This is a genomic window from Mesorhizobium atlanticum (assembly GCF_003289965.1).
Classification (GTDB): Bacteria; Pseudomonadota; Alphaproteobacteria; order Rhizobiales; family Rhizobiaceae; genus Mesorhizobium; species Mesorhizobium atlanticum.
In genome coordinates this window covers 113,026-167,015 of record NZ_QMBQ01000002.1, presented here as the reverse complement: position 1 = coordinate 167,015, position 53,990 = coordinate 113,026, and the positions used below count along the sequence as shown (strand labels likewise).

The window sequence follows — 53,990 nt, the reverse complement described above, 5'->3', positions numbered from 1 at the left end:
CGCCATGAACACCGGCACGGTTGCCGCGCGCGAGGCCGGCAATATGGTCGACCTCGACAGCGACCCGACCAAGCTGATCGAGATCGTCGAAATCGGCAAGGCGCTGTTGATGACGCGCGGCTCGCTGACGACCTTCTCGATCGCCAACGACGTGGCCAAGTACTTCGCCATCATCCCGGCGATGTTCGCGGTCTTCTATGTCGCGCCCGGCCAGTCCACCGGACCGCTGCAGGCGCTCAACATCATGCATCTGGCAACGCCGCAGAGCGCCATCCTGTCGGCCATCATCTTCAACGCGCTGATCATCATCGCGTTGATCCCGCTGTCGCTGAAAGGCGTGAAATATCGTGCCATCGGCGCCGGCTCGCTGCTCACCCGCAACCTGCTCGTCTACGGCCTCGGCGGCATCATCGTCCCCTTCGTCGGTATCAAGGCGATCGACATGATCGTCACGGCCCTCGGCCTCGCATAAGGACTTATTCCGATGTTCAAGCAACTCAGACCCGCTTTTGTCATGATCGTCTTCTTCACGGTGCTGACCGGCCTGATCTATCCGATCGGCATGACCGGCATTGCCCAGGCGCTGTTTCCGAGCCGGGCCAATGGCAGCCTGATCGAGAAGGACGGCAAGGTCATCGGCTCCAGCCTGATCGGCCAGGCCTTTGCCGGCGACCGCTATTTCCACGGCCGGCCGTCGGCCGCCGGCAATGGCTATGACGCATCCTCCTCCAGCGGCTCGAATCTCGGCCCGACCAACCCCAAGCTGATCGAACGCATCAAGGGCGACGCCGAGAAGCTGAAGGCCGAGAACCCGAACGCGCCGGTGCCGATGGGCCTCGTCACGACCTCCGGCAGCGGCCTCGATCCCGACATCAGCCCCGAGGCCGCCTATTTCCAGGTGCCGCGCGTCGCCAAGGCCCGCGACGTTGACGAGGCCAAGCTCAAGGCACTCGTCGACGGTCATGTCGAAGCTCGCGAGCTTGGCGTCCTGGGCGAGCCGGTGGTCAATGTGCTGGCGCTTAACCTGGCGCTGGACGAACTGAAGTGATCCACGCGCGCCGGGGATCGACACGACCCCCGGCGCAATTATGATTGGACGCAATGCCCGACGACAGGACCGACTCCGAGAACCGCCCCTCCCCCGACGCGCTCCTCGAGCATGCCGAGCGCGAGGGACGCGGCCGCCTGCGCATTTTTCTCGGCGCGGCACCCGGCGTCGGCAAGACCTACGAGATGCTGATGGCGGGCCGCGCTCGCCGCGCCGACGGCGTCGATGTCGTCATCGGCGTCGTCGAAACCCATGGCCGCAAGGAAACCCAGGCCCTGGTCGACGGCTATGAGGTGATCCCGCGCCGCCTGGTCGACTACCGCGGCCAGACCCTGGATGAGATGGACATCGACGCCATCCTGAAGCGGCGCCCCGCTCTGGTCCTTGTCGACGAGCTTGCCCACACCAACGCGCCAGGCAGCCGGCATCCCAAGCGCTATCTCGACGTGCAGGAGATCCTGGCGCAAGGCATCGACGTCTACACCACGCTGAACATCCAGCATGTCGAGAGCCTGAATGATGTCGTCGCCCAGATCACGCGCGTCAGGGTGCGCGAGACGGTTCCCGATTCCATCATCGACGAGGCCGACGACATCGAGATCATCGACCTGACCCCTGACGACCTGATCAAGCGGCTGCAGGACGGCAAGGTCTATTTCCCCAACACCGCGCAGCGCGCCATCGAGAATTATTTCTCTCCAGGCAACCTGACGGCGCTGCGCGAGCTGGCGTTGCGCCGCACCGCCCAGCGCGTCGACGAACAGCTGCTCAACCACATGCAGTCGCATGCCATTCCAGGCCCCTGGGCGGCCGGCGAGCGGGTGCTGGTCTGCGTCGACTCGCAGCCTGGCGGCGCGGCCCGCATCCGCTATGCGCGCCGGCTCGCCGACCGGCTGCGCGCGCCCTGGACGGCGCTTCACATCGACACGCCGCGTTTGGCCGGCATGTCCGAGGAAGACAAGGACCGGCTGGCCAGGAACCTGCGCCTTGCCGAGCAGCTCGGCGCCGAGATCGCCACCATTCCAGGCCACAACGTCGCCCAGGACATCGTGCGCCACGCGACAACGAATAATTTTACCCATATCGTCATCGGCCGGCCGACGCGCTCGCGCTGGCGCGAGCTGATCGAGGGTTCGCTCACCTATGATCTGATCCGCAATGCCGGCGACATCAGCGTCCACGTCATTTCCGGCGCCGAGCGCGATGGCGACGCCCCGCCGGTACGCGTCAAGGCTGCGCCCGAGCAGAAGCCTTTCCAGATCTGGCCCTATCTGATCTCGACCGTCTATGTCGCCGGCGCGCTGGCCGTCAGCTCGATCCTCGACCAGTTCCTGGACGTCCGCAATCTCGCCAGCGTCCTGCTACTGGCGGTACTGACCGCGGCTGTGACCTTCGGGCTCTGGCCGGCGCTCTATGCCTGCTTCGTGAGCGCGCTTGCCTTCAACTTCTTCTTCCTCGAGCCGCGCTACACGCTGACGATCCGGGATCCGGAAAGCATCGTAGCCTTCGTCGTCTTCCTCGTCGTCGCCGTGATCGCCAGCAACCTGACGGCGCGCGTGCAGCGCCAGGCGGTCGCCGCGCGCTCGCGGGCGCGCGCCACCGAGGACATCTATTCCTTTTCCAAGAAGCTCGCCGGCGCCGGCACGCTCGACGACGTGCTGTGGGCCACCGCCTTCCAGATCGCCTCGATGCTGAAGGTCCGTGTTGTGCTGCTCCTGCCGGAAAACGGCACCATTACCGTCAAGGCCGGCTATCCGCCGGACGATACCCTGGCCGAGGCCGATATTGCGGCCGCCCGCTGGGCCTGGGAACACAACCGCGCCGCCGGCCGCGGCGCCGACACCTTGCCCGGCGCAAAACGCCTCTATCTCCCCTTGCGGACGGGGCGGACCGCGATCGGCGTGGTCGGCCTCGACAACGACAAGCAGGGGCCGCTGCTGACGCCTGAGCAGCAGCGCCTGCTCGACGCCCTGGCCGACCAGGCAGCGGTGGCCATCGAGCGCGTCCAGCTCGTCGCCGATGTCGACCGCGCCAGGCTCGCCGCTGAGGCGGACCGGTTGCGCTCGGCGCTGCTGACCTCGATCTCGCACGACCTGAAGACGCCGCTTGCCGCGATCATGGGCGCGGCCGGCACGCTGAAGGAATTCGCGCCGGCGCTGCCGGAAAAGGATCGCGCCGAGCTATTGTCGACGGTCGTCAGCGAGTCCGAACGGCTGAACCGCTTCATCGCCAATCTCCTCGACATGACCAGGATCGAGTCGGGCGCGATGGAGCCGAACTACGCGCTCCATTATGTCGGCGATGTCGTCGGCTCGGCGCTGAACCGGGCGCAGAAGATCACCGCCGAGCACACAATAGAGACCGACATCCCGGCCGACCTGCCAATGCTGCGGCTCGATCCCGTGCTGTTCGAGCAGGCGCTGTTCAACCTGCTCGACAATGCCGCTAAATACGCGTCGCCGGGCTCGATCATCCGGCTGCAGGCCTGGGTCGACAACGGCGCCGTCATCCTGCAGGTGATGGATGAGGGACCGGGCATCCCGCCGGGCGACCTGGAGCGGATATTCGACACCTTCTACCGCGTGCGCAAACGCGACCAGGTGCGCGCCGGCACAGGCCTCGGCCTGTCGATCAGCCGCGGCTTCATCGAGGCGATGGGCGGCACGATCGCGGCGGCCAACCGCACCGACCGTCCAGGCGCGATCTTCACCATCCGCATGCCCGTGCCGGCTGACTTGCCGGCGCTGGGCGCCCCCCTTACGGATGATGCGGCATGACAAATCAGACCGTTTCCATATTGGTCGTCGACGACGAGCCGCCGATCCGCAAATTGCTGCGCGTTGGCTTGGGCAGCCAGGGCTATACGGTTTCCGAGGCGCCGAACGCCAAGGCGGCGATCGAAATCTTGCAGACCGAACGGCCAGACCTGATCCTGCTCGATCTCGGCCTGCCCGGCATGACGGGCCTGGAGCTGCTCGGCAAGTGGCGCGGCGACGGTCTCGACATTCCGGTCGTGATCCTCTCCAGCCGCACCGACGAAGCCGGCATCGTCTCGGCGCTCGAGCTCGGCGCCGATGACTATGTGACAAAGCCTTTCGGCATGAACGAGCTGGTCGCCCGCATCCGCGTGGCGCTGCGCCACAAGTTTCAGCAGCAGGGTGAGAAGCCGGTGTTCCACACCGGCGACCTCTCCGTCGACCTGGTGAAGCGCATCGTCAAGGTCGAGGGCAAGGAAGTGAAACTGTCGCCCAAGGAATACGACATCCTGCGCATGCTCGTGCAATATGCCGGCAAGGTGCTGACCCATCAGCTCCTGATGAAGCAGATCTGGAACGACTCGACCGACGTGCAATATCTGAGAGTCTATGTCCGCCAGTTGCGGCAGAAGATCGAGAAGACGCCGGACCAGCCGCGCTACATCATTACCGAGACGGGCGTCGGCTACCGATTGCGCGAGGTCGAGTAGCCGACGCAGGCCGTGGTGGTTGGCCGAAGCATCTCAAGGTCGTCGTCCCAAGGTCTCCGCGACGGAGCTTCGCTCCTGCTTCGCCCGTGGATGACGAAGCGTTCAGCCGGCCTAAAGCGAACTAATCCGCCGACAGATCCGCCGTCCGCGCCAGCGCGCTTCCGAAACCATTGAGCGAGATGGTGAAGGAGATCGGCTGCATGGTGTCGGCCGCCGTGGCATTGATCTTCAGCGACGTGCCGTTCTGCAGCAGCGGCGTGGTGTCGGCATCGAACGTCACCGTCACCAGGCAGCCCACCGCCTGGCAGGTGTTGAACTGCAACGTGCCGTCCAGCTTCTTGTCGTCGATCCCGAGCGAGATCCCGTTGGCGAGCGCAAGCCCGAAGGGCAGCGCCAGCGTGCCGGTCGCGTCCTGGCCGGTCTTGGTCGTCAATTCGATCGCCAGCAGCCGCTGCCCGCTCTGCTTGTTGAACTGCTGATGCGACAGGCTGCAGATCTTGTTGGTGCCGGTGACCTGGCAGTTCACCGTCCAGTCGCCATGCGTTTCCGAAAGCGCCGAGGCGCCGCCCGGCAAGAGCGGCTTGGCCCGCGCGTCGGCGGGTTGAGCCGCGGGCGCCACCTTGTCGCCCTTGTTCTGAGCGGCGAGTGCCGGCGGACCGACGAAACCCGCGACGGCCAGCATCGCTATGGCAAACTTATACCTGATTTTCATCGAATCCCTCTTGCCAACCGGCCGGTCGCGCGGACGGGCGGAGCCGCTGTTAGAGCCGCCAGCCCGCGCCACCGTCAAGTGCAATGCTGGGGCACGGGCCGGATTTTCTTCGGCATGACAATCGGTCAGCTGACCATGGCACCGCTGGTCGAACACCCTATATTAGGCGAAGGTTCTGTTTTTCATGCGGACAAGGAAGCCATGTCGCCCCGCTACCTGTCGACGTTTCTGATTTCAGCTGCCCTGGCGGCCACCGGCTTGCTGGGCATGGCTTCCGGTGTATCGGCCCAGGTCGTCATCCCGACCAACCGCAACGCATTGGTGCAGCAGAACCAGCTGCAGCAGTTGCAGAACCAATTGCAGCGGCAGCAGTACCAGCAACAGCAGCAGATCTATCGTGAACTCGACCGGCCGACCGCCCGCCAGCCTCGGCCCGACGTGCCGGTATATGATCAGACATGTCGAATGGAAGCGGTCGGCAACACGATTTCGCGGGTTTGCCGCTGACATTTTGTTTTTTTCAGTTTATTAGCCGACTTACTTACCGGCAAAATACCGGATTGCAAGGGTGTTGGTTTTAGGGTTTGCAGGGGACAGGTTTTGCCCGCGCCGATAGCGTATGGCGGGGATGCTGCTCTCACCGGAATTTGGGATGGCAACAACCAAGAAGAAAGCAGTTCGCCGAGCCAAGAAAGGGCAACGGATCCGCCAGGTGGCGGCCATTCCGTTTCGGTTGCGGGAAGACGGCGGCCTCGAAGTGCTGCTCGTCACCTCGCGCACCACGCGGCGCTTCATCGTGCCCAAGGGCTGGCCCATGAAGGGCAAATCCGGGCGCAGGGCGGCGGCGATCGAAGCCCAGGAAGAGGCCGGCGTTCTCGGCAAGGCCCTGAAGCAGCCTGCCGGTACCTATTCCTATTGGAAACGCATGGCCGATGGCTTCATTCGCGTGGACGTTTCGGTCTTCCTCCTCCAAGTCACCGAGGAACTTGCCGATTGGCGGGAAGCCGCGAACCGGCAACGCGCGTGGCTGCCGCCGGCGGACGCTGCCCTGCTCATCGACGAGCCTGAGCTTTCGACGCTGCTCCGGGATCTGACGTTTCCGGCGGCCGATCCGTCTTAAGCGGACACCTGTTCAATATCGTTCGGCCGATAGCGGCACGCCGGTGGCGATCCACTGTCGCGATCGCGGGCGGGCCGTCCCCATTCGCTGCTTGACTCATACATATCCCAACGGTTATACGTCAATCAATAGCCAACGGGTTATTGATTGGAATGACCACCGCGCACGATATGCTGTTCAGGACGCTTGCCGATCCGACCCGGCGCGCCATCTTCGAGCGTCTGTGCCGCCAGGGCGAGCAGACGGTCGGAGCCCTCACCGCGCAGGCAGGTGTGTCGCAGCCGGCGGTGTCGAAGCATCTCGGCGTGCTCAAGGAGGCGGGGCTGGTGCGCGATCGCCATGAAGGGCGCCAGACCCATTACAGCGCGCAACTCAAGGCGCTTGCCCCGCTGATGGACTGGACGCGCGACATGGCGGGGTTTTGGGAAAGCCGGTTCGACGACCTGGAAGACCTCCTCAAAAGGATGGATCAATGAATGAAGCCGCAACGCGCTCCGTCATTGTCGAGCGCGAGATACCTTTTGCGCCGGAAAAGATCTGGCGCGCGCTCACCCAGCCGCATCTCATCGAGGCATGGCTGATGAAGAACGACTTCAAGCCGGTCGTGGACCATCGCTTCAATCTGAGCGCGGACTGGGGCGGCGTCGACTGCCGGGTGAAGACGGTCGAACCGAACCGGACGCTGTCTTACAGCTGGGACACCAAGGACCTCGAGAGCGTGGTCACCTGGACGCTGACCCCGACGGGCACGGGCACGCATCTGCGCATGGAGCAGGTCGGCTTCCGCACGGATCAGGAGCCGTACTACCGCGGCGCCACCGTCGGCTGGAAGAGGTATCTGGCGACCTTGGAGGAAGTCCTTTCGCGGCTCGACTGAGGTCGCGGCCTACAGCAGAACTGCTCGGAACCACACGCTGTTTAGCGGGGCGGCACACCGCAGGCGCAAGCTATGGAGATATCGAAATGAAGATCAAGCTGACCACGATCTATGTCGACGACCAGGAAAAGGCGCTCGGCTTTTATACCGACGTGCTGGGATTCACCAAGAAGGCCGACTTCACCAACGGGGCGTTTCGCTGGCTAACCGTCGTCTCGCCGGACGACCCTGACGGCACCGAACTGCAACTGGCGCTGAACGACAATCCGGCCGCAAAAACCTACCAGCAGGCGATGTTCAAGCAGGGCCAGCCGGCGCTGATGCTTTTCAGCGACGACATCAAGGCCGACCATGAGCGCATCAAGGCCAATGGCGGCAATTTTGCGATGGCGCCGACCGCGGTGACCGGCGCGACCATCGCGCAGCTCAACGACACTTGCGGCAACCTCGTCCAGCTTTCGCAGTTGGCGCGCTGGTAGCGAGCTCGATCCGTCTCGTCATTTGCAAGGGAGGTTAGATTGGACTGGAGCAAATGGATCAGGCAGCTCCATCGCTGGCTGTCGATCGTCTTCACCGTCACGGTTGTTGCCAATTTCATCGCGATGACCATGGGCCCGCCGCCCGCCTGGATCGTCTATTCGCCGTTGATCCCGCTTTTCCTGCTTTTGTTCAGCGGGCTCTACATGTTCGTGCTGCCCTACGCCGCCAGGTGGCGCGGCGAGCCGTCGCGCGAGCGCACGGGATCGGCCTGATGGCGAAGTCGAAATCGAAGGCCGACGCATCTCCTGACAGGAAGCCGGTCCTGCGTTCGGGCGGCAATCCGCAGATCGCCAAGGGCCATGGCGATGCTCCTGTCCAGGCCTATATCGCCGCTATGCCGGGCTGGAAGAGCGAGGTCGGGCGCCGGCTCGACCAGCTCATCGAGCAAGCCATCCCCAATGTGCAAAAGGCCGTCAAATGGAATTCTCCATTTTACGGCATGGAAGGCGAAGGCTGGTTTCTCGGCATCCATTGCTTCGCCAAATACATCAAGGTGGCGTTCTTTCGTGGCCTGTCGCTGGACCCCGTGCCTCCGGTCGAATCCAAGAGCAGCGACACGCGCTATGTCCATATCCATGAGACCGATCGGATCGACGAGAAGCAGCTTGTTTCCTGGGTGAAACAGGCGGGCAAGCTGCCCGGCGAACGGATGTAAGCGCACGAAGGATCAAGCGCCGCCTCCCGAAGGACCACGGCGGCGGTCTCATATCCCGGCATTAAGGAGAAACCAGACATGCAAAAAGAAGGCGAGCAAGACGGCAAGGCTGCGTCCGAGCTGATTGACGCAAGGATCAAGGAACTGGGCGACTGGCGCGGCGAGATGCTCGCCCGGCTCCGCGCCCTGATCCGGCAGGCCGCGCCGGAAGCCGTCGAGACGTGGAAATGGCGCGGCGTGCCGGTCTGGGAGGATGCCGGCATCATCTGCACCGGCGAGACCTACAAGGCCGTCGTCAAGCTGACCTTCGCCAGGGGCGCGGCACTGCCCGATCCCAAGAAGCTCTTCAACTCCAGCCTCGAAGGCAACACAAGGCGCGCCATCGATTTCAAGCAAGGCGACCAAGTTGACGAAGCTGCGCTGAAGGCGCTGGTTCGCGAAGCCGTGGCCCTCAACAGATCGAAGGCCAAGCGCTGAGAGATGGCTGCGGTGTAATGCTATCGGGTTGATGTTGCCGGCTTTTTTTGCCGCGCCCGGCAACGTGGATCGATACTATGCATCAAATATCGCCATCACGCGGCGCAAGCGTCCTTCAGTTTCTGAGCAATAATTCATGAAACAAATACTCGGCAAATTTATCGGCCGTTAAGCCAGGCGCGTTATCTGGATGATGTCGCCAGTAACCGGGCGACATGTGGGGAAGAATATCGTCTCAACCGACGGATGAGCCAGTCGGACAGACACCGAGGGAGCCAGAACGAGCTCCATGGGAATGGGATGAAGCTCTCGTCGACCGATGCCGGTCCGCGTCTGATAGGGCTGGTCTGGCCCTTTGTGGTGGTGGTCCTGATCCAGGCGCTGGTTGCAACCCTCAGCCTTCACACATTATCGGCGGTCCGCGCCTATGTCGGCGGCGAAAGCCAATGGTCGAAAGGCCAGAAGCACGCCATCTACTTCCTGAACCTCTATGCCGATACCGGCCAGCAGGAGTATTTCAACGAATATCGTCAAGCCATCGCCGTGCCGCTCGCCGATCGCGCCGCGCGGCTGGCGCTCGAACGGCCCGAGCCCGACACGAATGCGGCCAGGATTGGCTTTCTCGGCGGCAACAACCACCCCGACGACGTTGACGGCCTGATCTGGCTGTTCCGGAATTTCCGCCGCATCAGCTATCTCGACACCGCGATCCGCCACTGGACATCAGCCGATGACATGATCCTCGCCATCGAGGGACTTGGCGACGACATGCATCGAAGGCTTGAGAAGGGGCCGGCATCCACGGCTGAGATCGGTCTCTGGAAGGCGAAAATCCACCAGCTCGACCGCCAGATCGGACCGCTTGCCAAGGCCTTCTCCGACAGCCTCGGCGAGGGATCGCGCTTCATCAAAATGGCGCTGACGGCGGCCAATCTCGCCACCGCCGCCCTGCTTATCCTGCTCGTCGTCTGGCGCACGCGCAAGCTGATGATCCAGCGCCAGGTGTTTCAGAGCGCCCTCAACGCCGAGCGCGAGCGTGCCCAGATCACGCTGGCTTCGATCGGCCAGGCCGTCATCAGCACCGATACCGAGGGGCGGCTGGACTATATGAATGCCGGGGCGGAGCGGCTGCTTGCCTGCTCGCTGGCCGCAGCCAGGGGCAGACCCATCCCCTCCTTGTTCCGGCTCCTCGACAAGGACAGCGGCGTCGAGGAGACCGATCTGATCCCGCGCCTGCTGGCGGGCGAGCCGCGCCGCTCCAATGTGCGCCCGCAACTCCTGGAGCGTCTCGACGGCTCGGTCGTGCCCGTGGCGCTGAATGGCGCGCCGCTGATCGTTTCAGGCCGGATCCTCGGCTGTGTCCTGGCCCTGCATGACATGACTCGCGAGCAGGACTATATCGAGCGCCTGTCGTGGCAGGCATCGCATGATGCGCTGACCGGGCTGGTGAACCGCCGCGACTTCGAGAACCGGCTGGCGGGCGCGATCTCCGAAGCACCGGAAAGGTCGCGCCGGCACGCGCTCATGTATCTCGACCTCGATCAGTTCAAGCTGGTCAACGACACATGTGGCCATGCCGCCGGCGACCAGCTGCTGCGCCAGATCTCGGTGCTGCTCGCCAACGAACTGCCGCCCGGCGATATTCTGGCCAGGCTCGGCGGCGACGAGTTCGGCGTGCTGCTCTTCGATTGCGATGCCGACTGTGCCGCCGCAACGGCCGAACGGCTGCGCGCCACGGTCCAGGACCTGCATTTCTCCTGGGACGGGCGCCCCTTCAACATCAGCGTCAGCATCGGCATGGTCGAAGTCGCCAATGTCGGCATGACGCTTGAGGAGGTGCTGCGCGCCGCCGATGTCGCCTGCTACATGGCGAAGGAAAAGGGCCGCAACCGCGTCCAGTTCCATAGCGAGGGCGACACCGCGCTGCGCGAACGCTTCGGCGAGATGGCCTGGGTGCAGCGTCTGCATGTCGCCCTGGATCAGAACCGCTTCAGGCTGCATGCGCAGGAAATCGCGCCCCTGCGCGACGACATCCCGGAGCAGGGCGCGCATATCGAAATCCTGCTCAGGCTGACCGAGGAGGACGGCAGCTTCGTCACCCCGCAGAGCTTCATCCCGGCGGCCGAGCGCTACGGATTGATGCCGGCGATCGATCGCTGGGTGGTCCGCAACACCTTCGCCACCTTGGCGGCCAGGCGCGCCGATCCGCACGCGACGCCGATATCCACCTGCGCGATCAATCTCTCCGGCGCCACCTTCGGCGACGAGACCTTCCTCGGCTTCATGCGCGAGCAGTTCGCCGCGCACGCCGTTGCGCCCGAAACGATTTGCCTGGAGATCACCGAGACCAGCGCCATCGCCAATCTTTCCGAAGCCATGCGCTTCATCGCCGATCTGCGCGGGCTTGGCTGCCGCTTCGCGCTCGACGATTTCGGCTCCGGCATGTCGTCCTTCGCCTATCTGAAGCATTTGCCGGTCGACTACCTCAAGATCGACGGCAGCTTCGTCAAGGACATGCTCGACGACCGCATCGACCGCGCCATGGTCGAGATGATCCATCACATCGGCAAGGTGACGGGAAAGCGCACCATCGCCGAATTCGTCGAAAGCGACGGCATCCTCGACGCCTTGAAAGCGATTGGCGTCGACTATGCGCAGGGCTATGCGATTGCGCGGCCCCAGCCATTCGACGCGACCACGGTGCTGCGGGCCAATCGCAGCGAGCGCGATGCGACGGCGGATAGCTGGGAGACCTTGGCCCGGACGCTGCGTCGCAAAGCCGGCTGATTGCCAAACCCTAAAGCGCGCAGCGATCTTTCAGATTTCGCTCCATGCCCTTTAGGTTTTGATTTTACACACGTCTTTATCCCGAAACCGGTTCCCACTGTCGGGAGACATGCTCTAGGCGACAACCCCTCCGGCCCGCCGTTCCAGCAGGATCGTCGGCTTCTCGTGATAGGTGGTCCGCAAAATCTCTCCATAACCGTTCTTTTTGGCCACCTTCAAAGAAGCGCCGTTTTCCGGATCGATGATGCAGACGGTTCTCGCCGCTCCGAACGCCACGTCGCTCCAGGCGACGATCCGTCCGACAACCTCGCTCGCAAGCCCTCGGCCTTGCGCCTCCGAGGCCAGGGCCCAACCGGCTTCCGGCAGGCCTTCGATCGAAGGTTCGATCTCGCGCTTCAAGTCATGGAAGCCGGCCTCGCCGATGAAGCGCCCCGTCGCCTTGTCTTCGATCGCCCAAAAGCCGTAGCCGATCAGCGACCACAGGCCGGCATGGCGCAGGAAGCGCATCCAGCTTTCCTCGCGTGTGCGCGGCTTGCCGCCGATGAAACGGGTCACCGCGGGTTCCGCCCACATGGCGGCATACGTCTCGAAGTCGCCCAGACGATGCGGCCGCAGGATGGTCCGCGCCGTCTCGAGGATCGGCACGCCAGCTTCCGTTTTGATGCTCATGGCACTCCTCTCGTTGAGACGGCAGCGCTTAGTGTGTTTCGCCGTTTCGCGGAAACGGCGAAACACACTAACTCTTTGTTTTTACGCAATTCCGGACGGAAAACCGCTCACACTTTTCCTGGAATTGCTCTAGCAAACCGGCGTCCCACGGCAAGGGCCACGATCGGCCGGGATCATCCTCCAGCGCAGCGATTTCGCCGTCTGGGAATCTTGACCAATGATGCTACTCTTCGGACACGGTACGGTACCCAGCCGCGTCGCGCCGCCAGGCGCAGGGAAGAACATGGACATCACTGATCTTGTATTGGCCATTCTCCATCACCTTCTGGTGTTCTCGCTGGCCGGCATCATCGGCGCCGAGTTCGTGCTGGTGCGCGGCGATTTGGCGGCGGCGACGCTGAAGCGCCTTGCCGGCATCGACCGCCATTACGGCATCATCGCCGCGCTGATCATCATCGTCGGCGTCTGCCGGGTGTTCTTCGGTCTGAAGGGTTGGGAATTCTACGTCTATAACTGGGTGTTCTGGGCAAAGATGGTGGCCTTCGCCACCGTCGGCCTGCTGTCGATCGTGCCCACCATCCGCTTCATCTCCTGGAACAGGCAGGCCAGCGGCAATCCCTCTTTCGCGGTGCCGGCGGCGGAACTCGCCTCGGTCAAGAATTATGTCCGCGCCGAGGGCTTCATCTTCCTGCTCATCCCGGTTTTTGCCGCGGCCATGGCGCGCGGCTACGGCTATTAGAGCCAAACCCGCTCTAGCGCATGATGCCGAAAAGTGTGAAGCGGTGTTCGGGCGACATCATGCTCTATCTCTTTGATTTTTGAGCCGGATTCAGATTTCAGGTCGAATTCGACCTGAAATCATCCGGCTCTAGGCCTCGGCCGGAAACGTCTCATCCAGCGGCGCGATCCGCACCAGCGGGGCCGGAATGTCGGTGGTCTTTTCCTTCGACTTGCAGATATCGGCGATCACGCAGGCCGGGCAATCGGGCTTGCGCGCCTTGCAGACATAGCGGCCATGCAGGATCAGCCAGTGATGCGCGTGGCGCATAAACGCGGCCGGGATGACCTTGAGGAGCCCTTGTTCGACCTGTTCCGGCGTCTTGCCGGGGGCCAGCCCGATCCGGTTGCCGATGCGGAAGATATGCGTGTCGACCGCCATCGTGTGCTGGCCGAAGGCGACGTTGAGCACGACATTGGCGGTCTTGCGCCCGACGCCTGGCAGCTTCACCAGCTCGTCGCGATCCTGCGGCACCTCGCCCGCATAATCGTCGATCAGCGCCTTCGACAGCGCGATCACGTTCTTCGCCTTGTTGCGCCACAGGCCAATCGTGCGGATGTAATCGCCGACCTTGGCCTCGCCCAGCGCCAGCATCTTGGCTGGCGTGTCGGCAGCCGCGAACAGTGCCTTCGTCGCCTTGTTGACGCCGGCGTCCGTCGCCTGCGCTGACAACACCACCGCGACCAGCAGGGTGAAGGCGTTGACATAGTCGAGCTCACCTTTCGGCTCCGGTCGCTGCACCGAAAAGCGCCGGAAGATCTCATGCACCTCGGCGGGGCTGTAAAGCGAGCGCGAGGCGGCCTTTCGCGGCCGTCCACCGGGCACCCGGCCGCCGTTGGCGGTAGAGGGTTGGGACTTTTTGACAGCTGTGGATTTTTTCGACTTGGGAGGCGCCATTTCCCTCCTATAATATTACCTCATGAGCGACACAAACGCCTCGTTTCAGGCCGACGAGCCATTTTTCCAGGCCTTGCTCACGCCGCACCGCTCGCTCGGCCGCGCCGGCTTCCTGATCCTGATGGGAGCGCTTCTGTTCGGCTGGGCGGTCACCGGCGCCTTCTTCCTGGCGCACGGCGCCTGGCCGGTGTTTGGCTTCTTCGGCCTCGATGTAATCGCCGTTTATATCGCATTCCGCGCCAACTATCGCGCCGCGCGCGCCCGTGAGGAAATTTCGGTATCGCGCACCAGCCTCGACATCCGCAAGACAGCACCTTCCGGCCGCTCGGAAGCGCATCACTTCAACCCGTTCTGGACCCGGTTCTCGATTGCCCGCCACAGCGAAATCGGCATCACCAAGATGGCCGTCGAAGCGCAGGGCAAGAGCGTGGCGATCGGCGGCTTCCTCAATCCCGACGACCGCGAAAGCTTCGCCACCGCCTTTTCGCGCGCGCTGGCGACCGCCAAGACGCGCTGACACCCAAACGTATCAGAACCGATACCGCAGCAGCCTGCCGACCTTGCGCATCGCTGGGATCAGCTTCCACAGGAAAACGAACAAGCGGGCGGACCAGCCTAGCCGCGCGCCGCGCTCCGGCTTGTAGGACCGGATCTCGCCGATGAAGCGCAGCTTCGGGACGGCCCGCTCGAGCTCGCGGGGATCCTCGATCGCCCAAGAGACCTCGGCGCCCGTCACCTTGATGGCTGGGCTGAGCCGCATCAGCTTCAGCCCAAAATTGCTATAGGCGTCGAACATCAGCTCGCCGCCGGCAAGATGCGAGACAAGCCGCGCAAGCAATTGCGGCCCTTCGTCGGCCGGAAGGTAGGGCGTCAACCCTTCGGCCACCACCATGGCGGGGCGGTTTCGCGGCACCTCAGCCAGCCATTCGGGTTCGGTCACCGACGAACCGATCAGATGGTAACGCTCGCGCGGTGGATAGAGCCTGCGCCTGAGGTCGATGACATCGGGATAGTCGACATCGAACCAGTCCACGCCTCGCGGCGGATCGACCCGGAAAATGCGCGTGTCGAGCCCGCATCCGAGATGCAGCACGATCGCATCCGGATTTCTGGCGAGGAAATCCTCGACCTTGGCATCCAGCGTCACTGCCCGAATGGCAAAGCCCAGGCCGAGATTGCCGTCGACCTTGAGCTTCGAAAAATCATAGTCGATCTTCTTCACGGCCTCGTCGGCGAAGCGATCCTGGAGCAGCGAATTGGGCAACCGGCTCTCCAGCGCCTTGCCGTAGAGCGTCATCAGCAAGGTTTCCCGCGCGCCGGTCAGATCGACCTTTTCACCGGCCATGATTGTCCTCTTCGGTCCGAAGCTGACTATCTGGGTGCCGGCGGCAGGAAGGCAAGTTTCGGGTGGTTGCAAAGCTCTGGAGGACCGATATTCGCGGCCAAGGAGATATTGCCATGAACGCTCAGATGACCATGAATACGCGGATGAAACCAACCGCGATCCTTGAGAACGATATCACGCCGCAAGGCAGCGACTATGACGTCGTGCGCCGCGCCATCGAGAAGATCAGCCTCGACTATCGCGACCAGCCGTCGCTGGAGGTGCTGGCCGAGGAAGTCGGCGAGACGCCGACCGGCCTGCAGAAGCTGTTCACGCGCTGGGCCGGCCTGTCGCCGAAAGCCTTCCTGCAGGCGGTGACGCTCGACCACGCGCGCAGGCTGCTCGATTCCGGCATGCCGCTCCTGGAGACCTCGTTCGAGGTCGGCATGTCCGGCCCCGGCCGGCTGCACGATCTCTTCGTCACGCATGAGGCGATGTCGCCCGGCGACTACAAAACGCGGGGCGCGGGGCTCACCATCCGCTACGGCTACCACATCTCGCCTTTCGGCATCGCGCTGATCATGGTCACCGACCGCGGCCTCGCCGGGCTCGCCTTCTGCGATGCCGGCGGCGAGCGGGCTGCCTTCGCGGACATGTCCGGCCGCTGGCCGAACGCGACCTATGTCGAGGACATGTCGGCCACCCAGGCTTACGCCGCGCGGGTCTTCGACCCGACGAAGTGGCGCGCCGACCAGCCGCTGCGCGTGGTGATGATCGGCACCGATTTCCAGCTGCGCGTCTGGGAAGCCTTGTTGCGCATCCCGATGGGCAGGGCCTGCACCTACTCCTCGATCGCGGCAAGCATCGGCGCGCCAAGCGCCAGCCGGGCCGTCGGCGCGGCGGTAGGCGCCAACCCGATGTCCTTCGTGGTGCCCTGCCATCGGGCGCTGGGCAAGTCCGGCGCGCTTACCGGCTATCACTGGGGGCTGACGCGCAAACGCGCCATCCTCGGTTGGGAAGCGGGACAAGTGGGGTCCTGAAACAATCGATTTTTTTGTCACGTCATTTCGAAAAACCGCGCATCATAATATAAATCGGTACATCCCAAATAAACCAGTCGACTTATTTGCAAAATGCAACCGGCGACAACCTATGGTTATCGCCGGTTTCTTTTAAGTTGTTTCCGGACATTACTTCACTTAACGCTAAATTAACCACGATAAAGGGAAGATGACCCGACGTTGAGCCGGCACGATCCGGTTCGAAAGAGGGGTCTCAATGAAGTTCTTTCGCGCCGCAATGGCAGCAAGCCTGCTCGCCGCCTGCGCCGGCCAGACGGCATCGGCCACCACCGGAAACGTGCTGTTCAATGGCACGATCACCGCCACCTGCACCATCACGATCAACTCCAACGGCACGATGACCGTGAGCAGCAATCTTCAGTCGCTGAGCTCGCACAATGCCGGCGGCTCCGCGGGCAGCGCTCAGGTCGATACGACGGGCGGCGTCTCGCTCAGCGTGGACCCGGTAACCATCACGACCGTGCCGGCATCGGACACGACGGCGACGACATGGACTCCGACCTTCGCCACTTCAGGCGCGCAGACGATTGCCGAAACCGGCACCGCGACCGCGCTGACTGTACCGGGCACATCGACGGTGGCGGTCAATCTCGCCGGCACCAAGAGCGGCACGAACCGGTTCTCCGCCGGCAACTACCAGGCAACGGTGACGCTGCGCTGCGAATAGTCCTAACGCGAGAAGGAGCGGTCCTTGAAAAGAATTGCAATCCTGGCGGCGGGCCTGATCGCCGCGCTGTCTCCCGTTGCGGCGACCGGCCAGTCGATGACGCCGATGCGGGGCGAGGTGCGATCCTTCACCGATGCCTTTGCTGTCCGCGTCTTTCCGGGCAACCCGTACAACCAACGCATCCGCGTGGAGGTCCATGTCTACGACCAGGATTTCCAGCCCGTCGCGGCCAGGATCACGCCGAGCGCCTTCCTTCTGGCCGGCCAGGCTTCGCGCCCTGTCCTGGTGGTGGTCCCGTTCGACGGCGCGAACGACCGTAAAGTGCGTATCTGTACCGAAAGTATCCCCTTTCCAAGCGAGCAGACCCAGATAAGGGCACAGATATGCGGAAAGTTCTTCGGGCATCGCAGGTTCTGACCTTGTCCTTGCTGCCCGTCCTGGCTGCCGTCAGTCAGGGGCTTGCAGAGGATATCCTGAACCTGAACCAGAACCAGACCGGTTTCAGTCTGCCCGGCGTCACCCTGCCCCAGGGCCAGGACGAGGTTCATGCCAGCGACGGCACGACCTGCCGCTCGGCCGTTTCCGGCAGCGGCGCCTATCTCGACCTCGGCATCATCCACGGCAACAACTCGAGCAACCAGGCCAACAGCGACATCGCCACCTATGGCCGCGTGGTGATCCCGATCGGGCGGACGCCGAAACGCGTCGATTGTAGCCGCCTCTACGAGTTGGAAGTCGAGCGCCTGCAGCTTGAATTGAAACTCCTCAAAATGGGCCTCGGCGCCGACGGCCAAACGACGGGCAGTGTGCCCGCCTCCGCGCCCCAAGGCCCCGCGCCCCAGACCAGTGCGGCTCAAGCCAACGCGGCCCAGGTCAAATCAGCGGGATGGGCCAATGAAGGCTGGAGCATCAGAGGCACGACCGGCAATGAGAAGAAAAAGAAGCGGAAATAGCCGCGCGCTGCTCGCGGCAGCAGCGCTTGCGGGCTTCTGTCTCCCGGCGCAGGCTGCGATCATCGGCACCTGCACGATCATGATCGGGGCGTCGGGAACGATGAAATCGAACCCCGCCATCAACATCTTCGGCTCCAAGCAGGCAGGCGGATCGAGCGCCGGCGCCACCATCACCGCGAACTCGACGCTGTGTTCCATCCTAAACCTGCTAGACTGCTATTCCGTGTCCGCGGCGGCGCCGGCCGCTTTCACGTCCGCGCCGAGCGGCGGCGACACCAATGTCACCTTTGCCTCCGTCTTCCGCCTCGACGGTTCGGGGCTGGATAACCCGGGCAGCTCGCCGCAAAAGCTGACCAACGGCACCCACACCATCCAGGTCGACCTGACCGCCACGAAGTCGTCGGGCATCTTCCCGGCGGGTAGCTACCAGGCCGAGGTCACCGTCCGCTGCGAATGATGCTGTGGGCCAGGCCGCGCGGACAGCGACATGATCTGGCAACCGGCGGACTTTGCGGCTAGCTTCGCGCCCAGCCCGCAATTACAGGAAAAGCGCTTCGCGCATTTCGCCTGGACTTGCGCAAAAGCAGAGTCTTGGAGCAGGTCCGCCTTTCAGCACGGGCTGAGCCGCTTCAATGGGAGGCAGTTTTTTGATTATCGTTGTCGGTTCGATCAACCTCGACCTTATCGCCAATGTCGACCGCCTGCCGGAACCCGGCGAGACGGTGCGCGGCTCCGGCTTCGCCACCGCGCCTGGCGGCAAAGGCGCCAACCAGGCCTTGGCCGCGGCGCGCGCGGGAGCCCAGGTGCGGATGGTGGGCGCCGTCGGCAAGGATAGTTTCGCCGCCGAGGCGCTCGCCCTGCTCAAGGCCGGCAATGTTGATCTCTCCGGTGTCGGCGAAAGCTTCGCCTCGACCGGCACCGCGTTGATCCTGGTCGGCGCCGACGGGGAGAATGTCATCGCCGTCGTGCCGGGCGCCAATGATTCGGTGGTGCCGGGCGATATCGCCAAGGCCTATCTCAAGAAAGGCGATGTCGTGCTCCTGCAGCACGAGATCCCGCTGCAGACGGTCGAGGCCGCGCTTGACGCGGGGCGCGCGGCGGGCGCAGTCAGCGTGCTCAACACCGCTCCCTTCCGTGCCGAAGCCGCCGGCTTCCTCGGCAAGGCAGACTTTGCCGTCGCCAACGAAACCGAATTCGATCTCTATGGCGAGGCGCTGTCGCTTTCCGGACGCGACCGCCCCGCCCGCATGCGCGACTATGCCCAAAAGACCGGCCGTGCCATCGTCGTCACGCTGGGCGGCGACGGCGTGCTGGCCGCGACGCCGCACGACTTCCTCACCATCCCGGCGCTGAAGATCACCCCGGTCGACACGGTCGGCGCCGGCGACACCTTCTGCGGCTATTTCGGCGCCGGCCTGGCGTCGGGTCTTTCGCTCGAAGACGCGCTTACCCGCGCCGCCGCGGCCGGCTCGCTGGCCTGCCTGAAGCCCGGCGCGCAACCGGCGATCCCGCTGGGCAAGGATGTCGACGCTGCCTTGGCGGGAACGCGTTAAGCATGCGTCCCGTCACCAAACATGCCGTGCCGGCGGCCAGCGATATCTGCCGCCTCTCAGCCGTCGAGCTCGCCGACAGGATCAGGCAGCGACAACTCGCGGTGCGTGAAGTCGTCAGCGCTTTCCTCGATCGCATCGAGGCTGTGAACCCTCTGGTCAACGCGATCGTATCGCTGCGCGAGCGCACCGATATCCTGGCCGAGGCCGAGAGCGCCGATGCTCATCTGGCCCGCGGCGGCGAGACCGGATCGCTCTTCGGCCTGCCGATCGCCATCAAGGACCTCGCCTTGACCAAGGGGCTCAGGACCACCTTCGGCTCGCCGATCTTCGCCGATTTCATCCCTGACATGGACGACTTCTTCGTCGAGCGCATCCGCAAGGCCGGCGCCATCATCATCGGCAAGACCAATGTTCCGGAATTCGGCCTTGGCTCCAATACCTACAATCCGGTCTTCGGACCGACGCTCAACGCCTTCGACCCGGCGCTGACCGCCGGCGGCTCGAGCGGCGGCGCGGCGGTGGCGCTGGCGCTCGACATGCTGCCGGTCGCCGACGGCAGCGACTTCGGCGGCTCGCTGCGCAATCCGGCCGCCTACAACAATGTCTACGGCTTCCGTCCCTCGCAGGGGCTTGTGCCGGCCGGCCCCGACATCGACGTCTTCCATTCGCAGATGGGCGTCGAGGGACCGATGGGCCGCGGTGTCCGCGACATCGCGCTGCTGCTCGACGAACAGGCGGGCCACCACCCGCAGGCGCCCTTATCGCTCGCCAAGGAAGGCTCGTTCCTCGACGGCTTGCGGGCGAAAGCGTCCGGCGGCCGCATCGCCTGGCTGGGCGACCTCGGTGGCCACCTGCCGACGGAACCGGGCGTCATCGACCTTTGCGAGGCCGCGCTTGCCCGCTTTGCGGACGCGTCGTTCCACAGTGAAGCTCTGGTGCCGGATGTCGATTTCGAGGCGCTGTGGCAGGCTTTTGTCACCTTGCGCCAGGCAAGCAGCGGCTGCGGGCTGAAGGCGCATTACGACGATCCGGCAAAACGGAAGCTTCTGAAGCCCGAGGCGGCATGGGAAGTGGAACAGGCGATGCGCCTCACGGCGCCGCAGATCCATGCCGCAACGGTCCGGCGCACGTCTTGGCACCGCACGCTGCTGTCGCTCTTCGAGCACTTCGACCTCATCGCCCTGCCGACCGCGCAAGTGTTCCCTTTCGACGTGACCACCCACTGGCCGGACAAGGTCGCCGGGCGCACCATGGACAGCTATCACCGCTGGATGGAGGTCTCCGCCTTTGCCACGCTCGGCGGCTGCCCGGCGCTCAACGTGCCGGCCGGCTTCGACGCAAAAGGCCGGCCGATGGGCATGCAGCTGATCGGCCGCCCGCGCGGCGACCTCGGCGTGCTCAAGGCCGGCGCCGCCTATGAGGCGACGCTGCCGTGGCCGGCCGGCGCGGGCTGACGGGCCGCCCTGCCCGGCGAGCTTGCGCCAACGCCGATCCCGTGCATTGATCGCGCTCCGCCCAAGTCGGCGCCGTCCTGTTCGAGGGAAATCATGTCGCTGGAACTCTACGCAACCTATGTCGTCGCCTGCATCGTCATCATCCTGGTGCCGGGTCCCACGGTCACGCTGATCATCGCCAACAGCATCCGCCACGGTTCGCGCGCGGGCTTGGCCAACGTCGCCGGCACGCAGGCCGGCCTTGCCATCATGATCGCCATCGTCGGCATCGGGCTCAACACGCTGATCGCCGGCATGGGCCACTGGTTCGAATGGGTGCGGCTGCTCGGCGCCGCCTACCTGATCTGGATGGGCGTCCAGATGTTTCGCGCCAAAGGCGCGCTCAACCCGGACGGGTCGGCGAAGAAGCCGCGTGGCGGCTTCTTCCTGCAGGGTTTTCTCGTGGCGATCTCCAATCCGAAGACGCTTGTCTTCTTCGGCGCCTTCTTCCCGCAGTTCATCGCGCCTCAGGGCAATTACACGCTGCAGATCGTGGTCATGGGCCTGACGGCAATGATCTTCGCCGCCATGTCGGACTCGACCTACGCGCTGGCGGCAGGCCGCGCCGGGCGGCTGCTGTCGGCCAGCCGCGTCAGGCTGATGTCGCGCATCAGCGGCAGTTTTCTTGTCGGCGGCGGGCTGTGGCTGGCGTTCTCCAGGGCGAAGTAACGGCCCCCGGGGGGGGCCAACACACCAACGGCAATCTCATGGAATAGAAGGCCGATTGAAAGTCGGCCTTCTATTCACCACATGATTTGTGGTGGGGGATTTCGGGGATTCATGCCAGTGCCATGGGCTTTTGCCGATCTGAAAAGGAACGCGCTCGGCGTGATCCCGATCGTCATTGTGCTCATGGCAGTTCCCGCAACCCTAAATGGCTGGACCAACGCTGCGAGCCCGATACGGTCGGTCGTCGCGATCGATGCAACGATCAGAAGTGCCCAGTGGGGACAGGGCCGCATCAACTACCTGCTTCTGCTTGACGACGGCTCATCCCTTCTTGTCGAGGACGATCGCCTCCACATGATCGGCTCGCGTATCGGCATCGAGCGCGTCATTCGCGAAAATGCTTCCATCTCATATCGCTTTCCAGAATGAGTGGAGCGATAGGTCAACGCTGTCCATCGGGAGACAGCACCATAAAGATGGCGCCGACACGTATCGATTGCTCAACGGGTGACGGCGCACGCTCGTCCATTTTAGCCGGTCAGTTCAACCGCCCCAGCCGCTCCACCAGCAGCGCAAAGAAGCCGTTATGGTCGATGTCTCGCATCACCATGGCGTTCTTTTCGCGCTTGGTGACGCCCCACCAGTCGATCACCGTCATGCCCATGGTGAGCTCCGACGCGGTCTCCACGCTGACATTGCAGCGGCGGCCCTTGAAAAGTTCCGGCTTGAGGAGATAGGCGATCACGCACGGATCGTGCAGCGGCCCGCCATCGGTGCCGTATTTTTCCTCGTCATAGCGTTCGAAGAACTCCAGCATCTCGGCGGTCGCGGTGCCGACCTTGGTGCCGAGCTGGCGGAAAGCCTGGATGCGCTTGGAGGTGGTCAGCGCCTTGTGGGTGACGTCGAGCGGCATCATCACGATCGGGATGCCCGACTTGAACACCAGATCGGCCGCCTGCGGGTCGACATAGATGTTGAACTCGGCAGCCGGCGTGACGTTGCCGCCTTCGAAGAAGCCGCCGCCCATCAGGACGATTTCCTTGATGCGCGGCGCGATCCTGGGCTCGCGGATCAGCGCCAGCGCGATGTTGGTGAGCGGTCCGAGCGGGCACAGCGTGATCGTGCCGCTTTCCTCGCGCATCAGCGTCTCGACGATGAAATCGACAGCGTATTGTTCCTGCAACGGCATGGTCGGCTCAGGCAGTTGCGGCCCGTTCAGGCCGGTCTTGCCATGCACTTCCTCGGCGGTGACGAGTTCGCGCGCCAGCGGCCGGATGGCGCCGGCATAGACCTTGATGTCGGGCCTGCCGGCCAGCTCGCAGATCTTGCGGGCGTTGTTCTGGGTCAGCTTCAGCGGCACGTTGCCTGCAACCGCGGTGATGCCGACGATCTCCAGCTCGGAACTGCCGAGCGCCAGCAATATGGCGACGGCGTCGTCCTGGCCGGGATCCGTGTCGATGATGATCTTTCTGGACTGGGGCATTTCAATTCCTTTTGGGAGTCTTTTTGGGCGGGGTTTCGAGCATGATCCCGAAAAAGTGGGAACCGGTTTTCGGACAAGATCATGCTCCAACGAAGGGCTGAACCAGGATGGCAGTTCAACGAAACGTCATCCTGATTTCAGTGGCTTGAACTTGATCGCGCGGCGGACCATATCAAGACCATCGGGAAAAATGCCATCCGGGTTTTTCCAGTTTGTGTCGCTCTTCAGAGGACAGTGTAACAATGAGTCGAATGACGCCCTTCTCCAGCCCGCTTCTCCTGGGCTTCGATGCCATGGAAAAGACGCTTGAGCGTCTGGCGAAGACCGGCGACAGCTATCCTCCGTACAACATCGAACGCCTCAGCGCCGCTGACGGCAAGGCCGAAAGGCTGCGCATCACATTGGCCGTTGCCGGTTTCGCCGAGAGCGACCTTGATGTCACCACGGAGGAAAACCAGCTGATCGTGCGCGGTCGCCAGACCGACGACACCGAGCGCGAATTCCTCCACCGCGGCATCGCCGCGCGCCAGTTCCAGCGCTGCTTCGTGCTGGCCGACGGCATGCGGGTGATCGCGGCCGAACTGAAGAACGGCCTGCTGTCGATCGATCTCGATCGGCCGGAGGCCGAGCGACTGGTACGGAAAATAAACATATCGGTGAAAGACTGACCTTCGCCGATGGCTCTATGCGAGGCGGCCAATCCTGGCGTCTCGCGCCAAGGAGGCTTGAAATGACCAGAACTGACGAAACGATCACCATGACCAGCGGCGAACTCGCCCATCTCGGCGAAGGCTCTGTCGCTTATCTGCGGAAAGTGTCGAGCGACGATCTGCGCGGCCGCTTCCCGGGCCTCGGCGAAATCGCGCCCGGGCTGGAGCTGTGGGCGCTGTTTGCCGCCAACGGCCAGCCGATCCTGCTTTCCGACGCCCGTGACCGGGCGCTGGCGGGTGCGTTGGAGAACGACCTGACCACCGTCGCGATCCATTAACGCGAGTCCAGGTCTTCGACACAGAAAGGGCCGCCCGCGGCGGCCCTGGAAGCTTTAATCAAAAACTTCAGGCCGCGTGCGAGGCCTGCGTGTCGGACAGCAGGGCGTGGATCGCCACCGCGTCGCGCGTACCCCTGATCTTGGCAACCGTATCGGCATCGCGCAGCACGCGCGCGATGCGCGACAGCGCCTTGAGATGGTCGGCGCCGGCGCCTTCCGGAGCAAGGAGCAGAAACACCAGGTCGACCGGCTGGTCGTCCAATGCCTCGAAATCGACCGGCGTTTCCAGCCGCGCGAAGACACCAGCGATCCGCTTCACGCCGGCGAGCTTGCCGTGCGGAATGGCGATGCCATTGCCGACGCCGGTCGATCCCAGCCGTTCGCGCTGCAGGATGGTGTCGAACACCTCCCGTTCCGGGATTCCCGAAATCGCCGCCGCCCTCTCCGACAGCAATTGCAGAAGCTGCTTTTTGGAATTCGCCTTCAACGCCGGCATGATCGCCGGGACGCTGATGAGATCACTGAGATCCATGCTTGAAAAATCCCTTGCTCGCCTGCCGCGCCAGTCGTCGCCCCCTCGCGCGGCCGGCTTTTATGCCTGTGCGACTTTGGTCGTCGACGGATCGATCCAGCCGATATTGCCATCCGGCCGGCGGTAGACGATGTTGAGATGGTCGGTCCCGGCGTTGCGGAACAGGAATACCGGGCTGTCGCTGTTGTCGAGCTCGATCACAGCCGACGCCACCGACATGGTCCGCAGCGTCATGCTTGATTCGGCGACGATGGCCGGAGCGAAGTCCTCCGGAATGTCTTCTTCATCGTCGGTGAGAGGAGCCATCACAGTGTAGGCGATGTCGGTGGGCTCTTCGCCATTGCCATTGCCGGCATTGCGCGACTTCAGCCGGCGCTTGTAGCGGCGCAGCCGCGTTTCCAGGCGGTCGGCCGCCGCCTCGAAGGCAAGCGTCGGGTCCTGAGCGTCGCCGGTCGCCTGCAAGGAAGCGCCGGAATCAAGCCGGACCATGCAGTCGGCGGAGAAACGCGACCCCGATTTGATGACTGTGACATGTCCTGAAAAACCCCGATCGAAATATTTCTCGATCGCCTCGCCGACCCGGTCGTTGATGCGCGTGCGGAACGCATCGCCGATGTCCATATGTTTTCCCGAAATGCGTAGATTCATCTGAAAACTGACCTTCCTTGCCCAGGCTTCAAACTGGTCCCGAGTTTATACCCGTGGTGCGCGCGCACAAGCTTTGCAGCGGCATGCGCGCCGATTTTAGACCCGAACTTTCCGGTTGATCACAAGTCGCCTTCTTGGCCATCCGTGGCCGTATCTGACGGACCCATTCGCAAGCGGGCATTACCGCCCCGCTCATGCGGGCGGGCTTCTAGACACTTCATTGCGGCTTGTCAATGAAGCTTGGGAATTGTGGAAAATCGGCCTGTCTCGCACCGGCCAGGGCTTGTCGGGATTCGGCTCGGGCCGGCATCGCCCGAACGCCAACAAGCCTAGCGGCCGGCGTTCGCGAGCGCACGCTTCTCCCGTCGCCGCTGCACCGACGACGGAATGTTCATGCCTTCGCGGTATTTCGCGACGGTGCGGCGCGCGATGTCGACCCCGCTTTCCTTGAGCATGTCGACGATGGCGTCGTCGGAGAGCACGTCGGCGGGCTTTTCCTCGTCGATCATCTGCTTGATGCGGTCGCGCACGGCCTCGGACGAGTGCGCTTCGCCGCCTTCGGCCGAGGCGATCGACGCGGTGAAGAAATAGCGCAGCTCGAACACCCCGCGCGGCGTCAGCATGTATTTGTTGGCGGTGACGCGGCTGACGGTCGATTCATGCATGCCGATGGCGTCTGCCACCGTGCGCAGGTTGAGCGGCTTGAGGTGGCGCACGCCATGGACGAGGAAGGCGTCCTGCTGCCGCACGATTTCCGAGGCCACCTTGAGGATGGTCTTGGCCCGCTGGTCGAGGCTGCGCGTCAGCCAATTGGCGTTCTGCAGGCATTCAGCGAGAAAATCCTTTTCCGCCTGGTCCTTGGCGTGGCTCGAAACACGGGCAAAATAGACATTGTCCACCAGCACGCGTGGCAGCGTGTCGGCGTTGAGCTCCACCGCCCAGCTGCCGTCATTGGCGGCGCGGACCTCGACATCGGCGACGATCGCGTCGCTTGCGCCGCCCGAGAATGCCAGGCCTGGCCGCGGATCGAGCGCACGGATCTCGGCCAGCATGTCGAGGAGGTCCTCCTCGTCGACGCCGCAGATGCGCTTCAGCGTCTGGAAATCGCGCCGCGCCAGGAGCTCGAGATTGGCGACCAGCGCTTTCATCGCCGGATCGAACCTGTCGCGCGCCTGAAGCTGCAGCGACAGGCACTCGGCAAGGTCGCGTGCGAAAAGCCCTGCCGGCTCGAAGGTGTGGCAGACGCCAAGCACATGCGCCACCGCCGCTTCATCCGTGCCGAGCCGGACCGCGACCTCCACCAGGGCGATGCGCAGATAACCGGCCTCGTCGAGCCCGTCGGCAAGCTCGCCCGCGATGAGGCGGTCGCCGGGGCTCAGCGAAGCAAGCGCGATCTGCTCGCCGACATGTTCGCGCAATGTGACGACGGCCGCAGCCATGTCGCCGACGTCGAACCCCTCCGACGAGGCCGTGCCGGCGCCGCCCGCGGCCGACTTCCACTGCGCCGTGAGATCCGGCCCCAGCCGCTCGCTGGTGCCGGGATCGTCGGGAAACAGGTTCTCCAGCGAAGAGTCGAGTTTTTGCGAGATCGCCTCCGCGCTCCACTCCGTCTCGCCCTCGAACCAGTCGCCCGCGCTATCCCGCTCCGGCGCGGTCTCGCTTTTCTGGGCCTGGTCGCTGGCGGCGTCGTCCTGCGGTTCGGCGCGCTCCAGGAGCGGGTTGCGCTCGATCTCCTCGTCGATGAAGCGCTCGAGCTCGACATGGGTGAGCTGCAGCAGCCGGATCGACTGCATCAGCTGCGGCGTCATCACCAGCGACTGGGATTGTCTGAGCTGCAGTTTGGCTGCCAGCGCCATGGTGGGATTCAAACGCCTCGTCTACGCGTCGGACTCTTGCTATCCGGTCGGGCATAGAAACTGGCCCGGCTTTTGCTTGTCAAGGAAAACGCTAGCAGGATCGGCTTACCGGAGCGTTATCGGGCCGAAAAATCGCGACAAACCAGTCGAAATTCGCTCAAATTCACTCAGGAGAAAGGTATTTTACGCTCAGAGCGTGAAACCCTCGCCGAGATAGAGACGCCGCACATCGGCGTTGGCGACGATTTCGTCTGCCCGGCCATGCGTCAGCACCTGGCCGGCATGGATGATATAGGCGCGATCGATCAGGCCCAGCGTCTCGCGCACATTGTGGTCGGTGATCAAGACGCCGATGCCGCGCGCCGTGAGATGACGGACGAGCTGCTGGATGTCGGCGACGGCGATCGGGTCGATGCCGGCGAAGGGTTCGTCGAGCAGCATATAGGCAGGCCGCGTCGCCAGCGCCCGTGCGATTTCGAGGCGACGCCGTTCGCCGCCCGACAGCGACATCGACGGCGCCTTGCGCAGATGGCTGATGTGGAACTCCTCGAGCAGCTCGTCGAGATTGCGTTCGCGCACCTTGCGATCCTTTTCGACCACTTCCAGCACGGCGCGGATATTCTGCTCGACGTTCAGGCCCCGGAAGATCGACGCTTCCTGCGGCAGATAGCCGATACCAAGGCGGGCGCGCCGGTACATCGGCATCGAGGTGACATCGAAGCCGTCGATCTCGATGGAGCCCTCATCGACGGGGACGAGGCCGGTCACCATGTAGAAACAGGTGGTCTTGCCGGCGCCGTTTGGGCCAAGCAGGCCAACGGCCTCGCCGGCGCGCACGCCAAGCGTCACCCCGCTCACCACCTTGCGGCCCTTGTAGCTTTTGGTCAGGCCCTTGGCGATCAGGGTGCCCTTGAACTTCGCCTTGTCGGTGCCGACCGTCGCCGGGGCAGCCGGCTTTGCGGCCGCCCGTCCCGGAAGACGGGCAAGCAGCGAGGACACGCCGGCCATTACTTGCTCGACGCTCCCTGCTGGGCCGTGCCCTGCTTCTGGGGCGTGATCGACATGATGACGCGGCCGCTGCTGCCGCAACCGTCGACATTGCCGAGGCCGCTCTTCATCTGCACCGTGAGCTTGCAGCCCTTGAGCACGTTATCGCCCTGCGACAGCACCACTTCCTTGCCCTGAAGCGTGAGCACCTGGGTCTTCATGTCGAACGTGCCCGTGTCGCCGGTGGCAATCTGGTCATTCGACTTGATGTAGACCTTGTTCTCGACCACCAGGTGGTCGATGTTGGCGGCGCCCGTCATCGCCGAAGCGCCGGCCGCGGCGCTCTTGTCGGCCTTGGGATCCTTGACATAGTAGACCGTCATCTTGCCGGCCTTGAGCAGCGTCTGCCCCTGGTTGACGGTGACATTACCGCTGAAAACGGCCACGCTGTCGGCCTGCCGGACCTCCAGCTTGTCACTCTCGATCTGGATCGGCTGGTCGCCGGACAGCTTGAGCCCGGACATCTGGCTGGTCGCGCTCGACTGCGCCAAGGAGTGCGCCGTCCCCAGAAACAGCAATGCGGAGGCAGCGGCCAGAGCCCACGCGGATTTACTGCGACGCATTCTGTTCTCCACTGTTTACCCCTGCCGCCTTCAGCGCAGTCGGATCGATGTTGACGCGAACCCGGTTCTCGAAGACCACAAGCCTGCCATTGTCCTCGACCGACATGGAGTCCGCGGTGATACGCGACCCGCCACGGCTGACGTCGACCGGATTGCTCGTCTTCATAGAGCCTTTGCCCATGTCTAGGAAGATCGATTTGAATTTCGCCGCAAGGCCGTCCGTCGTCGTCACGCTGACGTCGCTGGTGAGGTTCATCGTATTGGCGTCGCGATTATAGATACCGTGCTCGGCATCGACCGATACGATATTGTCGGTGGCGACGGGCAGTTTAGCGTTGATGCCTTCGAGATCGATTACGGCCTGCTGGCCGACATCCTGCGTCGCCCTGGTCGCCGTCAGCGAATAGGGCAGCTTCTGCTTGGTGAAGCCGTTGAGCTTCGGATTGGCCATCACCAGCTTGCCGTTCGAAAACGCCGTGCCGTCGGCCTGCACGGAAATGGAGATGGGCGCTTTAAGGTAGGAATAGACTGGAAAGGCGATCGCGATCGCGGCCGCCAACAGCGGCACTGCGAATTTCAGCACGCGCACGCGGCGCGAGTGCCGTTGCGCGCGGTTGAACGCCTCGCCGCGCGTGCCGTCCTGGGTCGCGGGAGCCGGTGCCGGTGCGGCATCGCTCGTTTTGTCAGATCGCGCCAACATGACTTTTCTAATGGACCTTTGCCCGCCCAAACATCGCCTATAGGTGGTATGCCGGCACCTACACGCAAGCACAAGGGGACGAAAACTGCAAAAATGTGACGGCTGCCGCCCACGAAATCGAGAGGAATTCGGGGAGACGGACCGCACTTCATAGCAGATACAGACGGGGACTGCGTTAATTTTTCGTGAGGTCGGCATCAACGCCGAGGCTCGAAGCCGGCGTTCAGGAAACGGTAGCCGTGTGCCGAGGCTTGCTTTAAAAGCTTGCTTTCCCACCGACCCATGAGGCTGACGATGGCAATGAGAGCCGACGACCTGATCGACCGCCGCCGCTTGCGCCGCAAGCTGACTTTCTGGCGGGTGGCCGCTTTTGTGGTTCTGGCGGCAGCGGTTATCGCCTTCTCGACATGGGTCTATGACGATAATTTTACCGGCCAGGCGGTCCCCCATATCGCCAAGGTGAAGATCGAAGGCACCATCACTGAGGACGAGGAACTGCTCAAAAGGCTGGAAGCGATCGGCAAGTCGCCGCAGGTGAAAGGCGTCATCCTGTCGATCGATTCGCCCGGAGGCACCACGGTCGGTGGCGAGTCGACATTCGAAGCCGTGCGCAAGCTTGCCGGCGACAAGCCCGTTGTGGCCGAGGTCGGCACGCTGGCGGCATCGGCCGGCTATATGATCGCAAGTGCGGCCGACCATATCGTCGCCCGCAAGACCTCGATCGTCGGCTCGATCGGCGTGCTGATCCAATATCCTGACGTCAGCGGTCTCATGGACAAGCTCGGCATCAAGCTGGAGGAAGTGAAGTCATCGCCGCTCAAGGCTTCGCCCTCGCCCTTCAAGCCGACCAATGACGATGAGCGCGCCATGGTGCGCAAGCTGATCCTCGACAGTTACGACTGGTTCGTCGGCATCGTCGCGGACCGCCGCAAGATGACGCGTGAGCAGGCGCTGGCGCTGGCTGACGGTTCGATCTTCACCGGCCGCCAGGCCTTGTCCAACCATCTGGTCGACGCCGTCGGCGGCGAGCAGGAGGCGATCGACTGGCTGGCGACGAAGGGCGTGGACGCCAAGCTCAAGGTCGTCGAGTGGAAGGACAAGGACAGGCGTGGCGGTCTCCTGTTCTCGCAGTCGATGGCAAAAATGGCCGCCAAGGCGCTTGGCCTGCCGGATGCCGGCGGCGATGTCATTCACGAGCTCGGCGCCGACCGCTTGTTTCTTGACGGTCTCGTTTCGGTCTGGCACCCTTGACATGCTGTTGGCGCGAGCCAAAAAAGCAATAAAAATCATCCTGATAATCGGTTTTACGGGGAACGTTCTATGATCAAATCCGAGCTTGTGCAGATCATTGCTGCACGCAACCCGCACCTTTTCCTGCGCGACGTCGAAAACATTGTCGGTGCGATCTTTGACGAAATCACCGACGCGCTTGCCGAGGGCAATCGGGTCGAATTGCGCGGTTTCGGTGCCTTTTCGGTGAAAAATCGCCCCGCCCGCACCGGCCGCAATCCGCGCACCGGCGAGTCCGTCGAGGTCGAGGAAAAGTGGGTGCCGTTCTTCAAGACCGGCAAGGAGTTGCGTGAAAGGCTGAACGGCGGCAAATAGGCGCCGCGCCGGCGGATTGAGATGGGATCTTGGCGCTTAAAGCATGTCTCCCGAAAGTGGAGGCCGGTTCGGGCCAAAGACATGCGCGCTTGGGAAGCTTCTCTCTATGGAGATCTGATGTTCAATCGCTTCATCCTCGTCGTGGTCTTCGTGCCGCTGGCCATCATCCTGATCGCGCTCGCCGTCGCCAACCGCGGCGCCGTCGCCTTCACGCTCGATCCATTCCATCCCGGCAATCCCGCGCTGACGCTAAACCTGCCGCTTTTCATCTTCCTTTTTCTGGCCCTGGCCATCGGCATGGTCGTCGGCAGCATGGCGACCTGGGTGAAGCAGGGGCGCTACCGCAAGCTCGCGCGCCAGCGCGGCCTGGAGGCTGAAAACCTGCGCCAGGCGGTGAGCCGCGCGCCGGCGGCGCCGAATGGACCGGCGCTGCCCAAGCCGACCAATTGAAGCAATCCGGAGCCTTCGATGCTGACCATTTCGGCCGCTGAGGTCGACCGCGCGCTGACCTTTCCCGGCCTGGTCGAGACATTGCGCACCGCCTTTCGCGAGGGCGCCGTGCAGCCGGTTCGTCACCATCATGGCGTCCAGAGGCCGGATGGTGCGGCCTCGACCCTGCTTTTGATGCCGGCCTGGACCGACTTCAACGCCGCGGGCACCTCGGAGGGAGGCCATATCGGCGTCAAGATCGTCACCGTGTCGCCGGATAACAACGCCATCGGCAAGCCGGCGGTGATGGGCCTCTATCTTTTGCTCGACGGCGTCACCGGCGAGCCGCAGGCGATGATCGACGGCCAGCGGCTGACGCAGTGGCGCACGACCTGCGCCTCGGCGCTCGCCGCCTCCTATCTCGCCCGCAAGGATGCCTCGCGGCTCTTGGTCATCGGCGCCGGCGCGCTGTCGCCGTTCCTTGCCAAGGCACATTCGGCGGTCAGGCCGATCACCTCCATCCGCATCTGGAACCGCACGCCGGCCAATGCCGAGAAGGTGGCCGCCGCCTTGCGCGCCGACGGCCTTCCGGCAAGTGCGGCCGACGATCTCGACGCGGAGCTTGCCGAGGCCGACATCATCGCCTCGGCGACCATTTCCAACACGCCGCTGGTCAAGGGCGCGCTGCTGAAGCCGGGCGCCCATGTCGATCTGGTCGGCGGCTTCACGCCCGAAATGCGCGAGGCCGACGACGATGCCATTTCGCGCGCCCGCGTCTATGTCGACACCCGCGCCGGCGCCACCAAGGAGGCCGGCGACATCGTCCAGCCTCTGGCCTCGGGCCTGCTGAAACCGGAAGCGATCATCGGCGACCTGCATGAGCTCGCGCGCGGCGAGAAGCAAGGCCGCCAAACCGACAGCGAGATCACGCTGTTCAAGTCGGTCGGGGCGGCGCTTGAAGACCTCGCCGCCGGCATCGCCGTCTACAAGGCACTCAAATAGCAGCGCTTTCCAGCTTGGCTCCCATCGCCTCGCCGATCAACCGGAAATCGTCCTCGCTGATCTCGAAAAGGCCGAAACGAAGCTGATAGCCCCAGCTCGGCTTGCCCGCGGTGAAGTCGAGCCGTCCAAGCAGCGGCTTGATCGGCGCCTCCTCCGCATCGCACCAGTCGACGTCGCGCCGGGCAGGCGTGAAACCGCCGCCCATGACGCCCTCATACACGTCCCTTGCCGCACGCTTCCGATCGCCGTGAAGGATTGCAGCCCGTCCTTCTCGCCGAGCACGGTGCTCGAGGAGTAATAGGCGATGCCGTCGCCCGGCTTGATGCGGCGCAGCGGCGCCGCCTTGCCATGGTTGACCTGCATGAAGCCATCTCTGCGGCCGATCCGCACATGCTCGGCCGATGCGACCGCGAGCCAGAAGCCGGTCATCCCTGCGCTCCCTCGAAAGGCGAATAGACGCGCAGGCGATGATTGTCTGGATCGAGCGCGACGAAGGTGCGTCCGAAATCGAGATCGGTTGGAGCCTGCAGCATTTTGAGGCCTCTGCCGGTCCAATCCGCATGGGTGGCATCGACCGCCGCGGCGTTCTCGACGGCAAGCACAAGCTCGCCGCCACCGCCTGCCGCCGCAGCCGCCGGTTCCACCGTGTGGCGCGACCAGAGGCCGAGCTTGAAGCCCTTGTCGAGCACGAACATGACGAAGGTCGGTGAGGATTCGACCGGCTCGCGCCCGAGCAGCAAAGCGTAGAACGCACCGCTCTTTTCCGGGCTGTCGACATAGAGGATGACGAAATTCGGCGTGGTCATATCTGATCTCCAAAGTGTCTGGACCTTGGGGACCATATGCGGATCTACTGTCAGATTCTGGCAGCAGCGATCAGGCGGAACCGTCCTTCCTGGCCGTCGGGCGCGGTGCGTCCAGCGTCGCCCGCCACTCCTTCAGCATCGCCTGGCGGCGGCGCGGATAGCGGATGCCGGTCACCGTCAGGTCGGACATCCTGTCGGCGCGGAAATGGCGGAAATCCTGGCGCATCTCGCACCACGCCACCATCACCCGCACCTTGTCGAAGAAGCTGAGCGCGAACGGCCAGACCAGCCGCTCGGAGGCCGCACCCTCGGCGTCGCGATAGAGGAAACCGAGCTTGCGCTCGTCGCGGATCGCCTGCCGCACAACGCCGAGGTCGATCGCTTCGAGGTTGTCCGATCGCGGTCCAACAAGCAGCGTCGTGGCATCGAGATCCTCGCGCAGGTCGTCCGGCAGCACCGCAGCGATCTTGGCAAGCGCATCGGTCGCGGCGGCGGCCAGCCTTTTGTCGGGCTGCTTCGCCACCCAGCGCGAGCCGAGCACGATCGCCTCGATCTCCTCGTCGGTGAACATCAGCGGCGGCAGCATGAAGCCGGGCTTCAGCACATAGCCAAGCCCCGCCTCGCCGTCGATCGGCGCGCCCTGCCCCTGCAGCGTCGCGATATCGCGGTAAAGCGTGCGGATCGACACACCCATCTCGTCCGCAAGCGTGCGGCCGCTCACCGGCCGGCGATGGCGGCGCAGAATCTGGATAAGGTCGAGCAGGCGTTCAGAGCGGGACATGATTGGCTAACCGATGCGCCGGACAATAGGGCTGGCCCCGACATCACGGCAAGCGACCCTCCGAGGGAACGCCTGCCGGTCGCGGCCGTTGTGCCCATCATGGAGATGCGCGGGTTCCTGTTGTTCTGGTCTGTACTGACCGCTTTCGTCGCGGCGCTCAGCCTTGGGCCGTCCTTTGCCCATGTGCTGGAATCGCTCCCCAGGCTGACGAAATGGTCACCGGCATTGTGGCGCGAGGCGACCGTCTTCAACGGCCAGTTCGTGCTTTTTGCCGTGATCGGAGCACCGCTCGATATCGCCGCGGTCCTCTGCCCGGCGCTTCTCGCCTGGATGCTGCGCGGCCAAGCTGGCGCATTCTGGTTCGTGCTCGCCGCCACGTTGCTCTACGCCGTTTCGCTGGCGCTCTGGTTCGCTCTCGTCAAACCGGCCAACGACGTTCTCGCGACCTGGGCGCCAGGACCGATCCCGGACAATTTCGAGGCCGTCCGGCTGCGTTGGGAAACCGGCCACATGGCGGTGACCGCGGCGAAGGCGCTCGGCTTCATTTCGCTTTGTTTCGGCCTGCTCGGTGTCCGGCATGGTTGATGACCCCACCATTAGATGAGCCACGCTTTGTTGCGCCGGGAGGCTCAGCTGTGGCAGAAGCGAGCCGAACCGCCGGAGATGATCCTTCTTGAAATCTTTTCGCGACAAACGCCGCGATAATCGACCGCAGCACGCGAGGCCGGAACAGGCCCGCCCGCGCGACGCGTTTGCGGCTGGACGGCAGCAGGCAGCATCTGCGGAGCGCCGCGAAACCAAACCGGCGGATCGGCAGGACGCCAAACCGGCGCCGCGTGTTCTTGCCCGCCGCGAGGGCTCCTTGCCCGCCGAGCGCCTGCCGCTGATCCTCGAAGTCGCGCCCAACGCCGACTACGCGCTGCTGGACAGCGGCGCGGGCGAAAAGCTCGAGCAATACGGCCCCTACCGCATCGTGCGCCCTGAGGGCCAGGCGATCTGGCAGCGGGCCCTTCCGGCAAAGGAATGGGAGCGCGTCGACGCCATCTTCACCGGCGACACCGACGAGGAAGGCATCGGCCGCTGGCGCTTCCCCAAGGCACCGCTCGGCGAGACCTGGCCGATGAAGCATGACGGCATCGATTATCTCGGCCGCTTCACCTCGTTTCGCCATGTCGGCGTCTTTCCCGAGCAGGCTTCGCATTGGGACCATATGGCTGGGTTGATCGCCGCGGCGAAGCGCCCGGTCAAGGTTCTCAACCTGTTCGGCTATACCGGCCTCGCCTCGCTGGTCGCGGCCCGCGCCGGCGCCGAGGTCACCCATGTCGATGCCTCGAAGAAGGCGATCGGCTGGGCGCGCGAGAACCAGGAAATGGCGGGACTTGCCGACAAGCCGATCCGCTGGATCGTCGAGGACGCCGTGAAATTCGCCGAGCGCGAGGAACGCCGTGGGAGTCGCTACGACATCGTGCTGTTCGACCCGCCCGCCTATGGCCGCGGCCCCAAGGGCGAGGTCTGGCAATTGTTCGAGGACCTGCCGGGCCTTACTGACCTCTGCCGCTCGATCCTGACGCCGAAGCCGCTGGCTGTCGTTCTCACCGCCTATTCGATCCGCGCCTCCTTCTTCGCCATCCATGCGCTGATGCGCGATACTTTCGCCGGCATGGGCGGCACGGTCGAATCCGGCGAGCTGATCATTCGTGAGAAATCCGCCGGCCGCGCGCTGTCGACCTCGCTGTTCTCGCGCTGGGTGGCTTGAAATGAACGCACATGACGGCGCTCGCCCTGTCGGGCAGGTCAAGGAAGTCACCAGCCTCGCCAATCCGCTGGTCAAGGACATCAAGGCGCTGGCGCTGAAGAAATTCCGCGACCAGCAGAACGCCTTCATGGCCGAAGGCCTGAAACTGGTCATCGACGCGCTCGACCTCGGCTGGTCGATCAGGACGCTGGTCTTCGCCAAGGCCGGACGCGGCAACACGGCCGTCGAAAAGGTCGCCGCGCGGACTGTCGCCGCCGGCGGCACGGTGCTGGAGGTCTCCGAGAAGGTGCTGGCGGCCATCACCAGGCGCGAAAACCCGCAAATGGTGGTCGGTGTCTTTGCCCAGCAGACCGTGCCGCTGAAGGAGATCCGCGCCAGGGACGGCGATGTCTGGGTGGCGCTAGACCGGGTGCGCGACCCCGGCAACCTCGGCACCGTGATCCGCACCGTCGACGCCGTCGGCGCCAAGGGGGTCATCCTGGTCGGCGACACCACCGATCCGTTCTCGCTGGAGACGGTGCGCGCCACCATGGGCTCGATCTTCGCCGTGCCGGTCGCAAGAGCGACCGAACAGGCCTTCCTCGCCTGGCGGCGCGATTTTTCGGGACTGGTCGTTGGAACGCACCTCAAGGGCGCGGTCGACTATCGGTCCGTCGATTTTACCAGGGGACCGGTCTTGCTGCTGATGGGTAACGAACAGCAGGGCCTGCCGGACAGCCTCGCCGAGAGCTGCGACCGGCTGCTCCGAATTCCCCAGGCAGGCCGGGCTGATTCGCTCAACCTGGCGGTCGCCACCGGCGTGATGCTGTTCGAGATTCGGCGCGGCGCGTTGAAGCTCGAGCCTGCCAGCGACAGCCGATGAGAACTGCCAATGAGGACTGATAAGTGAAATCCTGGTCCCCTTACGCCTTGCTGGTGATCGTTGCCATTGCGCTCGACCAGTGGATCAAGCAGCTGGTCGAGAACGGTCTCGCCTTTCAGGAGAAGGTCGATCTCCTGCCCTTCCTGGCGCTGTTCCGCACCTACAACACCGGCATCGCCTTCTCGATGTTCCAGTCCTTCGGCGATACCGGCCTGGTGGTCATCGCCGTGCTGGTCGTCGCCTTCGTGCTCTATCTCGCCACGCGCACGCCTGCCGGTCATGTCGTCGCCCGCACCGGCTTTGCGCTCATCATCGGCGGCGCGCTCGGCAACCTCATCGACCGGGCCGTTTACGGCCACGTCATCGACTACGTCCTGTTCCATACGCCCGTCTGGTCCTTCGCGGTGTTCAATCTCGCCGACGCCTTCATTTCGGTCGGTGCGGCGCTTGTCGTCTTTGACGAGCTGATCGGCTGGCGGCGCGAGCCGAAACCTTCGCAAGATTGACGGCGCGCGGCTGCCGCCCCACAGTCAGGTCCATCGCCGGAGCCAGAGGAGAATAAAGTGTCCGACACCTTCAAAGCCATCCTCGTTTCGCGCGATGCCGAAAAGAAGCAGTCGGTCGATGTCGTCGACCTCACCGAGGCCGATCTGATGGAGGGCGACGTCACAGTCGCCGTCGAGGCGACGACGGTGAACTACAAGGACGGGCTCGCCATCACCGGCAGGGCGCCGGTCGTGCGCCGCTGGCCGCTGGTTCCGGGCATCGATTTCGCCGGCACAGTGATCGACTCTTCCCATCCCGATTGGCGCAAGGGCGATCATGTGATTCTGAACGGCTGGGGTGTCGGCGAGACGCATTATGGCGCCTATGCCGGCCGCGCCCGCGTCAAGGGCGACTGGCTGGTTCCGCTGCCCGAGGGCATGAGCGCGCATGACGCGATGGCCGTCGGCACGGCAGGCTACACGGCGATGCTCTCCGTCATGGCGCTGGAGCGTCACGGCATCGTGCCGGATCGCGGTCCGGTGGTGGTGACGGGCGCGGCCGGCGGCGTCGGCTCGGTCGCCATCTCGATCCTGTCGAGCCTCGGCTACCATGTCATCGCTTCGACCGGCCGCAACGCCGAAAGCCCCTATCTGATAGACCTCGGCGCGGCCGAGGTGATTTCGCGCGAGGAGCTCAGCCAGCCGGCGAAGCCGCTCGCCAAGGAGCGCTGGGCGGGCGGCGTCGATTCGGTCGGCAGTCATACCTTGGCCAATGTGCTGTCGATGACCTCTTACGGCGGCGCGATCGCCGCTTGCGGCCTGGCCGGCGGCATGGACCTGCCGGGAAGCGTCGCGCCCTTCATCCTGCGCGGCGTCTCGCTGCTCGGCATCGATTCGGTGATGGCGCCGAAGCCGGTCCGCCTGGAGGCATGGCGTCGCATCGGCACCGACCTCGATCTGAAGAAGCTGTCGACATTGTCGCGCACCATCGGTTTCGACGGCATTATCGCCGCCGCGCACGACATCGTCGAGGGTAAGGTCAGGGGCCGCGTCGTCGTCGACATGTAGCCGGCAGGCCACGCAAAAAAGTCCCGTTCGCCCGCGCATGCGGGCGGCCGGAATCCGCGCAATCGCTAAAATTCGAACGATCCGCCCCAGTCTTCCATAATTTCTGTCTGGCATGGTCCGCGCATGGTCGCGGACTCCCACATCAGGCAGGACAGCAAAGCCGCGGGCGCTGACAGGCTCATTCCCGATGCGCCGAAGCGGCAGGTGCTCGTCGCGCCGCCGCTGGCCCCCGACTTGCCTGCCGCCAGCCACGAAGGCCTGGCCTTCCTGACGATCGTCGCCATCGTCGTCCTGGCAGGGCTGGCGCATCTCACCGGGGCGCCGATCATCGTCACCATCGGGCTCGCCGCTGCGGCCTTTGCCGGCCTTGCCATGCATCTGCGCAGCCGCCGCGACGAGCGGCGCACCGCGGCACTTCTCGACGAGACCGCCGCACGCAGCCGCGCCGAGATCGAGACCCTCGCCGATCGCATGTGGGAGATGCAGGAGAGCGAGGAACGCTTCCGCGGCCTGATCGACGCGCTCGGCGACCTTGTCGTCCATCGCGATCGCGACGGCCATATCGTCTATGCCAACAGCGTCTTTGCCTCACTTGTCGAGATCGACCCTCGCAATCTCGCCGGCAAGACCTTGTCCGAGCTTGGCATCGATGTCGGCGTCGTTCCCGACGCCGCCTTCTCCGACCATGAATGCCTGAGTTCCACCGATGTCGCGATCCGCACCCAGAACGGGCCGCGCTGGTTCTCCTGGATCGAATTGTCGGTGCGCGACAAGGATACCGGCGCCGTCTCGCACCGGGCAATCGCCCGCGACATCACCGCCCGCAAGCGCGCCGAATCCTCGCTGATCACCGCGCGCGAGCGGGCCGAATATGCCAGCCAGGCCAAGTCGCGCTTCCTCGCCACCGTCAGCCACGAGATACGCACGCCGATGAACGGCATCATGGGCATGGCGAAGCTGCTTGCCGACACCGACCTATCGCCGGAACAGCGGACCTATGTCGGTGCCGTTTCCACCTCGGCCAGCGCGCTGCTCGCGCTTATCGAGGATCTGCTCGACTATTCCAAGATCGAGGCCGGCCGCTTCGAGCCCGAGCCTCAGCCGACTTCGCTGCGCGAAATCGCCGACAACATCATCGAACTTCTGGCCGCGAAGGCTTTTGCCAAGAATATCGGTCTCGGCTGCTATGTCGAACCCGATGTGCCGCAAATGATCACCGCAGACCCCGGCCGCTTGCGCCAGGTGCTGCTCAACCTCATCGGCAACGCGGTGAAGTTCACCGATACGGGCGGCGTGCTGCTCACCGTGGCACGCGCCCGCAGCGAAACCAGAGACTGCATCTGCTTCACCGTCGCCGACACCGGCCCCGGACTGCGTGAAGAGGACATGGAGCGCATCTTCGAGGAGTTCGAGCAATCCGACGGCACCTCGACCAGGGTGCATGGCGGCGCGGGCCTCGGCCTTGCCATCTCGAAGCGGCTGGTGACGGCGATGGGCGGCACTATCTCCGTTTCGAGCCGGCTCGGTGAAGGATCCGAATTCGTCCTCGAGATCCCGGCGGTCGCGGCGACCGAGCCGCCGCCGCACCGGCGCAACATCCTTGCCGACCGGCGGGCGGTGATCGTTTCGAAGAACGCCATCGAGGCCGATGCCATCGCTCGCGCCATCAGAGCCCATGGCGGCATCGTCGAGGTTGCGGCGACGCCAGGCCAGGCCGCTCCGTTCGCTGCCGGCTGCAACGTGCTGCTGATCGACGCGGCGCTCGAAAACAGTGATGGCAGGTTGCTCAAGCGGTTGCGCGACTCGGGCTTTGCCGATTGTGAAGCCATCACCCTGATCGCGCCGACGGACCGAGGCATGCTCGGCGAATTCCGCGCCAGCGGCTACGCCACCTTCCTGGCGAGACCGGTGCGCGGCGAGACCCTTTTGCGGGTGTTGTTGACCAGCCATGGCTCCGCGCTCACCCAGCCGCGGCCGGAGCCGCGCGGCGGCGCCTCGGTGCGCAGGCGCGATCAGGGCCTGTCGGTGCTGATCGCCGAGGACAATGACATCAACGCCATGCTCGCCCGCGCCACGCTGCTCAAGGCAGGGCATCGCGTCAAGGTTGTCGGCAACGGCAAGGCCGCGGTCGACGCCGTCACCGAGGCCGGCCTCAAGTTCCGCTTCGATGTGGTGCTGATGGATCTGCATATGCCTGTCATGGACGGCCTGGATGCGATCGCCGCCATCCGCCGCCATGAAGAGTCCCTGGCGATGCCACCGATCCCGATCATGGTGCTTTCGGCCGACAGCCAGGAAAAGACCCGGCATGCCGTGCTCGCCCATGGCGCCAGCGGTTTCGTGACCAAGCCGCTCGACCCCGACGCGCTCGTCCAGGCGGTTGAAGGCCAGGTCGCCGCCTGACGAAATTTTGAAGCCTTGTAAGCCATGCATTGCCTTGCTTTTGCGACCGTAAGATAGCCGGTTGAGGGTATTGTCCAGCCGACAAAGTATTGCCCGCCACGTCGTATCACGGTACTGTCACAATCCTGTTGCACCTACACCGTATCCCCGTGCCAAGAGGGATGGCTCGAAGGAGAATCACTCGTGCATACAGTTATGCCTGAATGTGACACTCGGCCGAATGCCGGCGGCGCTCTGCTCGCTGCCCGTACCGCCGATGCCGTCGCAAGCGGTGCTCCGCTGGGCCGGATCGGCAACCTCGAGGTGCGGCTCGCCCGCAACGAGGCTGAAATCGCCGCCGCCCAGGAAGTCCGCTATCGGGTATTTTATGACGAGCTTGGCGCGAGGAAGGACCTGTTCCAGGCGCAGGACCGCCGCGATGCCGACCGTTTCGACCCGCTCTGCGACCACCTTCTCGTGTTGGACACGTCCCTTCCCGGCCCCGAGCATCGCCGCATCGTCGGCACCTATCGCCTGCTGCGGCAGGAGATCGCCGCGACCGCCGGCGGCTTTTATTCCGAGGGCGAGTTCGAACTCACCAAGTTGATCGCGCGCCACCCCGGCCAGCGCTTCCTCGAGCTCGGTCGCTCCTGCGTTCTGCCCGAATACCGCTCCAAGCGCACCATCGAGGCGCTGTGGCAGGGCATCTGGGCCTACATCAACCATTACGGCATCGGCGTAATGACCGGCTGTGCCTCTTTCCACGGCATCGTGCCGGCGGCGCATGCCGAGGCGTTGACCTATCTCGCCCACCATTGCCGCACCGACTCCGCTTGGGATGTCCGCGCGGTTCCGGGACGCTATTGCTCGATGGACCTGATGCCCATCGAAGCGGTGAACACCAAGGCGGCGATTGCCGCCATGCCGCCGCTGGTCAAGGGTTACCTGCGCGTCGGCGCCCGCATCGGCGATGGCTGCGTGATCGACCATGAATTCTCGACCGTCGACGTCTTCGTCGTCATGCCGGTCAAGGAGATCGGCGCCCGCTACGTCAACTACTATGGCGGCGAGGGCCAGCGCTTCGCGGCGTGATTCCGGTGAATGGGGAATAGTAAATGGTGAATGGTTGAGGGCCCTCGGCTCTCCCGCCCATCGACCATTTCACCATTCACTATTCACCACTTGCTCTTTCACGGAATATCCTCCGGCCTTCGCCCTGGCCGGCTCTTATAGGCCGCAAACGACCAGCCGAATTTAAGCGCCCCGCCGCGCACCACGAACGCGGCCGCGAAGCCGAGCAGGCTGGACGCCAGCGCCGGCAGGCCGGCAAGATCGCCAAGAGTGAAAATGGCGGCGCCGGCAAGGGCGGCCGTGACATAGATTTCAGGCCTGAGCAGCACCGAGGGTTCGCCGGCAAGCAGGTCGCGCAATATGCCGCCTGAGGTTGCCGTCAGCACGCCCGTGATGACCGACACGACAGGCGAACCGGTGATCGCCAGTCCCTTTGCCGCGCCCATCACCGAGAACGCGGCAAGCCCGATGGCATCGAGCCACAGCAGCAGCTTGTAGCGGGATTCGAAGCGGTGGGCGCTGAAGAAGACCAGCACCGCGACCACGGCGCAGATCAGCACATAGCCGCTGTTGGCGACCCAGAACACCGGCAGGTTGAGGATGACGTCGCGCAACGTCCCGCCGCCGATGCCGGTGATGCTGGCCAGGAACAGGAAGCCGATAATGTCGAGCTGCTTGCGCGAGGCGGCAAGCGCGCCCGTCGCCGCGAAGACGGCGACGCCGGCAAAGTCGAGCAACGCGATGGGATTCATGAGCGAGCGAGTAGTGGGTAGCGAATAGTGAGTAGTGAATACCACGAAGCCGAGCCGTTGATAGCCAGCTTCCCTATTCGCTACTCACTATTCACTCTCAAGCATCCTTCTCGGCCTGCTCGTTCACCGGGCCGGGCTCGACCTTCGCCTCCGCGGTTGCCTTCGGGCCACCCTTGGCGACACCGACCATCGCCGGCCGCAGCACGCGCTCGCCGATCGAATAGCCCGGTTGCACCACCTGGACGACGGTGCCGGCCGGAACCTCCGGATTGGGCACCTCGAACATCGCTTGGTGGAAGTTCGGATCGAACTTCTCGCCTTCGGGCGCGAGTTTCTTCACGCCGTGGCGCTCCAGCGCCGACAGCATGGCGCGTTCGGTGAGGTCGACGCCCTCGATAAGCGCCTTGAAGCCGGCATCGCCGGAGGCCTTGGCCTCGGCCGGAATGGCATCGAGCGCGCGGCGCAGATTGTCCGACACCGACAGCATGTCGCGCGCGAAATTGGCCACCGCGTAAGTGCGCGCGTCATGCACGTCGCGCGCGGTGCGCCGCCGCAAATTCTCCATTTCGGCCGCGGCGCGCAGCGCGCGGTCCTTCAGTTCCTCGTTTTCCTTCAGCAGCCGCACAAGCGCTTCGTAGTCGCCGTCGACGCCACCTTCCGCACGCTCGCCGGAAGCCTGGGTGGCTTCCATATCTTCGGGCGTGCGTTCGTCTTTTGCCTGGTCGCTCATCGCCGTTTCCCGTCATTCGGATTGGTCTGGATTTGCGCCCGATATCGAGGTTTGGAGGCCAAAAATCAAGGGGTAAGCGCTCGCGGCGGATGTCGAGCCGTCGTTCCAAATTAATTCAAATTTTACCGTATCACGCAGCTTTGCTTGCCCTCGAATGCCGTTGCGGGAACCATAAACGGGCTGGAGGAGTTTCGAAGCCGACACAGGATTTTGGGACGATGAACGGCAACAACGGCAACCGGCGCGCCGAATTGGCCAACGATATCAGGCGGCAGGCAGGCAGCGAAGCGACAAAGCGCTTTCTGCGCACATTGCCGGCATTTCGCCTGGAAAAGGAGGTGCCCCGGCGGCTGAGCGACCTGCTTGACCGCCTGGACGGCGTGGATGCCAAGAAGGCTGGCGGCGAGCGGCGTCAATAGCCGCGCGCAGCGGTTAGAGCAATTCCAGGAAAAGTGTGTAGCGGTTTTCCGTCCGGAATTGCGCAAAGAACAAGTTCAGGCCGCCTTTCGGTCGGCACGCGTCAGTGCTTCGCCGTGGCGGATCTCGGTGCCGAGGACCTTCAGGCACTCCCGCATGAAGGCGGCAAGGCCAGGCCAGCCTTTGGCCGACACCAGATTGCCGTCGACATGCGCGCCGGTCGGCGCGACATCGATATAGGTGCCGCCGGCAAGCGTCACTTCCGGCTCGCAATAATGCAGCGCCGCCACTTCCTTGCCCCGCACCACGCCGTCGACCGCGATCAGGATCTGCACGCCATGGCAAATGGTGAAGATCGGCTTGCCGGTCTCATGGAAATGCCTGACCAGCGCCTGCACGCGCTTGTCGATGCGGATATATTCCGGTCCGCGCCCGCCCGCGGCATAGACCGCGTCATAGTCGGCCGGATTCACCTCGGCGAAGGTCTTGTTGAGGATGTAGTCGTGGCCAAGCTTTTCGGTGTAGGTCTGATGACCTTCGAAGTCGTGCAACGAGGTCTTCAGCACGTCGCCCGCCTTCTTGTCGGGGCAGACGACATGGACGGTATGACCCACCGCGTGCATGGCCTGTTCAAAGACGAAAATCTCGTATTCCTCGCTGAACTCGCCAACGAGCATCAATATCTTCTTGCCGGCCATGCCGTTCCTCCCTTAGCTGGCATTTATTTCGGGGTGCAAAATAATAACCCTATCCTACGGTGAGGACGGCAAAAGGGGAAGCGCAAATCGCCAAACTGGTCTGACCAGATGGATTGGAGCAATTCCAGGAAAAGTGTGAGCGGTTTTCCGTCAGGAATTGCGTCAAAACAAATAGTTAGAGCGGTTTGCCGTCTCCGTGAAACGGTGAAACGCTCCAGATCCTATCGGCAGGCGGGCAAAGGCGACACCATCGCGACAGAACCGGAGAAGCTGGTCCGACCAAGACCGACGATCAGGCCGCGGCCCGGATCATATCCGCGGCCTTCTCGGCGATCATGATCGTCGGCGCATTGGTATTGCCGCCGATCAGGGTCGGCATCACCGAGGCATCGACAACGCGCAACGCTTCCAGCCCGCGCACCTTGAGCTGCGGGTCGACCACGGCCATGTCGTCGACGCCCATCCTGCAGGTGCCGGCCGGGTGGTAGATCGTGTCGGCGCGCGCCCTGATATGCGCCATCAGTTCGGCATCGCTGGACGCGCCGGCGGTGTAGATTTCCCTGGCGCGGTATTTCGCCAGTGCCGGCGCCTCCAATATGGCGCGCATCATCCGCACGCCCTTGAGCAGAAGCTCGCCGTCACGCTCGTCCTCGAGGAAGCGCGGATCGATGCGCGGCGGCGCCAGCGGATCGGCGCTGTTCAAACCCACCTCGCCGCGCGAATGCGGCCGAAGCACACAGACATGGCAGGAAAAGCCATAGCCCAGATGCAGCTTGCGGCCATGGTCGTCGACGATGGCGATGCAGAAATGCAGTTGCAGGTCGGGCCGCTCGATCGCCGGGTCGGATTTCAGGAAAGCGCCGCCTTCGGCATAGGGCGTTGCGATCATGCCGGTGCCGTCCTTGCGCCAGCGCAGCATGTGCCTGATCAGGCCCGGCATGCCACGGAGGCCGATGCCCATCAGGTCCGTCTGCCTGGACTTCCAGGCGAGGATGAAATCGAGATGGTCCTGCAGGTTCCGGCCGACACCCGGCAATTCGTGGACGAGCGGGATGCCGTGCGCCGCCAACTCCACCGCCGGACCGATGCCGGAGAGCAGGAGCAGCTGTGGCGAACCGAACGCCCCGCCGCACAGGATGACTTCGCGCCTGGCCTCCGCCACGGCTTCGCTTTTGCCGCTGCGGTAGCGCACGCCCGTGGCGCGCTTGCCATTGAGCACGACGCCCGTCGCATGCGCGCCGGTGACCACGGTGAGGTTCGGCCGGTTCATCGCCGGATGCAGATAGGCGGCCGCCGCCGAGCAGCGCTCGCCATTGCGGCGCTCGCCCCAAAACTGCGTCACCTGATAGAGGCCGGCCCCTTCCTGCTCCGGCCCATTGAAATCGTCGTTCAGCCTGATCTGGTTTTCGCCGCAGGCTTCGACGAAGGCCCTGGAGATCGCGCGCGGCTCCTGCTGCTCCGCGACCCTGAGCGGTCCGTCGCCGCCATGCAGCGCGTCAGCCCCGCGCTGGTTGCCTTCGGCGCGCCGGAAGTAGGGCAGCACCTCGTCCCACGACCAGCCGTCGCAGCCGAGCTCGGCCCATTCGTCATAGTCGCGGCGGTGGCCCCGCGTGTAGAGCATGGCGTTGATGGCGCTGGAGCCGCCCAACGCCTTGCCGCGCGGCTGATAGCCCCTGCGGCCGTTGAGACCTTCCTGCGGTATTGTCTGGAAGCCCCAGTTGTTGATCTTCGGCCGACCCGGCAGCAAAGCGATGATGCCGGCCGGCGCGCGGATCAAGAGATCCTTGCCGGCGCCCCCCGCCTCGAGCAGGCAGACCGTCTTCGACGAGTCTTCGGAAAGCCTGGCGGCAAGCGTCGAGCCGGCGGAGCCGCCGCCGGCAATCACATAGTCGTAGCGCATGGTTCCCTCCCGGCGGATCTTTCCGTCCGTTGCCTGGAGAGAATGCCTGCTTGCGCTGCTTGTAAAGATGCCGCTGCGTTAGCCAGAGCATGATCCCGAACCGAGGGTTCGGAAAAGGTCACGCTCCAACGAAGACTGGATCAGGATGACGGTCAACCAGACGTCATTCTGATCCAGCGCGCTTGCGTCGCCAGGAATATTTGGGCCCCTTGGGCTCAGGCTCCACGGCCGGCTGATAATAGACCGGCAGGCCGCCGGTGCGCCCTTCCTCCAGCCGCTTCAACAGCACCGGATTGGAGACCTCGAATTCGTCGAAGCCGAGCCGCAGCATATGCGGAAGCTGGTCGACTAGCACCTGGCCTGTGGCGCGCACCGCGCCCTTGAAATGATGCCGGGCGCGCAGCAACTCTCCCTTGGAGAAGGAGCGGCCGTCATTGAAGGCCGGGAAGGCGAGCGCCACCAGCGACAGCTGGTCCAGCAGGCCGGTTATCTTGTCGAGCTCGTCGCCCGGCTGCAGCAACACACCGAGGCGCTCCTTGGCTGACTTGCGAACGTCTTCATCCAGTCCGAGAAAAGCCTGCAGCGGCAGGATGAAGCGGCCATTGCCGGCAAGCGCCTCGGCGCTTTCGGCGTGCGTCCACTCGTCCTCGCGAAAACCGTCCGGGGTCCAAAGGCGGGTCCCCGCTGTCGTCGATTCAGTCATCAAAAATCCCAAAAGGCTCAAACGCAGGAAGCCGCCCTTTCGCAGGCCGGCGTCACGTGGATAGCGATATACCCTAAAGCGAGGCGTCGGTCAGCGACTTCTCCAGTCCGGAGAGATGGATGCCGCACTCGGTCTTGGCGTGGCCTGCCCAGCGGCCGCTGCGCGCGTCCTCGCCGGGCTGCACGGGCTGCGTGCAAGGGAAGCAGCCGATCGAGAGATAGCCATAGGCGACCAGCGGATTTTCGCGCAGCGCATGCGCGCGCATATAGTCAGCCTGATCCGACGTCGTCCAATGTGCCAGCGGATTGATGCGAATGCGCGAGCCGACGGCCTCGAAGACGGGCAGCGCCGCCCGCGTCGAAGCCTGGAAGCGCTTGCGCCCGGTGAACCAGGCACGGAACGGCTCGACGCCGCGCGCCAGCGGCTCCACCTTGCGCACATTGCAGCAGGCGTCCGTGTCGGTCTCGTTGAGCTGGCCGGTCGGATCGACGCGTTCGAGCGCCGCCTCGTCCGGCTTGATCACCCTTATATCCGTCAGGCCGAAATCGGCGACCAGCGCGTCGCGATAGCCGAGCGTCTCCTCGAAATGCTTGCCGGTGTCGAGGAAGATCACCGGCATCGAGCGGTCGATCTCGGAGATCATGTGCAGCAGCACCGCCGAATCCGCGCCGAAGGAGGACACGGCTGCGACCTCGCCGCGAAAGGATTCGCGCGCCGCGCGCTCGATGATCTCGATCGGCTTCAGATGGCCGAGCAGCGCGTCGAGCCCCGCCGCTTCGGCTGCGATGCCGGCCTCGACGTCGACAATACGGTCAAGCGGCCTTGGTTTCGCCAGCATAGAGCGCCTCCTTGAACGGCGCGGGACCGACTCGGCGGTAGGCGTCGATAAAACGTTCGTCGGGACTGAGCCGAAGGCCGAGATAGGTATCGACGATCTGCTCGATGGCATCGGTGATCTCGTCCGATGAAAAGCCGCGGCCGATGATCTCGCCCACGGACGTGTTCTCGTCGGCCGAGCCGCCGAGCGTCACCTGGTAGAGCTCGGAGCCCTTCTTCTCGACGCCGAGAATGCCGATATGGCCGACATGGTGGTGGCCGCAGGCGTTGATGCAGCCGGAGATCTTCAGCTTCAATTCGCCGATCTCACGCTGCCGCTCCAGCGAGGCGAAGCGCTGCGAGATTTCCTGCGCGATCGGAATGGATCGGGCCGTGGCCAGCGCGCAATAGTCGAGGCCAGGGCAGGAGATGATGTCGCTGATCAGGTTGGAATTGGCGGTCGCGAGACCGATCTCCGCCAGCGCGTCATAGACCGCCTTGAGGTCGGCGCGCGCCACATGCGGCAGGATCAGGTTCTGCTCATGGCTGACGCGCAGCTCGTCGAAGGCGTATTTCTCGGCGATGTCGGCCACCGCCTCCATCTGGCTGTCGGTGGCATCGCCCGGCACCTCGCCGATGCCCTTGAGCGAGATCGTCACAGCGGCATAGTCGGGGTGGCGATGGGTCACGACATTCTGGTCGAGCCATTCCGAGAAGCTCTTGGAGTCGAGCCGCGCCTGCTTCACCAGCGCATCGCCTTCCGGTCGATCCGTCAGTGCGGGCGGCGCGAAATAGGCGTTGATGGCCTGGATATCCGCTTCCGGCAGCTTCAGCTCCGCATCCTTCAGCTCCTGCCACTCGGCTTCAATCTGGCGGGTGATCTCCTCGACGCCGGTCTCGTGCACCAGGATCTTGATGCGCGCCTTGTACTTGTTGTCGCGGCGGCCGTAGAGATTGTAAACGCGCAGGATCGCCGTGCAGTAGGACAGAAGATCGGCCTCCGGCAGGAAGTCGCGAATCTTCTTCGCCACCATCGGCGTCCGGCCCTGGCCGCCGCCGACATAGACGGCGAAGCCGAGCTCGCCGGCCGCGTTCTTCTTCAAGTGCAGGCCGATGTCATGCGTCTGGATGGCGGCGCGATCGCGCTCCGCACCGGTCACCGCGATCTTGAACTTGCGCGGCAGGAACGAAAACTCCGGATGCACCGAAGACCATTGACGCAGGATTTCGGCATAGGGCCGCGGATCCGCGACCTCGTCGGCGGCCGCACCCGCGAAATGATCGGCGGTGACGTTGCGGATGCAATTGCCGCTGGTCTGGATGGCGTGCATCTCGACGCTGGCGAGATCGGCCAGAATCGCCGGAATGTCCGACAGCGCCGGCCAGTTGAACTGGATGTTCTGGCGCGTGGTGAAGTGGCCGTAGCCCTTGTCGTATTTGCGCGCGATGTGGCCGAGCATGCGCAACTGCTTGCTGTTCAGCGTGCCGTAAGGCACGGCGATGCGCAGCATATAGGCATGCAGTTGCAGATAGACGCCGTTCATCAGCCTGAGCGGCCGGAACTGGTCCTCGGTGATCTCGCCGGCAAGCCGGCGCTGCACCTGGTCGCTGAACTCGGCGACGCGGGCGTGAACGAAATCCTGGTCGAACTCGTCGTAACGGTACATGCTTCGTCTTTCCGGGCGCGTCCGCCCGTTTTCAATTTCTTTGTTGGAGCATGATCTTCTCCGAAAACCGGTTCCCGCTTTTCGGGATCATGCTCGAAACCTAGGCCCCGATGGCTTCCGGGGCCGCCTGCTTGCCGAGATCGGTGCGGATGGTCGGCCCCGCGGCGCGGATCTTCTCGCGCAGCCGCACCGGCTCGACCAGACCATCGACCACTTCGACGTCGATCAGGTTGACGTCGACCACCTCGTTGTTGGCGTAGGCTGCGGCGCCGATCGCTTCCAGCCGGTCCTCCGCCGTCTTGTCATGCGCGATATCGGCATGACCGACCGTCTCCGCCCAGCCGCCATCGGCGTACCAGACGGCGATGCCGTCGGAGAGCCTGTTTGCGGTCAGAACCTTCATTGCTCGACTCCTTCGGCGACGGCTGAAGCCGCGCCCTCATGTCTATGTGCCGCGAGCGGCTCGGATCGTTCGAAATTGGCGCCGGCAACCGCATCGCCGATGATCGTCATGACCGGACCGGTGAGGTCCGCGCGCTCTTCCAGCGACGGCAGGTCGGCGAGCGTGCCGTGGAAGCGGCGGCGGTTGCCGAGGCTGGCATTCTCGACGACGGCGACGGCCGTGTCCGGCGACAGCCCGGCTTCGATCAGCCGGCCAGCGACTTCCGCCGCGACCGAGCGGCCCATATAGACGGCGACCGTGGCTCCCGAGATAGCGAGCTTGGCCCAATCGGGCAGCGAGTTGCCCTTGAGATCGTGGCCGGTGGTGAACACCATCGAGGACGAGACCCCACGCAGCGTCAGCGGCAGCTCGAAATCGGCGGCGGCGGCAAAGGCGGCGGTAACGCCCGGAACCACCTCATAGGCAATGCCGGCGTCGCGCAGCGCAGCCATCTCTTCGCCGGCACGGCCGAACACCAGCGGATCGCCCGACTTCAGCCGCACCACGCGTTTGCCGGCGCGGCCGAGCTCGATGAGCAATGTGTTGATCTCTTCCTGGCTCTTGGAATGGCAGCCCTTGCGCTTGCCGACCGGCAGGCGCTCGGCGTCGCGGCGCCCCATGGCGACGATAGCCTCCGGCACCAGCGCATCATAGACGATCGCATCGGCCTCCATCAGCAGGCGGTGCGCGCGCAACGTCACCAGGTCCTCCGCGCCGGGGCCGGCGCCGACCAGGGCGATGTGGCCCTCGGCCGGAGCATCCGCGCTCAGGAGTTCGAGCGCCGCGCCATGCGCCTCATCGAGGTCACCGGCTTCGATGGCCTTGGCCGGCGCGCCGGCGAAGAAATCGTTCCAGAAGCGGCGACGGCGATTGCCCTTCGGTAGCCGCTCGGCGGCGGCGCGAAACGACGCAGCAAATGCCGCCAGCCGGCCGAGCGACGGCGACAGCATACGGTCGATGCGCCCGCGCAGCATCTGCGCCAGAACCGGTCCGGCGCCCTCGGTGCCGATGGCGATGACGACCGGCGCGCGGTTGACCAACGCCGGAGTGAAGAAATCGCAGAGCTCCGGACGGTCGACGGCGTTGACCGCAACGCCCAGCCGTCGCGCGTCGTCGACGACGCGGCGGTCGAGGGCCTCGTCACCGCTCGCGGCAAACGCCAGGGCAGCACCCTGGAGATGCACGGCCTCATAGGCTGCGTTGATGTGCACGGCGCCGGTCGATGCGATGAAATCCAGCAACCCGCGACTGGCATTGTCGGCGACGATGCGCAGCACGGCGCTCGACTGCGAAACCAGCCTGGCCTTGGCAAGCGCTTCCTCGCCATTGCCGACGATGGCTACGGCTTGGCCGTCGACCCGCATGAAGACGGGAAAGGCATTGAGCTTGGCGTTGGCTGGCGACATGGCGACGAGCAATATTGAAACAGTTTGGCAGTTTTACGCGGGCTGGCCAAAAACCAGAAGGCAAGCACTCGCGCGCTGCCGAACGGCAGGCAATCGCTTTTTCGCAGCCGCGAAAGGCCGGAGAAAAAAATTCTACTTTGAGAATGAGACGGCCGAAACGGCGCTAGGAACCGCCTTGATCCGTCGCAATTTTTAGCACCGCGTCGGGAAAGCGGCAAAACAGTTTTTTCTAAATTCTACCAACTTAGTAGATTAAAGCCGACCCTTGTCGGTCGACGCCAGCCTCGCCTGGCGGGAGCAGTCGCGAGCGCCACCGCCGGATCGGAACAATCCTGCTCCGCGGCTCGTTTGCCTAGCGGTCCGCCTGTCGATCCCAGGATCCACCGATCAACGACAATGCAAGCAAGGAGAAACGCCATGAGTGTCAAGCTGAAGCACGGATTGTGGGTCGTCGTGGCCGATGGTGAAAAGGCGCTCTTCCTGCGTAACCAGGGCGACAGCAAGTTCCCGAATCTGGAGGTGGTGCAGGAGATGGAGCAGGAGAATCCCGCGACGCGCGAGCAAGGCACGGACAAGCCGGGCCGGTATGGCAACGAGGGACCTCGCAGCGCCGTCGAGGAAACCGATTGGCACCGCCTGAACAAGGAACGATTCGCTGTCGACATTGCCGACCGGCTCTACAAGCTCGCGCATCGTGGCGCGTTCGACGCGGTCGTGCTGATCGCACCGCCGCAGGTGCTTGGCGAAATGCGCCAGAAACTGCACAAGGAAGTCAGCGAAAAGGTGCAGGCCGAAATCCCGAAGACGCTCACCAACCACACGATTTCGGATATCGAGAGCCTGCTGCAGGCCGCATAAGCGGCCGAAAGGCGGCGGGTTCAAGGCCGAAAAGGGCCTCGAAGCCGCCTCTTTGACGGCGCGTCGCTGATTTTGCGCGGCGCGCCCTGCCTCGGCGTCGATTTCTGCCCGGCGGTGGTTGCATCACCGCCGCTCCCTCCACCATATTGCCGAAGGCGGCAGCCTCGGCGGGCGCCCATCCGACATCGTGATTTTCGAAAGGCGCTCCATAGACAATGCCGCATGACACGCCCCTTATCGCCACCATCGTCGCCGGTCTGGGGCTGGCTTTCGTCTTCGGGGCCTTAGCCAACCGTTTCCGCATTCCGCCGCTTGTCGGTTATCTCGTCGCCGGCGTCCTCGTCGGACCGAACACGCCGGGCTTCGTCGCCGACGCCAGCCTTGCCAACGAGCTCGCGGAAATCGGCGTCATCCTTTTGATGTTCGGCGTCGGCCTGCATTTTTCGCTGAAGGATCTCCTGTCCGTCCGCGCCATCGCCGTGCCGGGCGCCATCGTGCAGATCGGCTTCGCCACCCTGCTTGGCGTCGGGCTTGCCTGGCTGCTGGGCTGGTCGCTCGGCGCTGGCCTGGTCTTCGGCCTTGCGCTTTCGGTCGCCTCCACCGTGGTGCTTTTGCGCGCGCTGCAGGAACGGCGGCTGATCGAGACCGAGCGTGGCCGCATCGCCGTCGGCTGGCTGATCGTCGAGGACCTCGCCATGGTGCTGGCGCTGGTGCTTTTGCCGGCGCTGGCGGGCGTGCTTGGCGGCCAGCCGCAGGTTGATGATCATACGAGCCTACTCTCGCTGCCTGCCAGCTACGGCATATGGGGCGTGGTCGGCATCACTCTGGCCAAGGTCGCCGCCTTCGTCGTCGTCATGCTGGTGGTCGGCCGCAGGGTCATCCCGTGGATCCTGCACTACGTCGCCCACACCGGCTCGCGCGAACTGTTCCGGCTTTCGGTGCTGGCAATCGCGCTCGGCGTCGCCTTCGGCGCGGCAAAGCTGTTCGGCGTCTCGCTGGCGCTCGGCGCCTTCTTCGCCGGCATGATCATGAGCGAGTCCGAGCTCAGCCATCGCGCGGCGGAAGAATCCTTGCCGCTGCGCGACGCCTTCTCGGTGCTGTTCTTCGTCTCGGTCGGCATGCTGTTCGACCCGCTCAGCCTGATCAGCAACGGCCTGCCGATCCTCGCCACCTTGGCCATCATCGTCATCGGCAAGTCGATCGCCGCTTTCGTCATCGTCGTCGCCTTCCGCTATCCGATCGCGACCGCGCTGATGATTTCGGCGAGCCTTGCCCAGATCGGCGAATTCTCCTTCATCCTGGCCGAGCTCGGCGTCGGCCTGAAACTGCTGCCCGAACAGGGCCGCGACCTGATCCTGGCCGGCGCCATCCTCTCGATCCTGCTCAATCCCCTGATGTTCCTCGCCTTGGACCGGATGAAGCCGTGGCTGGAAAGGCGCGCGGGCAAGACGCAACCGGCCGAGGAGGCAAGGCCTATCGGTCCGGCAACCGAGCCGGGCCAGGTCGCTTCGGTGGCCGTAAAGCCGTCGAAAGAGGACGGGCCGCCGCCGCGCACGGCGCTCACCGGCCATTCCATCCTGATCGGCTACGGCCGCGTCGGCAGCCTCGTCGGCGCCGCGCTGAAGGAAGCCGCCCTGCCCTTCCTGGTCATCGAGGATGCCGACAAGACGCTGGCGAAGCTGAAGAGCGACGGCGTCGAAACCGTCGCCGGCAACGCCGCCAATGCGGAGGTCTTCTCGGCCGCCAACCCGGAAGGCGCCAAACGGCTTA

The 53,990-nt window shown here is 64.2% G+C and carries 62 protein-coding genes and 1 pseudogene (2 of these 63 only partly in view); 40 read left to right on the top strand and 23 right to left on the bottom strand.

Translation table 11 applies throughout. The annotated features are described in order from the left end of the window. The 4 genes in view from kdpB to DPM35_RS05860 are tightly spaced (at most 53 nt apart) and all read left to right on the top strand, a layout consistent with a single transcriptional unit that may run on beyond the window. Positions 1-472, top strand: partial view of a potassium-transporting ATPase subunit KdpB gene (gene kdpB / locus DPM35_RS05875; RefSeq protein WP_112126392.1) — the 3' end only. 1,622 nt of this gene lie to the left of the window's left edge; only the last 472 of its 2,094 coding nucleotides appear in the window; the start codon falls outside the window, past its left edge; the stop codon is at positions 470-472. Between the two features lie 12 nt (positions 473-484). Continuing rightward, positions 485-1,048, top strand: a complete 564-nt coding sequence (kdpC, locus tag DPM35_RS05870) for a potassium-transporting ATPase subunit KdpC (protein WP_112126391.1) — start codon at positions 485-487, stop codon at positions 1,046-1,048. Positions 1,049-1,101: 53 nt separating this feature from the next. Beyond that, on the top strand, positions 1,102-3,825 hold the full coding sequence (locus DPM35_RS05865) for a sensor histidine kinase (protein WP_112126390.1): 2,724 nt from the start codon (positions 1,102-1,104) through the stop codon (positions 3,823-3,825). Beyond that, positions 3,822-4,514 (top strand): response regulator transcription factor, encoded by a 693-nt coding sequence (locus DPM35_RS05860; RefSeq protein WP_112126389.1) that lies wholly within the window; start codon positions 3,822-3,824, stop codon positions 4,512-4,514. The genes DPM35_RS05865 and DPM35_RS05860 overlap by 4 nt, the downstream gene beginning before the upstream one ends. A 121-nt stretch (positions 4,515-4,635) precedes the next feature. Here DPM35_RS05860 and DPM35_RS05855 read toward each other — a convergent pair whose 3' ends face one another. Beyond that, positions 4,636-5,226: an invasion associated locus B family protein gene (locus DPM35_RS05855; protein WP_112126388.1), complete on the bottom strand. Its 591-nt coding sequence runs from the start codon at positions 5,224-5,226 to the stop codon at positions 4,636-4,638. Between the two features lie 114 nt (positions 5,227-5,340). On the opposite strand from DPM35_RS05855, the gene DPM35_RS05850 reads away from it, so the two are divergent. The 9 genes from DPM35_RS05850 to DPM35_RS05810 all read left to right on the top strand — a co-directional run bounded on the left by DPM35_RS05850 (position 5,341) and on the right by DPM35_RS05810 (position 11,682). Then, on the top strand, positions 5,341-5,733 hold the full coding sequence (locus DPM35_RS05850; protein WP_245431449.1) for a hypothetical protein: 393 nt from the start codon (positions 5,341-5,343) through the stop codon (positions 5,731-5,733). A 145-nt stretch (positions 5,734-5,878) separates the two neighbouring features. After that, the gene (locus DPM35_RS05845) at positions 5,879-6,346 is read left to right on the top strand and encodes an NUDIX hydrolase (protein WP_112126387.1); all 468 of its coding nucleotides are present in this window, start codon (positions 5,879-5,881) and stop codon (positions 6,344-6,346) included. A 152-nt stretch (positions 6,347-6,498) separates the two neighbouring features. Beyond that, positions 6,499-6,822 carry an ArsR/SmtB family transcription factor gene (locus DPM35_RS05840; RefSeq protein WP_040990288.1) on the top strand — a complete coding sequence of 108 codons (324 nt, stop codon included), beginning with the start codon at positions 6,499-6,501 and terminating at the stop codon, positions 6,820-6,822. Beyond that, positions 6,819-7,223 carry an SRPBCC family protein gene (locus tag DPM35_RS05835; RefSeq protein WP_112126386.1) on the top strand — a complete coding sequence of 135 codons (405 nt, stop codon included), beginning with the start codon at positions 6,819-6,821 and terminating at the stop codon, positions 7,221-7,223. The genes DPM35_RS05840 and DPM35_RS05835 overlap by 4 nt, the downstream gene beginning before the upstream one ends. An 86-nt stretch (positions 7,224-7,309) precedes the next feature. After that, the gene (locus DPM35_RS05830; RefSeq protein ID WP_112126385.1) at positions 7,310-7,702 is read left to right on the top strand and encodes a VOC family protein; all 393 of its coding nucleotides are present in this window, start codon (positions 7,310-7,312) and stop codon (positions 7,700-7,702) included. Between the two features lie 39 nt (positions 7,703-7,741). Then, complete coding sequence (locus tag DPM35_RS05825) at positions 7,742-7,975, top strand: hypothetical protein (protein WP_112126384.1); 234 nt, start codon at positions 7,742-7,744, stop codon at positions 7,973-7,975. Further along, complete coding sequence (locus DPM35_RS05820) at positions 7,975-8,418, top strand: DUF1801 domain-containing protein (RefSeq protein ID WP_112126383.1); 444 nt, start codon at positions 7,975-7,977, stop codon at positions 8,416-8,418. Before DPM35_RS05825 ends, DPM35_RS05820 begins: the two co-directional genes overlap by 1 nt. Before the next feature lie 78 nt (positions 8,419-8,496). Then, positions 8,497-8,895 (top strand): DUF1801 domain-containing protein, encoded by a 399-nt coding sequence (locus DPM35_RS05815; RefSeq protein ID WP_112126382.1) that lies wholly within the window; start codon positions 8,497-8,499, stop codon positions 8,893-8,895. A 300-nt stretch (positions 8,896-9,195) separates the two neighbouring features. Next, a complete protein-coding gene (locus DPM35_RS05810) occupies positions 9,196-11,682 on the top strand; it encodes an EAL domain-containing protein (protein ID WP_112126381.1) in 2,487 nt (828 codons plus the stop codon). Between the two features lie 114 nt (positions 11,683-11,796). Here the strand turns inward: DPM35_RS05810 and DPM35_RS05805 are convergent, their stop codons facing one another. Then, entirely contained in the window at positions 11,797-12,351 is a 555-nt protein-coding gene (locus tag DPM35_RS05805) for a GNAT family N-acetyltransferase (RefSeq protein ID WP_112126380.1), read from the bottom strand. 283 nt (positions 12,352-12,634) lie between these two features. Between DPM35_RS05805 and DPM35_RS05800 the strand changes: the two genes are divergently transcribed. Continuing rightward, entirely contained in the window at positions 12,635-13,090 is a 456-nt protein-coding gene (locus tag DPM35_RS05800; protein ID WP_112126379.1) for a DUF2214 family protein, read from the top strand. A gap of 129 nt (positions 13,091-13,219) precedes the next feature. Here the strand turns inward: DPM35_RS05800 and nth are convergent, their stop codons facing one another. Then, the gene (gene nth, locus DPM35_RS05795) at positions 13,220-14,026 is read right to left on the bottom strand and encodes an endonuclease III (RefSeq protein ID WP_112126378.1); all 807 of its coding nucleotides are present in this window, start codon (positions 14,024-14,026) and stop codon (positions 13,220-13,222) included. A gap of 22 nt (positions 14,027-14,048) precedes the next feature. Here nth and DPM35_RS05790 point away from each other — a divergent pair, with 22 nt between their 5' ends. After that, on the top strand, positions 14,049-14,543 hold the full coding sequence (locus tag DPM35_RS05790) for a DUF2244 domain-containing protein (protein WP_112126377.1): 495 nt from the start codon (positions 14,049-14,051) through the stop codon (positions 14,541-14,543). 12 nt (positions 14,544-14,555) lie between these two features. On the opposite strand, the gene DPM35_RS05785 is transcribed toward DPM35_RS05790, so the two are convergent. After that, positions 14,556-15,371: a class I SAM-dependent methyltransferase gene (locus DPM35_RS05785; RefSeq protein WP_112126376.1), complete on the bottom strand. Its 816-nt coding sequence runs from the start codon at positions 15,369-15,371 to the stop codon at positions 14,556-14,558. A 113-nt stretch (positions 15,372-15,484) separates the two neighbouring features. Here DPM35_RS05785 and DPM35_RS05780 point away from each other — a divergent pair, with 113 nt between their 5' ends. The 9 genes from DPM35_RS05780 to DPM35_RS05740 all read left to right on the top strand — a co-directional run bounded on the left by DPM35_RS05780 (position 15,485) and on the right by DPM35_RS05740 (position 22,196). Then, the gene (locus DPM35_RS05780) at positions 15,485-16,390 is read left to right on the top strand and encodes a methylated-DNA--[protein]-cysteine S-methyltransferase (RefSeq protein WP_181591938.1); all 906 of its coding nucleotides are present in this window, start codon (positions 15,485-15,487) and stop codon (positions 16,388-16,390) included. 238 nt (positions 16,391-16,628) lie between these two features. Beyond that, positions 16,629-17,099 carry a hypothetical protein gene (locus DPM35_RS05775; protein WP_112126375.1) on the top strand — a complete coding sequence of 157 codons (471 nt, stop codon included), beginning with the start codon at positions 16,629-16,631 and terminating at the stop codon, positions 17,097-17,099. 24 nt (positions 17,100-17,123) lie between these two features. Then, complete coding sequence (locus tag DPM35_RS05770) at positions 17,124-17,516, top strand: hypothetical protein (protein WP_112126374.1); 393 nt, start codon at positions 17,124-17,126, stop codon at positions 17,514-17,516. Beyond that, complete coding sequence (locus DPM35_RS05765; protein ID WP_112126373.1) at positions 17,483-18,052, top strand: hypothetical protein; 570 nt, start codon at positions 17,483-17,485, stop codon at positions 18,050-18,052. The genes DPM35_RS05770 and DPM35_RS05765 overlap by 34 nt, the downstream gene beginning before the upstream one ends. Next, complete coding sequence (locus tag DPM35_RS05760) at positions 18,027-18,509, top strand: hypothetical protein (RefSeq protein WP_181591972.1); 483 nt, start codon at positions 18,027-18,029, stop codon at positions 18,507-18,509. Before DPM35_RS05765 ends, DPM35_RS05760 begins: the two co-directional genes overlap by 26 nt. A 190-nt stretch (positions 18,510-18,699) precedes the next feature. Continuing rightward, positions 18,700-19,605: a ribokinase gene (locus DPM35_RS05755; protein WP_112127058.1), complete on the top strand. Its 906-nt coding sequence runs from the start codon at positions 18,700-18,702 to the stop codon at positions 19,603-19,605. A 2-nt stretch (positions 19,606-19,607) separates the two neighbouring features. Then, on the top strand, positions 19,608-21,059 hold the full coding sequence (locus DPM35_RS05750; RefSeq protein WP_112126371.1) for an amidase: 1,452 nt from the start codon (positions 19,608-19,610) through the stop codon (positions 21,057-21,059). A 93-nt stretch (positions 21,060-21,152) separates the two neighbouring features. Continuing rightward, the gene (locus DPM35_RS05745; protein ID WP_112126370.1) at positions 21,153-21,767 is read left to right on the top strand and encodes a LysE family translocator; all 615 of its coding nucleotides are present in this window, start codon (positions 21,153-21,155) and stop codon (positions 21,765-21,767) included. Between the two features lie 111 nt (positions 21,768-21,878). After that, positions 21,879-22,196, top strand: coding sequence for a hypothetical protein (locus DPM35_RS05740; protein WP_112126369.1), 318 nt, complete (start codon positions 21,879-21,881; stop codon positions 22,194-22,196). Between the two features lie 109 nt (positions 22,197-22,305). Here DPM35_RS05740 and DPM35_RS05735 read toward each other — a convergent pair whose 3' ends face one another. Continuing rightward, positions 22,306-23,250: a nucleoside hydrolase gene (locus DPM35_RS05735; RefSeq protein WP_112126368.1), complete on the bottom strand. Its 945-nt coding sequence runs from the start codon at positions 23,248-23,250 to the stop codon at positions 22,306-22,308. Positions 23,251-23,492: 242 nt separating this feature from the next. Here DPM35_RS05735 and DPM35_RS05730 point away from each other — a divergent pair, with 242 nt between their 5' ends. Next, positions 23,493-23,918, top strand: a complete 426-nt coding sequence (locus DPM35_RS05730; RefSeq protein WP_042641067.1) for an Hsp20 family protein — start codon at positions 23,493-23,495, stop codon at positions 23,916-23,918. Positions 23,919-23,980: 62 nt separating this feature from the next. Next, positions 23,981-24,238, top strand: a complete 258-nt coding sequence (locus tag DPM35_RS05725) for a BQ00720 family protein (protein ID WP_036257920.1) — start codon at positions 23,981-23,983, stop codon at positions 24,236-24,238. Between the two features lie 67 nt (positions 24,239-24,305). On the opposite strand, the gene ptsN is transcribed toward DPM35_RS05725, so the two are convergent. The 6 genes from ptsN to lptC form a co-directional block, all read right to left on the bottom strand. Continuing rightward, complete coding sequence (ptsN, locus tag DPM35_RS05720) at positions 24,306-24,770, bottom strand: PTS IIA-like nitrogen regulatory protein PtsN (protein WP_042641064.1); 465 nt, start codon at positions 24,768-24,770, stop codon at positions 24,306-24,308. Positions 24,771-24,830: 60 nt separating this feature from the next. After that, positions 24,831-25,418 (bottom strand): ribosome hibernation-promoting factor, HPF/YfiA family, encoded by a 588-nt coding sequence (hpf, locus tag DPM35_RS05715; protein ID WP_112126367.1) that lies wholly within the window; start codon positions 25,416-25,418, stop codon positions 24,831-24,833. Between the two features lie 329 nt (positions 25,419-25,747). After that, a complete protein-coding gene (gene rpoN / locus DPM35_RS05710; RefSeq protein ID WP_112126366.1) occupies positions 25,748-27,274 on the bottom strand; it encodes an RNA polymerase factor sigma-54 in 1,527 nt (508 codons plus the stop codon). A 189-nt stretch (positions 27,275-27,463) separates the two neighbouring features. After that, a complete protein-coding gene (lptB, locus tag DPM35_RS05705; protein ID WP_042641058.1) occupies positions 27,464-28,282 on the bottom strand; it encodes an LPS export ABC transporter ATP-binding protein in 819 nt (272 codons plus the stop codon). Beyond that, positions 28,282-28,884 carry an LptA/OstA family protein gene (locus DPM35_RS05700; protein ID WP_112126365.1) on the bottom strand — a complete coding sequence of 201 codons (603 nt, stop codon included), beginning with the start codon at positions 28,882-28,884 and terminating at the stop codon, positions 28,282-28,284. The genes lptB and DPM35_RS05700 overlap by 1 nt, the downstream gene beginning before the upstream one ends. Beyond that, complete coding sequence (lptC, locus tag DPM35_RS05695) at positions 28,871-29,584, bottom strand: LPS export ABC transporter periplasmic protein LptC (protein ID WP_112126364.1); 714 nt, start codon at positions 29,582-29,584, stop codon at positions 28,871-28,873. The genes DPM35_RS05700 and lptC overlap by 14 nt, the downstream gene beginning before the upstream one ends. 294 nt (positions 29,585-29,878) lie before the next feature. On the opposite strand from lptC, the gene sppA reads away from it, so the two are divergent. The 4 genes from sppA to lhpI all read left to right on the top strand — a co-directional run bounded on the left by sppA (position 29,879) and on the right by lhpI (position 32,620). After that, complete coding sequence (gene sppA, locus DPM35_RS05690; protein ID WP_112127057.1) at positions 29,879-30,835, top strand: signal peptide peptidase SppA; 957 nt, start codon at positions 29,879-29,881, stop codon at positions 30,833-30,835. Positions 30,836-30,904: 69 nt separating this feature from the next. Beyond that, entirely contained in the window at positions 30,905-31,189 is a 285-nt protein-coding gene (locus DPM35_RS05685; protein ID WP_027165368.1) for an integration host factor subunit beta, read from the top strand. Between the two features lie 117 nt (positions 31,190-31,306). Beyond that, on the top strand, positions 31,307-31,639 hold the full coding sequence (locus DPM35_RS05680; RefSeq protein WP_095819479.1) for a DUF1049 domain-containing protein: 333 nt from the start codon (positions 31,307-31,309) through the stop codon (positions 31,637-31,639). An 18-nt stretch (positions 31,640-31,657) separates the two neighbouring features. After that, the gene (lhpI, locus tag DPM35_RS05675) at positions 31,658-32,620 is read left to right on the top strand and encodes a bifunctional Delta(1)-pyrroline-2-carboxylate/Delta(1)-piperideine-2-carboxylate reductase (protein WP_112126363.1); all 963 of its coding nucleotides are present in this window, start codon (positions 31,658-31,660) and stop codon (positions 32,618-32,620) included. On the opposite strand, the pseudogene DPM35_RS05670 reads toward lhpI, so the two are convergent. From DPM35_RS05670 to DPM35_RS05660, 3 genes and pseudogenes are all read right to left on the bottom strand, one after another. Continuing rightward, positions 32,613-33,049 (bottom strand): annotated as a pseudogene (locus DPM35_RS05670) (EVE domain-containing protein). The gene lhpI and the pseudogene DPM35_RS05670 sit on opposite strands and share 8 nt — an antisense overlap. After that, the gene (locus tag DPM35_RS05665; RefSeq protein ID WP_112126362.1) at positions 33,046-33,426 is read right to left on the bottom strand and encodes a VOC family protein; all 381 of its coding nucleotides are present in this window, start codon (positions 33,424-33,426) and stop codon (positions 33,046-33,048) included. The pseudogene DPM35_RS05670 and the gene DPM35_RS05665 overlap by 4 nt, the downstream one beginning before the upstream one ends. Before the next feature lie 70 nt (positions 33,427-33,496). Next, positions 33,497-34,207, bottom strand: coding sequence for a helix-turn-helix transcriptional regulator (locus DPM35_RS05660; protein WP_112126361.1), 711 nt, complete (start codon positions 34,205-34,207; stop codon positions 33,497-33,499). Positions 34,208-34,306: 99 nt separating this feature from the next. On the opposite strand from DPM35_RS05660, the gene DPM35_RS05655 reads away from it, so the two are divergent. The 7 genes from DPM35_RS05655 (at position 34,307) to olsB (ending at position 41,852) form a co-directional block, all read left to right on the top strand. Further along, positions 34,307-34,792, top strand: a complete 486-nt coding sequence (locus DPM35_RS05655; protein ID WP_112126360.1) for a DUF1772 domain-containing protein — start codon at positions 34,307-34,309, stop codon at positions 34,790-34,792. Positions 34,793-34,880: 88 nt separating this feature from the next. Further along, entirely contained in the window at positions 34,881-35,963 is a 1,083-nt protein-coding gene (locus DPM35_RS05650) for an RsmD family RNA methyltransferase (protein ID WP_112126359.1), read from the top strand. A 1-nt stretch (position 35,964) separates the two neighbouring features. Continuing rightward, positions 35,965-36,825 carry a TrmH family RNA methyltransferase gene (locus DPM35_RS05645; protein ID WP_112126358.1) on the top strand — a complete coding sequence of 287 codons (861 nt, stop codon included), beginning with the start codon at positions 35,965-35,967 and terminating at the stop codon, positions 36,823-36,825. A 23-nt stretch (positions 36,826-36,848) separates the two neighbouring features. Continuing rightward, entirely contained in the window at positions 36,849-37,331 is a 483-nt protein-coding gene (lspA, locus tag DPM35_RS05640; protein WP_112126357.1) for a signal peptidase II, read from the top strand. Between the two features lie 57 nt (positions 37,332-37,388). Beyond that, positions 37,389-38,378, top strand: coding sequence for an acrylyl-CoA reductase (NADPH) (acuI, locus tag DPM35_RS05635; RefSeq protein ID WP_112126356.1), 990 nt, complete (start codon positions 37,389-37,391; stop codon positions 38,376-38,378). A 123-nt stretch (positions 38,379-38,501) separates the two neighbouring features. Continuing rightward, positions 38,502-40,781: a PAS domain-containing hybrid sensor histidine kinase/response regulator gene (locus DPM35_RS05630; protein WP_112126355.1), complete on the top strand. Its 2,280-nt coding sequence runs from the start codon at positions 38,502-38,504 to the stop codon at positions 40,779-40,781. Between the two features lie 195 nt (positions 40,782-40,976). Continuing rightward, a complete protein-coding gene (gene olsB / locus DPM35_RS05625) occupies positions 40,977-41,852 on the top strand; it encodes a l-ornithine N(alpha)-acyltransferase (protein ID WP_181591971.1) in 876 nt (291 codons plus the stop codon). A gap of 98 nt (positions 41,853-41,950) precedes the next feature. On the opposite strand, the gene DPM35_RS05620 is transcribed toward olsB, so the two are convergent. Together DPM35_RS05620 and grpE are read right to left on the bottom strand one after the other, a co-directional pair. After that, positions 41,951-42,583, bottom strand: coding sequence for a trimeric intracellular cation channel family protein (locus DPM35_RS05620; protein ID WP_112126353.1), 633 nt, complete (start codon positions 42,581-42,583; stop codon positions 41,951-41,953). Positions 42,584-42,680: 97 nt separating this feature from the next. Beyond that, entirely contained in the window at positions 42,681-43,313 is a 633-nt protein-coding gene (gene grpE / locus DPM35_RS05615) for a nucleotide exchange factor GrpE (RefSeq protein WP_112126352.1), read from the bottom strand. Between the two features lie 218 nt (positions 43,314-43,531). Between grpE and DPM35_RS05610 the strand changes: the two genes are divergently transcribed. Continuing rightward, positions 43,532-43,732 carry a hypothetical protein gene (locus tag DPM35_RS05610; RefSeq protein ID WP_112126351.1) on the top strand — a complete coding sequence of 67 codons (201 nt, stop codon included), beginning with the start codon at positions 43,532-43,534 and terminating at the stop codon, positions 43,730-43,732. 75 nt (positions 43,733-43,807) lie between these two features. On the opposite strand, the gene DPM35_RS05605 is transcribed toward DPM35_RS05610, so the two are convergent. The 7 genes from DPM35_RS05605 to cysG all read right to left on the bottom strand — a co-directional run bounded on the left by DPM35_RS05605 (position 43,808) and on the right by cysG (position 51,362). Further along, entirely contained in the window at positions 43,808-44,428 is a 621-nt protein-coding gene (locus DPM35_RS05605; protein WP_112126350.1) for a DJ-1/PfpI family protein, read from the bottom strand. A gap of 292 nt (positions 44,429-44,720) precedes the next feature. Continuing rightward, positions 44,721-46,328, bottom strand: a complete 1,608-nt coding sequence (locus tag DPM35_RS05600) for a GMC family oxidoreductase (RefSeq protein ID WP_112126349.1) — start codon at positions 46,326-46,328, stop codon at positions 44,721-44,723. A gap of 163 nt (positions 46,329-46,491) precedes the next feature. Next, the gene (locus DPM35_RS05595) at positions 46,492-47,031 is read right to left on the bottom strand and encodes a DUF934 domain-containing protein (RefSeq protein WP_112126348.1); all 540 of its coding nucleotides are present in this window, start codon (positions 47,029-47,031) and stop codon (positions 46,492-46,494) included. Positions 47,032-47,104: 73 nt separating this feature from the next. After that, positions 47,105-47,869, bottom strand: coding sequence for a phosphoadenylyl-sulfate reductase (locus DPM35_RS05590; protein WP_112126347.1), 765 nt, complete (start codon positions 47,867-47,869; stop codon positions 47,105-47,107). Continuing rightward, positions 47,844-49,514: a nitrite/sulfite reductase gene (locus tag DPM35_RS05585; protein ID WP_112126346.1), complete on the bottom strand. Its 1,671-nt coding sequence runs from the start codon at positions 49,512-49,514 to the stop codon at positions 47,844-47,846. Before DPM35_RS05585 ends, DPM35_RS05590 begins: the two co-directional genes overlap by 26 nt. A 100-nt stretch (positions 49,515-49,614) precedes the next feature. After that, positions 49,615-49,917, bottom strand: a complete 303-nt coding sequence (locus tag DPM35_RS05580; RefSeq protein WP_112126345.1) for a DUF2849 domain-containing protein — start codon at positions 49,915-49,917, stop codon at positions 49,615-49,617. Next, a complete protein-coding gene (cysG, locus tag DPM35_RS05575) occupies positions 49,914-51,362 on the bottom strand; it encodes a siroheme synthase CysG (protein ID WP_112126344.1) in 1,449 nt (482 codons plus the stop codon). The genes DPM35_RS05580 and cysG overlap by 4 nt, the downstream gene beginning before the upstream one ends. Positions 51,363-51,779: 417 nt before the next feature. Between cysG and DPM35_RS05570 the strand changes: the two genes are divergently transcribed. Together DPM35_RS05570 and ybaL are read left to right on the top strand one after the other, a co-directional pair. Next, entirely contained in the window at positions 51,780-52,220 is a 441-nt protein-coding gene (locus tag DPM35_RS05570; protein WP_112126343.1) for a baeRF12 domain-containing protein, read from the top strand. Between the two features lie 215 nt (positions 52,221-52,435). Next, positions 52,436-53,990, top strand: the 5' portion of a protein-coding gene (ybaL, locus tag DPM35_RS05565; protein ID WP_181591937.1) for a YbaL family putative K(+) efflux transporter. Its footprint extends 245 nt past the window's final position; the window shows 1,555 of its 1,800 coding nt (coding positions 1-1,555); the start codon lies at positions 52,436-52,438; the stop codon falls past the right edge of the window.

Excerpts from the sequence above, each read along its gene's own strand:
- kdpC (WP_112126391.1), top strand. The coding sequence starts at position 485 with ATGTTCAAGCAACTCAGACCCGCTTTTGTCATGATCGTCTTCTTCACG.
- DPM35_RS05865 (WP_112126390.1), top strand. The coding sequence starts at position 1,102 with ATGCCCGACGACAGGACCGACTCCGAGAACCGCCCCTCCCCCGACGCG.
- DPM35_RS05860 (WP_112126389.1), top strand. The coding sequence starts at position 3,822 with ATGACAAATCAGACCGTTTCCATATTGGTCGTCGACGACGAGCCGCCG.
- DPM35_RS05855 (WP_112126388.1), bottom strand. The coding sequence starts at position 5,226 with ATGAAAATCAGGTATAAGTTTGCCATAGCGATGCTGGCCGTCGCGGGT.
- DPM35_RS05850 (WP_245431449.1), top strand. The coding sequence starts at position 5,341 with ATGACAATCGGTCAGCTGACCATGGCACCGCTGGTCGAACACCCTATA.
- DPM35_RS05845 (WP_112126387.1), top strand. The coding sequence starts at position 5,879 with ATGGCAACAACCAAGAAGAAAGCAGTTCGCCGAGCCAAGAAAGGGCAA.
- DPM35_RS05840 (WP_040990288.1), top strand. The coding sequence starts at position 6,499 with ATGACCACCGCGCACGATATGCTGTTCAGGACGCTTGCCGATCCGACC.
- DPM35_RS05835 (WP_112126386.1), top strand. The coding sequence starts at position 6,819 with ATGAATGAAGCCGCAACGCGCTCCGTCATTGTCGAGCGCGAGATACCT.
- DPM35_RS05830 (WP_112126385.1), top strand. The coding sequence starts at position 7,310 with ATGAAGATCAAGCTGACCACGATCTATGTCGACGACCAGGAAAAGGCG.
- DPM35_RS05820 (WP_112126383.1), top strand. The coding sequence starts at position 7,975 with ATGGCGAAGTCGAAATCGAAGGCCGACGCATCTCCTGACAGGAAGCCG.
- DPM35_RS05815 (WP_112126382.1), top strand. The coding sequence starts at position 8,497 with ATGCAAAAAGAAGGCGAGCAAGACGGCAAGGCTGCGTCCGAGCTGATT.
- DPM35_RS05810 (WP_112126381.1), top strand. The coding sequence starts at position 9,196 with ATGAAGCTCTCGTCGACCGATGCCGGTCCGCGTCTGATAGGGCTGGTC.
- DPM35_RS05805 (WP_112126380.1), bottom strand. The coding sequence starts at position 12,351 with ATGAGCATCAAAACGGAAGCTGGCGTGCCGATCCTCGAGACGGCGCGG.
- DPM35_RS05800 (WP_112126379.1), top strand. The coding sequence starts at position 12,635 with ATGGACATCACTGATCTTGTATTGGCCATTCTCCATCACCTTCTGGTG.
- nth (WP_112126378.1), bottom strand. The coding sequence starts at position 14,026 with ATGGCGCCTCCCAAGTCGAAAAAATCCACAGCTGTCAAAAAGTCCCAA.
- DPM35_RS05790 (WP_112126377.1), top strand. The coding sequence starts at position 14,049 with ATGAGCGACACAAACGCCTCGTTTCAGGCCGACGAGCCATTTTTCCAG.
- DPM35_RS05785 (WP_112126376.1), bottom strand. The coding sequence starts at position 15,371 with ATGGCCGGTGAAAAGGTCGATCTGACCGGCGCGCGGGAAACCTTGCTG.
- DPM35_RS05780 (WP_181591938.1), top strand. The coding sequence starts at position 15,485 with ATGAACGCTCAGATGACCATGAATACGCGGATGAAACCAACCGCGATC.
- DPM35_RS05775 (WP_112126375.1), top strand. The coding sequence starts at position 16,629 with ATGAAGTTCTTTCGCGCCGCAATGGCAGCAAGCCTGCTCGCCGCCTGC.
- DPM35_RS05765 (WP_112126373.1), top strand. The coding sequence starts at position 17,483 with ATGCGGAAAGTTCTTCGGGCATCGCAGGTTCTGACCTTGTCCTTGCTG.
- DPM35_RS05760 (WP_181591972.1), top strand. The coding sequence starts at position 18,027 with ATGAGAAGAAAAAGAAGCGGAAATAGCCGCGCGCTGCTCGCGGCAGCA.
- DPM35_RS05750 (WP_112126371.1), top strand. The coding sequence starts at position 19,608 with ATGCGTCCCGTCACCAAACATGCCGTGCCGGCGGCCAGCGATATCTGC.
- DPM35_RS05745 (WP_112126370.1), top strand. The coding sequence starts at position 21,153 with ATGTCGCTGGAACTCTACGCAACCTATGTCGTCGCCTGCATCGTCATC.
- DPM35_RS05740 (WP_112126369.1), top strand. The coding sequence starts at position 21,879 with ATGCCAGTGCCATGGGCTTTTGCCGATCTGAAAAGGAACGCGCTCGGC.
- DPM35_RS05735 (WP_112126368.1), bottom strand. The coding sequence starts at position 23,250 with ATGCCCCAGTCCAGAAAGATCATCATCGACACGGATCCCGGCCAGGAC.
- DPM35_RS05730 (WP_042641067.1), top strand. The coding sequence starts at position 23,493 with ATGAGTCGAATGACGCCCTTCTCCAGCCCGCTTCTCCTGGGCTTCGAT.
- DPM35_RS05725 (WP_036257920.1), top strand. The coding sequence starts at position 23,981 with ATGACCAGAACTGACGAAACGATCACCATGACCAGCGGCGAACTCGCC.
- ptsN (WP_042641064.1), bottom strand. The coding sequence starts at position 24,770 with ATGGATCTCAGTGATCTCATCAGCGTCCCGGCGATCATGCCGGCGTTG.
- hpf (WP_112126367.1), bottom strand. The coding sequence starts at position 25,418 with ATGAATCTACGCATTTCGGGAAAACATATGGACATCGGCGATGCGTTC.
- rpoN (WP_112126366.1), bottom strand. The coding sequence starts at position 27,274 with ATGGCGCTGGCAGCCAAACTGCAGCTCAGACAATCCCAGTCGCTGGTG.
- lptB (WP_042641058.1), bottom strand. The coding sequence starts at position 28,282 with ATGGCCGGCGTGTCCTCGCTGCTTGCCCGTCTTCCGGGACGGGCGGCC.
- DPM35_RS05700 (WP_112126365.1), bottom strand. The coding sequence starts at position 28,884 with ATGCGTCGCAGTAAATCCGCGTGGGCTCTGGCCGCTGCCTCCGCATTG.
- lptC (WP_112126364.1), bottom strand. The coding sequence starts at position 29,584 with ATGTTGGCGCGATCTGACAAAACGAGCGATGCCGCACCGGCACCGGCT.
- sppA (WP_112127057.1), top strand. The coding sequence starts at position 29,879 with ATGGCAATGAGAGCCGACGACCTGATCGACCGCCGCCGCTTGCGCCGC.
- DPM35_RS05685 (WP_027165368.1), top strand. The coding sequence starts at position 30,905 with ATGATCAAATCCGAGCTTGTGCAGATCATTGCTGCACGCAACCCGCAC.
- DPM35_RS05680 (WP_095819479.1), top strand. The coding sequence starts at position 31,307 with ATGTTCAATCGCTTCATCCTCGTCGTGGTCTTCGTGCCGCTGGCCATC.
- lhpI (WP_112126363.1), top strand. The coding sequence starts at position 31,658 with ATGCTGACCATTTCGGCCGCTGAGGTCGACCGCGCGCTGACCTTTCCC.
- DPM35_RS05665 (WP_112126362.1), bottom strand. The coding sequence starts at position 33,426 with ATGACCACGCCGAATTTCGTCATCCTCTATGTCGACAGCCCGGAAAAG.
- DPM35_RS05660 (WP_112126361.1), bottom strand. The coding sequence starts at position 34,207 with ATGTCCCGCTCTGAACGCCTGCTCGACCTTATCCAGATTCTGCGCCGC.
- DPM35_RS05655 (WP_112126360.1), top strand. The coding sequence starts at position 34,307 with ATGGAGATGCGCGGGTTCCTGTTGTTCTGGTCTGTACTGACCGCTTTC.
- DPM35_RS05645 (WP_112126358.1), top strand. The coding sequence starts at position 35,965 with ATGAACGCACATGACGGCGCTCGCCCTGTCGGGCAGGTCAAGGAAGTC.
- DPM35_RS05630 (WP_112126355.1), top strand. The coding sequence starts at position 38,502 with ATGGTCGCGGACTCCCACATCAGGCAGGACAGCAAAGCCGCGGGCGCT.
- olsB (WP_181591971.1), top strand. The coding sequence starts at position 40,977 with ATGCCTGAATGTGACACTCGGCCGAATGCCGGCGGCGCTCTGCTCGCT.
- DPM35_RS05620 (WP_112126353.1), bottom strand. The coding sequence starts at position 42,583 with ATGAATCCCATCGCGTTGCTCGACTTTGCCGGCGTCGCCGTCTTCGCG.
- grpE (WP_112126352.1), bottom strand. The coding sequence starts at position 43,313 with ATGAGCGACCAGGCAAAAGACGAACGCACGCCCGAAGATATGGAAGCC.
- DPM35_RS05610 (WP_112126351.1), top strand. The coding sequence starts at position 43,532 with ATGAACGGCAACAACGGCAACCGGCGCGCCGAATTGGCCAACGATATC.
- DPM35_RS05605 (WP_112126350.1), bottom strand. The coding sequence starts at position 44,428 with ATGGCCGGCAAGAAGATATTGATGCTCGTTGGCGAGTTCAGCGAGGAA.
- DPM35_RS05600 (WP_112126349.1), bottom strand. The coding sequence starts at position 46,328 with ATGCGCTACGACTATGTGATTGCCGGCGGCGGCTCCGCCGGCTCGACG.
- DPM35_RS05595 (WP_112126348.1), bottom strand. The coding sequence starts at position 47,031 with ATGACTGAATCGACGACAGCGGGGACCCGCCTTTGGACCCCGGACGGT.
- DPM35_RS05590 (WP_112126347.1), bottom strand. The coding sequence starts at position 47,869 with ATGCTGGCGAAACCAAGGCCGCTTGACCGTATTGTCGACGTCGAGGCC.
- DPM35_RS05585 (WP_112126346.1), bottom strand. The coding sequence starts at position 49,514 with ATGTACCGTTACGACGAGTTCGACCAGGATTTCGTTCACGCCCGCGTC.
- DPM35_RS05580 (WP_112126345.1), bottom strand. The coding sequence starts at position 49,917 with ATGAAGGTTCTGACCGCAAACAGGCTCTCCGACGGCATCGCCGTCTGG.
- cysG (WP_112126344.1), bottom strand. The coding sequence starts at position 51,362 with ATGTCGCCAGCCAACGCCAAGCTCAATGCCTTTCCCGTCTTCATGCGG.
- DPM35_RS05570 (WP_112126343.1), top strand. The coding sequence starts at position 51,780 with ATGAGTGTCAAGCTGAAGCACGGATTGTGGGTCGTCGTGGCCGATGGT.